60 protein-coding genes, 2 tRNA genes and 1 pseudogene (1 of these 63 running past the window's edge) are annotated in these 54,725 nt (G+C 59.8%); 26 read left to right on the top strand and 37 right to left on the bottom strand.

Annotated elements, in window-relative coordinates:
- A protein-coding gene (gene guaB / locus AC13C8_RS07650) for an IMP dehydrogenase (protein ID WP_091430238.1) crosses the window boundary here: on the bottom strand, positions 1-972 show its 5' portion. 477 nt of this gene lie to the left of the window's left edge; 972 of the gene's 1,449 nt are visible here — the first part of the coding sequence; its start codon is at positions 970-972; the stop codon falls past the left edge of the window.
- A 198-nt stretch (positions 973-1,170) separates the two neighbouring features.
- On the opposite strand from guaB, the gene AC13C8_RS07645 reads away from it, so the two are divergent.
- Positions 1,171-2,010, top strand: a complete 840-nt coding sequence (locus AC13C8_RS07645; RefSeq protein WP_482846940.1) for an isocitrate lyase/PEP mutase family protein — start codon at positions 1,171-1,173, stop codon at positions 2,008-2,010.
- A 2-nt stretch (positions 2,011-2,012) separates the two neighbouring features.
- Here the strand turns inward: AC13C8_RS07645 and AC13C8_RS07640 are convergent, their stop codons facing one another.
- Both AC13C8_RS07640 and dksA read right to left on the bottom strand, forming a co-directional pair.
- Positions 2,013-3,182 (bottom strand): FAD-dependent monooxygenase, encoded by a 1,170-nt coding sequence (locus AC13C8_RS07640; protein WP_482846939.1) that lies wholly within the window; start codon positions 3,180-3,182, stop codon positions 2,013-2,015.
- Positions 3,183-3,360: 178 nt separating this feature from the next.
- Complete coding sequence (gene dksA / locus AC13C8_RS07635) at positions 3,361-3,783, bottom strand: RNA polymerase-binding protein DksA (RefSeq protein WP_091430241.1); 423 nt, start codon at positions 3,781-3,783, stop codon at positions 3,361-3,363.
- Between the two features lie 332 nt (positions 3,784-4,115).
- On the opposite strand from dksA, the gene AC13C8_RS07630 reads away from it, so the two are divergent.
- From AC13C8_RS07630 to AC13C8_RS07585, 10 genes are all read left to right on the top strand, one after another.
- Complete coding sequence (locus AC13C8_RS07630; protein ID WP_091430243.1) at positions 4,116-4,976, top strand: AAA family ATPase; 861 nt, start codon at positions 4,116-4,118, stop codon at positions 4,974-4,976.
- Positions 4,977-5,043: 67 nt separating this feature from the next.
- Positions 5,044-5,451 (top strand): antitoxin Xre-like helix-turn-helix domain-containing protein, encoded by a 408-nt coding sequence (locus tag AC13C8_RS07625; RefSeq protein WP_482846938.1) that lies wholly within the window; start codon positions 5,044-5,046, stop codon positions 5,449-5,451.
- Positions 5,448-6,152, top strand: coding sequence for an RES family NAD+ phosphorylase (locus tag AC13C8_RS07620; protein WP_482846937.1), 705 nt, complete (start codon positions 5,448-5,450; stop codon positions 6,150-6,152). The genes AC13C8_RS07625 and AC13C8_RS07620 overlap by 4 nt, the downstream gene beginning before the upstream one ends.
- A gap of 201 nt (positions 6,153-6,353) precedes the next feature.
- Positions 6,354-6,809: a GNAT family N-acetyltransferase gene (locus AC13C8_RS07615; protein ID WP_482846936.1), complete on the top strand. Its 456-nt coding sequence runs from the start codon at positions 6,354-6,356 to the stop codon at positions 6,807-6,809.
- A gap of 2 nt (positions 6,810-6,811) precedes the next feature.
- Complete coding sequence (locus AC13C8_RS07610) at positions 6,812-8,188, top strand: DUF2927 domain-containing protein (RefSeq protein ID WP_482846935.1); 1,377 nt, start codon at positions 6,812-6,814, stop codon at positions 8,186-8,188.
- 48 nt (positions 8,189-8,236) lie between these two features.
- The gene (locus AC13C8_RS07605) at positions 8,237-8,395 is read left to right on the top strand and encodes a hypothetical protein (RefSeq protein ID WP_091430249.1); all 159 of its coding nucleotides are present in this window, start codon (positions 8,237-8,239) and stop codon (positions 8,393-8,395) included.
- Between the two features lie 9 nt (positions 8,396-8,404).
- Positions 8,405-9,589, top strand: a complete 1,185-nt coding sequence (locus tag AC13C8_RS07600; protein ID WP_482846934.1) for a vWA domain-containing protein — start codon at positions 8,405-8,407, stop codon at positions 9,587-9,589.
- Positions 9,590-9,643: 54 nt separating this feature from the next.
- Positions 9,644-10,018, top strand: coding sequence for a hypothetical protein (locus AC13C8_RS07595; protein ID WP_091430253.1), 375 nt, complete (start codon positions 9,644-9,646; stop codon positions 10,016-10,018).
- Positions 10,015-10,650 (top strand): DedA family protein, encoded by a 636-nt coding sequence (locus AC13C8_RS07590; RefSeq protein ID WP_482846933.1) that lies wholly within the window; start codon positions 10,015-10,017, stop codon positions 10,648-10,650. Before AC13C8_RS07595 ends, AC13C8_RS07590 begins: the two co-directional genes overlap by 4 nt.
- A gap of 39 nt (positions 10,651-10,689) precedes the next feature.
- Positions 10,690-11,373: a M48 family metallopeptidase gene (locus tag AC13C8_RS07585; protein WP_091430256.1), complete on the top strand. Its 684-nt coding sequence runs from the start codon at positions 10,690-10,692 to the stop codon at positions 11,371-11,373.
- Between the two features lie 74 nt (positions 11,374-11,447).
- On the opposite strand, the gene AC13C8_RS07580 is transcribed toward AC13C8_RS07585, so the two are convergent.
- Together AC13C8_RS07580 and AC13C8_RS07575 are read right to left on the bottom strand one after the other, a co-directional pair.
- Positions 11,448-11,996 (bottom strand): RSP_2648 family PIN domain-containing protein, encoded by a 549-nt coding sequence (locus AC13C8_RS07580; RefSeq protein ID WP_482846932.1) that lies wholly within the window; start codon positions 11,994-11,996, stop codon positions 11,448-11,450.
- A complete protein-coding gene (locus tag AC13C8_RS07575; RefSeq protein ID WP_482846931.1) occupies positions 11,993-13,207 on the bottom strand; it encodes an RSP_2647 family RNA methyltransferase in 1,215 nt (404 codons plus the stop codon). The genes AC13C8_RS07580 and AC13C8_RS07575 overlap by 4 nt, the downstream gene beginning before the upstream one ends.
- 187 nt (positions 13,208-13,394) lie before the next feature.
- Here AC13C8_RS07575 and edd point away from each other — a divergent pair, with 187 nt between their 5' ends.
- Together edd and eda are read left to right on the top strand one after the other, a co-directional pair.
- The gene (gene edd, locus AC13C8_RS07570) at positions 13,395-15,215 is read left to right on the top strand and encodes a phosphogluconate dehydratase (RefSeq protein WP_482846930.1); all 1,821 of its coding nucleotides are present in this window, start codon (positions 13,395-13,397) and stop codon (positions 15,213-15,215) included.
- Positions 15,212-15,853 (top strand): bifunctional 4-hydroxy-2-oxoglutarate aldolase/2-dehydro-3-deoxy-phosphogluconate aldolase, encoded by a 642-nt coding sequence (gene eda / locus AC13C8_RS07565; protein WP_482846929.1) that lies wholly within the window; start codon positions 15,212-15,214, stop codon positions 15,851-15,853. Before edd ends, eda begins: the two co-directional genes overlap by 4 nt.
- Positions 15,854-15,903: 50 nt before the next feature.
- Here eda and AC13C8_RS07560 read toward each other — a convergent pair whose 3' ends face one another.
- The 11 genes from AC13C8_RS07560 to cysS form a co-directional block, all read right to left on the bottom strand.
- Entirely contained in the window at positions 15,904-16,911 is a 1,008-nt protein-coding gene (locus AC13C8_RS07560) for a zinc transporter ZntB (RefSeq protein ID WP_482846928.1), read from the bottom strand.
- A gap of 26 nt (positions 16,912-16,937) precedes the next feature.
- Positions 16,938-17,981 (bottom strand): succinylglutamate desuccinylase/aspartoacylase family protein, encoded by a 1,044-nt coding sequence (locus tag AC13C8_RS07555; protein WP_091430266.1) that lies wholly within the window; start codon positions 17,979-17,981, stop codon positions 16,938-16,940.
- On the bottom strand, positions 17,981-18,886 hold the full coding sequence (gene rimK / locus AC13C8_RS07550; RefSeq protein ID WP_091430268.1) for a 30S ribosomal protein S6--L-glutamate ligase: 906 nt from the start codon (positions 18,884-18,886) through the stop codon (positions 17,981-17,983). Before rimK ends, AC13C8_RS07555 begins: the two co-directional genes overlap by 1 nt.
- Positions 18,883-19,410, bottom strand: coding sequence for an ATP-dependent zinc protease family protein (locus AC13C8_RS07545; RefSeq protein WP_482846927.1), 528 nt, complete (start codon positions 19,408-19,410; stop codon positions 18,883-18,885). Before AC13C8_RS07545 ends, rimK begins: the two co-directional genes overlap by 4 nt.
- Positions 19,407-19,694, bottom strand: a complete 288-nt coding sequence (locus tag AC13C8_RS07540) for a hypothetical protein (protein ID WP_091430272.1) — start codon at positions 19,692-19,694, stop codon at positions 19,407-19,409. Before AC13C8_RS07540 ends, AC13C8_RS07545 begins: the two co-directional genes overlap by 4 nt.
- Positions 19,695-19,822: 128 nt before the next feature.
- Positions 19,823-21,196 carry an aminotransferase class III-fold pyridoxal phosphate-dependent enzyme gene (locus AC13C8_RS07535; RefSeq protein ID WP_482846926.1) on the bottom strand — a complete coding sequence of 458 codons (1,374 nt, stop codon included), beginning with the start codon at positions 21,194-21,196 and terminating at the stop codon, positions 19,823-19,825.
- 193 nt (positions 21,197-21,389) lie between these two features.
- On the bottom strand, positions 21,390-22,382 hold the full coding sequence (gene doeB, locus AC13C8_RS07530) for a N(2)-acetyl-L-2,4-diaminobutanoate deacetylase DoeB (protein ID WP_482846925.1): 993 nt from the start codon (positions 22,380-22,382) through the stop codon (positions 21,390-21,392).
- Between the two features lie 3 nt (positions 22,383-22,385).
- Positions 22,386-23,573, bottom strand: a complete 1,188-nt coding sequence (doeA, locus tag AC13C8_RS07525) for an ectoine hydrolase DoeA (RefSeq protein ID WP_482846968.1) — start codon at positions 23,571-23,573, stop codon at positions 22,386-22,388.
- Positions 23,574-23,696: 123 nt separating this feature from the next.
- Complete coding sequence (locus tag AC13C8_RS07520; protein ID WP_482846924.1) at positions 23,697-24,494, bottom strand: squalene/phytoene synthase family protein; 798 nt, start codon at positions 24,492-24,494, stop codon at positions 23,697-23,699.
- Positions 24,491-26,110 carry a citramalate synthase gene (gene cimA / locus AC13C8_RS07515; RefSeq protein WP_091430279.1) on the bottom strand — a complete coding sequence of 540 codons (1,620 nt, stop codon included), beginning with the start codon at positions 26,108-26,110 and terminating at the stop codon, positions 24,491-24,493. Before cimA ends, AC13C8_RS07520 begins: the two co-directional genes overlap by 4 nt.
- Positions 26,111-26,228: 118 nt before the next feature.
- Complete coding sequence (gene cysS / locus AC13C8_RS07510; protein WP_482846923.1) at positions 26,229-27,692, bottom strand: cysteine--tRNA ligase; 1,464 nt, start codon at positions 27,690-27,692, stop codon at positions 26,229-26,231.
- 192 nt (positions 27,693-27,884) lie between these two features.
- Here cysS and AC13C8_RS07505 point away from each other — a divergent pair, with 192 nt between their 5' ends.
- Positions 27,885-28,238, top strand: a complete 354-nt coding sequence (locus AC13C8_RS07505) for an MmcQ/YjbR family DNA-binding protein (RefSeq protein ID WP_482846922.1) — start codon at positions 27,885-27,887, stop codon at positions 28,236-28,238.
- On the opposite strand, the gene AC13C8_RS07500 is transcribed toward AC13C8_RS07505, so the two are convergent.
- The 7 genes from AC13C8_RS07500 to purC form a co-directional block, all read right to left on the bottom strand.
- Positions 28,235-29,233 (bottom strand): TDT family transporter, encoded by a 999-nt coding sequence (locus AC13C8_RS07500; RefSeq protein WP_482846921.1) that lies wholly within the window; start codon positions 29,231-29,233, stop codon positions 28,235-28,237. The genes AC13C8_RS07505 and AC13C8_RS07500 overlap by 4 nt on opposite strands.
- Before the next feature lie 137 nt (positions 29,234-29,370).
- Positions 29,371-30,150: an HpcH/HpaI aldolase family protein gene (locus AC13C8_RS07495; RefSeq protein ID WP_482846920.1), complete on the bottom strand. Its 780-nt coding sequence runs from the start codon at positions 30,148-30,150 to the stop codon at positions 29,371-29,373.
- Between the two features lie 109 nt (positions 30,151-30,259).
- Positions 30,260-31,594: a sigma-54-dependent transcriptional regulator gene (locus tag AC13C8_RS07490; protein WP_091432299.1), complete on the bottom strand. Its 1,335-nt coding sequence runs from the start codon at positions 31,592-31,594 to the stop codon at positions 30,260-30,262.
- A 35-nt stretch (positions 31,595-31,629) separates the two neighbouring features.
- Entirely contained in the window at positions 31,630-33,399 is a 1,770-nt protein-coding gene (locus AC13C8_RS07485; RefSeq protein ID WP_091430284.1) for a sensor histidine kinase, read from the bottom strand.
- Between the two features lie 35 nt (positions 33,400-33,434).
- A complete protein-coding gene (gene purQ / locus AC13C8_RS07480; RefSeq protein ID WP_091430287.1) occupies positions 33,435-34,103 on the bottom strand; it encodes a phosphoribosylformylglycinamidine synthase subunit PurQ in 669 nt (222 codons plus the stop codon).
- On the bottom strand, positions 34,103-34,333 hold the full coding sequence (purS, locus tag AC13C8_RS07475) for a phosphoribosylformylglycinamidine synthase subunit PurS (protein WP_091430289.1): 231 nt from the start codon (positions 34,331-34,333) through the stop codon (positions 34,103-34,105). Before purS ends, purQ begins: the two co-directional genes overlap by 1 nt.
- A gap of 12 nt (positions 34,334-34,345) precedes the next feature.
- Positions 34,346-35,110: a phosphoribosylaminoimidazolesuccinocarboxamide synthase gene (purC, locus tag AC13C8_RS07470; RefSeq protein ID WP_091430291.1), complete on the bottom strand. Its 765-nt coding sequence runs from the start codon at positions 35,108-35,110 to the stop codon at positions 34,346-34,348.
- Between the two features lie 241 nt (positions 35,111-35,351).
- Between purC and AC13C8_RS07465 the strand changes: the two genes are divergently transcribed.
- Together AC13C8_RS07465 and bmt are read left to right on the top strand one after the other, a co-directional pair.
- The gene (locus tag AC13C8_RS07465) at positions 35,352-35,663 is read left to right on the top strand and encodes a DUF1476 domain-containing protein (RefSeq protein WP_091430293.1); all 312 of its coding nucleotides are present in this window, start codon (positions 35,352-35,354) and stop codon (positions 35,661-35,663) included.
- A 216-nt stretch (positions 35,664-35,879) separates the two neighbouring features.
- Positions 35,880-36,899 carry a betaine--homocysteine S-methyltransferase gene (gene bmt, locus AC13C8_RS07460; protein WP_091430295.1) on the top strand — a complete coding sequence of 340 codons (1,020 nt, stop codon included), beginning with the start codon at positions 35,880-35,882 and terminating at the stop codon, positions 36,897-36,899.
- A gap of 76 nt (positions 36,900-36,975) precedes the next feature.
- Here the strand turns inward: bmt and AC13C8_RS07455 are convergent, their stop codons facing one another.
- Positions 36,976-38,061 (bottom strand): PA0069 family radical SAM protein, encoded by a 1,086-nt coding sequence (locus AC13C8_RS07455; protein WP_482846919.1) that lies wholly within the window; start codon positions 38,059-38,061, stop codon positions 36,976-36,978.
- Positions 38,062-38,241: 180 nt separating this feature from the next.
- On the opposite strand from AC13C8_RS07455, the gene AC13C8_RS07450 reads away from it, so the two are divergent.
- The 3 genes from AC13C8_RS07450 to AC13C8_RS07440 all read left to right on the top strand — a co-directional run bounded on the left by AC13C8_RS07450 (position 38,242) and on the right by AC13C8_RS07440 (position 39,849).
- Positions 38,242-38,946, top strand: a complete 705-nt coding sequence (locus AC13C8_RS07450) for a corrinoid protein (RefSeq protein WP_091430300.1) — start codon at positions 38,242-38,244, stop codon at positions 38,944-38,946.
- A gap of 82 nt (positions 38,947-39,028) precedes the next feature.
- Positions 39,029-39,214, top strand: a complete 186-nt coding sequence (locus AC13C8_RS07445) for a hypothetical protein (RefSeq protein ID WP_091430302.1) — start codon at positions 39,029-39,031, stop codon at positions 39,212-39,214.
- A complete protein-coding gene (locus AC13C8_RS07440; RefSeq protein WP_482846918.1) occupies positions 39,211-39,849 on the top strand; it encodes a DUF1638 domain-containing protein in 639 nt (212 codons plus the stop codon). The genes AC13C8_RS07445 and AC13C8_RS07440 overlap by 4 nt, the downstream gene beginning before the upstream one ends.
- Here the strand turns inward: AC13C8_RS07440 and AC13C8_RS07435 are convergent, their stop codons facing one another.
- Positions 39,850-40,260 carry a SufE family protein gene (locus AC13C8_RS07435; RefSeq protein WP_482846917.1) on the bottom strand — a complete coding sequence of 137 codons (411 nt, stop codon included), beginning with the start codon at positions 40,258-40,260 and terminating at the stop codon, positions 39,850-39,852.
- Positions 40,261-40,399: 139 nt separating this feature from the next.
- Here AC13C8_RS07435 and AC13C8_RS07430 point away from each other — a divergent pair, with 139 nt between their 5' ends.
- Positions 40,400-40,879 carry a hypothetical protein gene (locus tag AC13C8_RS07430; protein ID WP_091430307.1) on the top strand — a complete coding sequence of 160 codons (480 nt, stop codon included), beginning with the start codon at positions 40,400-40,402 and terminating at the stop codon, positions 40,877-40,879.
- 27 nt (positions 40,880-40,906) lie between these two features.
- Here the strand turns inward: AC13C8_RS07430 and rnd are convergent, their stop codons facing one another.
- From rnd to purM, 3 genes are all read right to left on the bottom strand, one after another.
- The gene (gene rnd / locus AC13C8_RS07425; protein WP_482846916.1) at positions 40,907-42,067 is read right to left on the bottom strand and encodes a ribonuclease D; all 1,161 of its coding nucleotides are present in this window, start codon (positions 42,065-42,067) and stop codon (positions 40,907-40,909) included.
- A 96-nt stretch (positions 42,068-42,163) separates the two neighbouring features.
- Entirely contained in the window at positions 42,164-42,775 is a 612-nt protein-coding gene (gene purN, locus AC13C8_RS07420) for a phosphoribosylglycinamide formyltransferase (protein WP_482846915.1), read from the bottom strand.
- A complete protein-coding gene (gene purM, locus AC13C8_RS07415) occupies positions 42,772-43,821 on the bottom strand; it encodes a phosphoribosylformylglycinamidine cyclo-ligase (RefSeq protein ID WP_482846914.1) in 1,050 nt (349 codons plus the stop codon). Before purM ends, purN begins: the two co-directional genes overlap by 4 nt.
- Before the next feature lie 123 nt (positions 43,822-43,944).
- On the opposite strand from purM, the gene AC13C8_RS07410 reads away from it, so the two are divergent.
- Both AC13C8_RS07410 and AC13C8_RS07405 read left to right on the top strand, forming a co-directional pair.
- Positions 43,945-44,020 (top strand) — tRNA-Ile (locus AC13C8_RS07410).
- 316 nt (positions 44,021-44,336) lie between these two features.
- The gene (locus AC13C8_RS07405; protein ID WP_482846913.1) at positions 44,337-44,501 is read left to right on the top strand and encodes a hypothetical protein; all 165 of its coding nucleotides are present in this window, start codon (positions 44,337-44,339) and stop codon (positions 44,499-44,501) included.
- On the opposite strand, the gene AC13C8_RS07400 is transcribed toward AC13C8_RS07405, so the two are convergent.
- The 3 genes and pseudogenes from AC13C8_RS07400 to AC13C8_RS07390 all read right to left on the bottom strand — a co-directional run bounded on the left by AC13C8_RS07400 (position 44,496) and on the right by AC13C8_RS07390 (position 46,626).
- Complete coding sequence (locus AC13C8_RS07400; protein WP_482846912.1) at positions 44,496-44,747, bottom strand: integrase core domain-containing protein; 252 nt, start codon at positions 44,745-44,747, stop codon at positions 44,496-44,498. The genes AC13C8_RS07405 and AC13C8_RS07400 overlap by 6 nt on opposite strands.
- Positions 44,748-44,870: 123 nt before the next feature.
- Positions 44,871-45,171: pseudogene (locus AC13C8_RS07395) on the bottom strand (transposase); the annotation flags it as partial.
- Positions 45,172-45,282: 111 nt separating this feature from the next.
- Positions 45,283-46,626 (bottom strand): ATP-binding protein, encoded by a 1,344-nt coding sequence (locus tag AC13C8_RS07390; RefSeq protein WP_482846911.1) that lies wholly within the window; start codon positions 46,624-46,626, stop codon positions 45,283-45,285.
- Positions 46,627-46,761: 135 nt separating this feature from the next.
- Here AC13C8_RS07390 and AC13C8_RS07385 point away from each other — a divergent pair, with 135 nt between their 5' ends.
- Together AC13C8_RS07385 and AC13C8_RS07380 are read left to right on the top strand one after the other, a co-directional pair.
- Positions 46,762-47,640, top strand: a complete 879-nt coding sequence (locus tag AC13C8_RS07385) for an MBL fold metallo-hydrolase (protein WP_482846967.1) — start codon at positions 46,762-46,764, stop codon at positions 47,638-47,640.
- Between the two features lie 58 nt (positions 47,641-47,698).
- Positions 47,699-47,773: transfer RNA gene (locus AC13C8_RS07380), tRNA-Asn, on the top strand.
- Positions 47,774-48,640: 867 nt separating this feature from the next.
- Here AC13C8_RS07380 and AC13C8_RS07375 read toward each other — a convergent pair.
- From AC13C8_RS07375 to AC13C8_RS07350, 6 genes are all read right to left on the bottom strand, one after another.
- A complete protein-coding gene (locus AC13C8_RS07375; RefSeq protein WP_482846910.1) occupies positions 48,641-48,952 on the bottom strand; it encodes a hypothetical protein in 312 nt (103 codons plus the stop codon).
- Positions 48,949-49,338: a hypothetical protein gene (locus AC13C8_RS07370; protein ID WP_482846909.1), complete on the bottom strand. Its 390-nt coding sequence runs from the start codon at positions 49,336-49,338 to the stop codon at positions 48,949-48,951. Before AC13C8_RS07370 ends, AC13C8_RS07375 begins: the two co-directional genes overlap by 4 nt.
- Complete coding sequence (locus AC13C8_RS07365) at positions 49,335-49,781, bottom strand: DUF5681 domain-containing protein (protein WP_482846908.1); 447 nt, start codon at positions 49,779-49,781, stop codon at positions 49,335-49,337. Before AC13C8_RS07365 ends, AC13C8_RS07370 begins: the two co-directional genes overlap by 4 nt.
- Positions 49,782-49,807: 26 nt before the next feature.
- Complete coding sequence (locus tag AC13C8_RS07360; RefSeq protein ID WP_482846907.1) at positions 49,808-50,554, bottom strand: hypothetical protein; 747 nt, start codon at positions 50,552-50,554, stop codon at positions 49,808-49,810.
- Between the two features lie 439 nt (positions 50,555-50,993).
- The gene (locus tag AC13C8_RS07355; RefSeq protein WP_482846906.1) at positions 50,994-53,006 is read right to left on the bottom strand and encodes an AAA family ATPase; all 2,013 of its coding nucleotides are present in this window, start codon (positions 53,004-53,006) and stop codon (positions 50,994-50,996) included.
- A 142-nt stretch (positions 53,007-53,148) separates the two neighbouring features.
- Positions 53,149-53,472, bottom strand: coding sequence for a helix-turn-helix transcriptional regulator (locus AC13C8_RS07350; protein WP_482846905.1), 324 nt, complete (start codon positions 53,470-53,472; stop codon positions 53,149-53,151).
- A 248-nt stretch (positions 53,473-53,720) separates the two neighbouring features.
- Here AC13C8_RS07350 and AC13C8_RS07345 point away from each other — a divergent pair, with 248 nt between their 5' ends.
- Positions 53,721-54,215, top strand: coding sequence for a hypothetical protein (locus AC13C8_RS07345; RefSeq protein WP_482846904.1), 495 nt, complete (start codon positions 53,721-53,723; stop codon positions 54,213-54,215).
- The gene (locus AC13C8_RS07340) at positions 54,212-54,592 is read left to right on the top strand and encodes an MBL fold metallo-hydrolase (RefSeq protein WP_482846903.1); all 381 of its coding nucleotides are present in this window, start codon (positions 54,212-54,214) and stop codon (positions 54,590-54,592) included. Before AC13C8_RS07345 ends, AC13C8_RS07340 begins: the two co-directional genes overlap by 4 nt.
- Positions 54,593-54,725: the final 133 nt, after the last annotated feature.

Genomic DNA, 54,725 nt, shown 5'->3' with positions numbered 1-54,725 from the left:
CGCCGCCGCGCAATCCCCGATCGCAGTCAGTTGGGGCACACCAACGCCCGCAACCATCCGCGTCGTGCAGATGGACCCCGGACCGATCCCCACCTTCACCGCGTCGGCACCTGCGTCGATCAGGGCGCGGGTGGCCGCCCCGGTTGCGACGTTGCCTGCAATGACCTGAACGCTGTTCGACTGCGCCTTGATCCGCTTCACCGCCTCGATCACCCCTTCGGAATGGCCATGCGCCGTATCCACGACGACGATATCCACGCCTGCGTCAATCAGGGCTTCGGAGCGCGCAAAGCCACTGTCGCCGACCGAACTGGCCGCCGCAACCCGCAAGCGACCAAGGTCATCTTTGCAGGCCGTGGGGTTCAACACCGCTTGCTCGGTGTCTTTCAAGGTCAGAAGCCCGGTCAGCTTGCCTTCGCCATTCGTCACCAACAGCTTTTCGATCCGGCGGGCTTTCATCAGGCTTTTCGCCTCTTCCAACTCGGCTGGTTCTTGCAACATGGCAAGGTTGTCGGACGTCATCATCACCTTTACCGGTGTGTTGTCATCGGTGGCAAAGCGCATGTCGCGATTGGTGACGATCCCCACCACGCGGCCCTTTTCGTCGACCACGGGAAAACCCGTGACGCGATACCGGTCCTGCAACAGTTTGGCGTCGGCCAGCGTCTGGTCGGGCGTCAGCGTGATCGGATTATAGACGATGCCGCTTTCAAACCGCTTCACGCGGCGCACCTGCTCGGCCTGTTGGTCGAGGTCGAGGTTCTTGTGAATGACGCCCATGCCGCCGGCCTGCGCCATGGCGATGGCCATGCGGGCCTCGGTCACGGTGTCCATGGCCGAGCTGAGCAGCGGGATGTTCATGGCAATCGACCGCGTCACGAATGTCGTCGTGTTTGCGGTGGACGGCAGCACATTGCTGGCGGCCGGAACCAGAAGGACGTCGTCGAAAGTGAGCGCCTCGCGAATCTCCATGGGCTTTCTCCTCGGGAGTGTTCGTTTGGCACGTCCCTATCTCATGGAGCGGGCGGTTTGGAAAGGGGAACGCCCGACATTTCTGCGCTTTGCCGGAAAAATCGCGATCTGTCCGCCAATGAGACAACGTTTGACAACCCAACGCGGGCAAGAAAAGCTTGCTTCAACACTGTCAGCAGGTGGATCGGAGACAGGCCAATGAATGATCAGAACCGCGGGGCTGCGTTTCGCGTCCTGCACCAAAAGGGAAATCCGTTTATTCTGGCCAATGCCTGGGACATTGGCAGCGCCAAAATGCTCGCGGGTTTGGGGGCGCAGGCCATTGGCACCTCGTCCGCCGCGCATGCCTTCACTCTGGGGCGTCCCGATATGGGTCATGTCAGCCGGGAGGAGGCGTTGGCCCATGCGCAGGATCTGGTCGCCGCCGTGACCATTCCGGTGTCCGGCGATTTCGAAAACGGCTTTGGCGATGATCCCGACACTTGCGCCGAAACCGTGCGCCTGTCTTACCAGGCGGGACTGGCGGGTATCTCGATCGAAGATACCGCCTTGCCCGCAGTCTCGCCATATGATCGCCCGTTTGCCATCGAACGGATCAAGGCCGCCGCCGCCGCCGCCCGCGCCCTGCCCGGCGATTTCATCCTTGTGGCGCGGGCCGATGGGGTGATGAACGGGCAGTATGATCTGGAAGAAGCGCTGGCCCGGATTGCCGGGTACGAAGCTGCCGGGGCGGATTGCGTCTATGTCCCCTTTCCCGGCACGTTGGCGGATCAGGCGCGGGTCTGTGCGGCCACAAAGCTGCCGGTCAATGCGCTGGCGGCAGGTCCTTTTACCAGCATATCGCGCGCGGAGTTCGCCAAAGCGGGGGTGGCGCGGATTTCCTTGGGGTCGGCGTTGGCGCGATTGGTCCAACGCGCCATTCACGATGCCGGACGCGCGATGTTAGAGCGCGGTGATTTCGAACCGCTTGGCGACGCAATGCCCGAGGCTGACGTCAACGCCCTTTTGGGTGTGACGGCCAGCAGCACGATACCGTAGCCTTATACCTGCGTCACATCGGCGTCATAGATCCAGCGGAACCGATTGAACACCTGTTGCGGGGCCAGTCGTCCGGCCAGCCGCAATGCCCCGTGCCCCACGCGCCGCGCAAGCGGGTTGGCATAGTGGTAATTGCGGGCGTTCTTGCCCGCCGCCGCCACGATCTTCTCGCAGCGGTCGCGGCGCAGAGACTGATAACGTTGCGGTCCCGCGTCCAGCCCGTCGCGATCCAGACAGGCCGCAAGCACCCACGCATCTTCGATTGCCATAACCGCGCCCTGCGCCATGAAGGGCAAGGTCGGGTGGGCCGCATCCCCCAGAAGTGCGCAATGGCCATAGTGCCAGTTCAACGCCACCGGATGGCGGAACAATCCCCACAGATGCGCCGTCTCGACCCGCTCCAGAAGCGCTTGGGCATCGTCGCAGAAGCCGCTGAACGCCGCACGCAGGTTGTCGGGGTCATCGTGATGGTTCCACCCCTCGTCTGCCCATGCGCTGCGCTCTTCGACTGCGACAAGGTTCACCATCGTGCCATTGCGCAACGGATAAGTCACCAAATGCCGTCCGGGGCCCATGAACACCGTCGCCTCGGCGGGTTCCCTGCCGGTCGCGGGCACAGTCGCGCGCCACGCCACCTGCCCGGTGAAGAAGGGCGCGCGAGCCCCGTTCATTGCGCTGTGGACGACGGATCGCAGCCCATCGGCACCGATAAGAAACGCCATCTCCTGCGCCGGTTCGCCTGTGACTTTCACGCGCGCCGTGGTCAGGCTGGGTGTGACGCGCTCGACCCGCGTCCCGCACAGGATTGCCACCCCGGCATCGCGCGCGGCTTCCGCCAGAAGATCAATCAGATCGGCGCGATGAAACAGCAAGAAGCTCGCGCCCGGAGCCACTTTCTCGAAGTTGAAATCAATCACTTCGTGACCCGAGACACCATCGCGCAGCCAGACCCCGGTGCCCCGCACGGCACGGGCACGGGCCGCGTCGCCCAGACCCAGCGCATCCAGAACGCGCACGCCATTGGGACTGATTTGCAGCCCTGCGCCCACCTCGGTTATCTCAGGGGCTTGCTCCAACACGGTGACGTTCGCGCCGCGTTGCGCCAAGGCCACGGCCGCCGTCAGCCCGCCGATCCCTGCTCCAAGGATGGTGACGTTCTGTCCTGCGATCATAGCGTTGTGCTCCTCGGCGGATATTGATCCATTTCACAGTCCGGCTGGTTTGGTGTCATAGCACATGACGACAAGGCAAAAGAAAAGGCGCCGGGTTCTCCAGCGCCTTTTGTCATGGTTCAGGGCGTCATGCCACGCGACAAGTGCGCCCATCCCGTTGTTTTCAGCGGTCCGCGGCTTAATCGTCGCGGTGGACTTTTTCGCGACGTTCGTGGCGTTCCTGCGCCTCAAGGCTCAGGGTGGCGATCGGGCGTGCATCCAGACGTTTCAATGAAATCGGCTCGCCCGTTTCCGAACAGTAGCCATATTCGCCTTCTTCAATCCGGCGCAAAGCCTGATCGATCTTGCCAACCAGCTTGCGCGACCGATCCCGTGTACGAAGCTCCAATGCCCGATCTGTTTCTTCCGACGCACGATCCGCGATGTCTGGGATGTTCCGAGTGTTGTCTTGCAAGCCTTCCAGCGTATGGCGGCTTTCGTCCAACAACTCTTCTTTCCAGGCCAGAAGCTTGCGACGGAAATACTCCGTCTGACGCTCATTCATAAACGGTTCGTCTTCGGCAGGACTGTAATCGTCGGGCAGGAAAGTCTCTGCTTTCATACCAACTCCCTCAACTTACCGGACTATAACTACCTAACAACCTTGTTGCCCCACAGGAGTCCGGCTTCTTGTGGCGCTCGTTTACACCCGCTTTTGCCAGATGTCACTAGGCAATGAACGCGATTGGACAAGGTTTTCCCTTATAACGAGCAAGCAACTGAAATATAACAAAAACACTCGGATTAACGTTCTTGCGTGCGACAGGTGTGTGCAGACAGCGTTGGGATCGGCCCGGATCAGGCTTCGGGGACGTATCCGCACCCTTGCCAAAACCCGACGGTCAAGTTACTTCGCCCGGTAATTGTTCAGACCTGACCGCAAGGGATAGCAGCATGACAAAACGCTTCGAAGGCACCGAAAGCTATGTGGCGACCGACGATCTGAAGGTCGCCGTGAATGCTGCCGTCACGTTGCAACGCCCGCTTCTGGTCAAGGGCGAACCCGGCACCGGCAAGACGGAACTGGCGATGCAAGTCGCAGGCGCACTTGGCGCACGGATGATCGAATGGAACATCAAGTCCACCACCAAGGCTCAGCAGGGTTTGTATGAATACGATGCCGTCAGCCGGTTGCGTGACAGCCAGCTGGGTGATGAGCGTGTGCATGACGTGCGCAACTACATCAAACGCGGCAAGTTGTGGGAGGCGTTCGACGCCGATGAACGCGTTGTCCTTCTGATTGACGAGATTGACAAGGCCGATATCGAGTTTCCCAACGACCTTCTGCAAGAGCTTGATAAGATGGAATTTCACGTCTATGAGACCGGTGAAACGATCCGCGCCAGGCATCGCCCGATCATCATCATCACCTCGAACAACGAAAAGGAACTGCCGGACGCCTTCCTGCGCCGCTGCTTTTTTCATTATATCCGGTTTCCGGACGCCGACACGCTGGCGAAAATCGTCGAAGTGCACCACCCCGGCATCAAACCCCGCCTGCTGACCGAAGCGCTGACTCAGTTTTATGAAATTCGCGAGCAACCGGGGCTGAAGAAGAAGCCTTCGACCTCGGAAGTGTTGGACTGGCTGAAACTGCTCTTGGCCGAGGATATTGATCCCGAAACGCTGAAACGCGATGGGGCGTCCGCGCTACCGACGTTGCACGGCGCGCTGTTGAAGAACGAACAGGACGTGCATCTGTTTGAACGGCTGGCTTTCATGGCCCGTCGCGACGGGCGTGGCGGACGTCAATAAGGCCACATGATCTTGACATTCAGTCCATATGGTCCTATCTTCTGATCAACACGACAGGAGATGCACCATGCACGCCGCCCCACAACCCATCACCCCGCCTCCGGCCCGTCCGACCTCGGACCATGCGGCCGTGGCGCTCAAGGCTTATGGACGGATCGCCGAGGCTTGGGGGCTGAAACTGGACGAGGCTGCGGCGCTGGCGGATATGTCCACATCCACATGGAAGCGCGCGCGCAATCCCGGTTTCAAGGGCGACCTGACGCGCGACCAGATGCTGCGCTTGTCGGCCCTCGTGGGCATCTACAAATCCCTGCACCTCTATTTCGACGAGACGATTGCCGATCAGTGGATCACCCTTGCCAACACCGGCCCTCTGTTTGACGGCGCCCGTCCCATCGACACAATGATCGCCGATGGGCTGCCGCAATTCCTGCGCGTGCGAAACTATGTCGATGCACTTAGGGGCGGGATGTGAGCGACCCCCTTCCGCTGCGATCGGTCAGCGACCGCGCACTGGTCCGTCTGATCCCCGCCACCTATCACAAACCGCCGGTTTTGCGCGGATTGGTCGATAGCGACGACGAAATGGCCCTGTTGGCCGAAGTCGAAGCCATGACCTCGGCCCGCCACATCGCCGAGCGCGGGCGCGATATGGGCGTCAACCGGTTGGAACTGGCATGGGAACGCCGCGCCGCCGATCTTCGCATCTATGGCCTGAGCCATGTGAACGCGGCGTTCACCTATCGCCGGGCGGGGGGCAATCGGTTCAACGACGAGACCCGCGGTGCATGGTATTGCAGTTGGAGCGCGATGACCTCGTTGGCCGAGGTCGGTTATCACTATACCCGCGAGCTGACCCATATCGGCCTGTTCGATACCAAAGTGCGCTATGTCGAGCTGCTGGCTGACTTCATCGGCGACTTCCCTGATCTGACCGGCCAGCCCGGCCACCCCGCCCTGCATGAAGACCCGGCGCGGGGCTATCCGCGTGGGCAGGAGCTGGCCAATCATCTGCGCGCCGACGGGCATCGGGCATTGGTCTATCCGTCCGTGCGTCATCCCGGCGGCACTTGCCTTGTCGCATTCGATGCAGCCGCCGTGCAAAACGTCCGCCCCGGCGCCAAGTGGGAGATTACGTGGTCCGGCAGCCCGGATTTCGACGTGATCGGGCTATAGCGAACGATTCGCGACCCTCACGCATTTTCACCAGATTCTTCTAGTGCCGGATGAGATGCACCGCACAAGATATTGTTTTTCCTCATGGTCATGCAGTAAAACCGCCCCAATTCACGCCATTTCCCTTGGTCAAACCATGACCGCCCCATAAACTCTGACCCTTGCCTGGGGGGGCATAAATGCGGGTGTGATGGTGTTGTTATGGGAGACAATGCGCACATTTCCGTTCGGCCATTGACGCCGTCTGATAGGAACGCGTGGGCACGCCTGTGGGAAGGCTACCTGCGCTATTATGAGACCGAAGTCGCCCCGGAGGTTTATGAAATCACCTTCGCCCGGCTTCTGTCAGAGGATCCGAACGAGTTTCACGGGCTGTTGGCCTGCGTGGAGAACCAGCCCGTGGGTCTGGTGCATTACCTGTTCCATCGTCACGCGTGGAAAATTGAAAACGTCTGTTACCTGCAAGACCTCTATGCCGACCCGTCGGTTCGCGGCATGGGCGTCGGGCGCGCATTGATCGAAGCGGTCTATGCCGACGCCGATCAGGCCGGTGCGCCATCCGTCTATTGGCTGACGCAAGATTTCAACCACACGGCCCGCAAGCTGTATGACCGGATTGGCGTCAAAACGCCCTTCATCCGATATGGGAGGGCGTAAAAATGAGATTGATGACCCTTGCGTCCATGCTGGCCGCGCTCACCTTCAGCGGTTGCTCGGTTCCAATGTCTCCGAACACCCCGCAGGAGGAGGTCGCAACCCGCCGGGTCGCGCTGCCCCCGGCCCTGCCGCCGATGAAAGCCTTCGGCAGCACCCATATCACCCGTCCCACCCGTGCCAACAGCGTGATCGCCGGTGATTTTCTGGACCTGTCTTTCCAGTTGGAGAGCGGGCGGCCCCTGCCTGTGCTGACAAGGTTTGAAGGACCTGTCACCCTGCGGGTGACGGGCGATGCCCCTTCCTACATGATGGCGGACCTCAGCCGCTTGCTGGCCCGGCTGCGGATCGAGGCGGGGATCAATATTCATCAGGTGATGGCCGGTGATGCGGCCTCGATCACGCTTGAGGTCATTCCGAAACGGCAATTGCAGCGCCTTGTACCGCATGCCGCATGTTTTGTGGCACCCAATGTGTCTGGCTGGCAGGAATACAAAGCAGCGCGTGGCACCGCAAAGCTGGACTGGGCAAAACTGCGCAGCCGCACCCGTATGGCCGTGTTCCTGCCAGGCGATGTCAGCCCGCAAGAACTGCGCGACTGCCTGCATGAAGAGGTCGCACAGGCGCTGGGGCCGGTGAACGACTTGTATCGCCTGCATGACAGCGTCTTCAACGACGACAATTTCCAGACCGTCCTGACCGGGTTCGATATGCTGATCCTACGCGCCTATTACGCCCCCGAACTGGCGTCAGGGATGAGCCGAGGGGACGTGGCCGCCCGTTTGCCGGCCATTCTGGCCCGGCTGAACCCTGCGGGTGGGTCCGGTATGCCGCGCATCGGCGGCCAGTCGCCTGCGGCATGGAAAGATGCCATTGAGACGGCGCTGGGCAAAGGACAATCAATAACCCGCCGACGTGACGCGGCCATCACTGCCGTCGCCATCGCCCGCAAAATGGGCTGGCGCGACACCCGGTTGGCATTCAGCTTGTTCGCCTATGGTCGCCTGCACATGCGCCAAAGCAGCAAGGACGCGTTTGCTGCATTTCGCGAGGCCGAAGCGATCTATCGTGCCAATCCCGAAACTGCGCTTCAAGCTGCCCATATGGGGGTGCAACTGGCTGCCTATGCCTTGTCCGCCGGACAGGCGGACGAGGCGATCACCATTGTGAACACCCATATCGCTCCTGTGAAACAAGCCGAAAACGCCGCCCTTCTGGCCACATTGATGATGATCAAGGCCGAAGCGCTTGACCTTGCGGGCCGCCCCCGCGAGGCGCAGCTTGTCAGGCTCGACAGTCTGGGCTGGGCGCGTTATGGCTTCGGCACGAACGAGCAGGTCGGCGCGCGGCTCAGCGAAATCGCTGCCATATCGCCGGGCTAGATGGAATGGGGGCATTCACCGATGGCCCTTCGCAAGGGATAAACGCTTATGCTGGTCATCGCAGCACTTCTTCTTGGGGCATTGATTGGCGGTTTGCGCGCCCGCAAACGTGGCGGCAATCGGATGGACATCGCGCAATATGCGACCGTGTATGCCATCGCCTTTGGCTTAATCGCGCTATTCGCCTCGATCATCATCAGCCGCTAGGTCTGCGCGATGTTCCTGCCCTTCTTTGAAAACCTCCGCGCCAACAAGGTGCCGGTCTCTCTGCGCGAGTTTCTTGCGTTTTTAGAGGCGATGAAAGCCGGGCTTGTCACCTATGACATCGAAGGGTTTTATTACCTCGCCCGCGTCGCGATGGTGAAGGACGAACGCAACCTTGACAAGTTTGATCTCGCTTTTTCACAAACATTCGAAGGGCTTGAAGCGATCTCTTCAGAGGAAATTCTGGAAGCCGTCAACATCCCGCAGGAATGGCTTGAAAAAATGGCCGAGAAATTCCTGACCGATGAAGAAAAGGCCCAGATCGAGGCTCTGGGCGGGTTCGACAAGTTGATGGAGACGCTGAAAGAGCGTCTGAAGGAACAGGAAGGGCGCCATCAGGGTGGTAACAAGTGGATCGGCACCGCTGGCACCTCGCCTTACGGGGCCTATGGTTACAACCCGGAAGGCGTGCGCATCGGGCAGGACAAATCCCGCCACCAACGCGCAGTGAAGGTCTGGGACAAGCGCGAGTTTCGCAATCTGGACGATTCTGTTGAACTGGGCACCCGCAACATCAAGGTTGCCTTGAAACGCCTGCGCAACTGGGCGCGCGACGGGGCACATGAAGAACTTGACCTTGACGGCACCATTCGCGCCACCGCCGAACACGGCTATCTTGACGTGAAAACCCGGCCCGAACGACACAATGCGGTGAAAGTCCTTCTGTTTCTGGATGTTGGCGGATCAATGGACCCGCATATCAAGGTCGTCGAGGAGCTTTTCTCTGCCGCCCGCGCCGAATTCAAGCATCTGGAATATTACTATTTCCACAACTGCCTTTATGAAGGTGTGTGGCGCGACAATGCGCGGCGTTGGACCGATCAGATCCCCACATGGGAGGTGCTGCGCACCTATGGTTCGGACTACAAATGCATTTTCGTCGGTGATGCCTCGATGAGCCCGTATGAGATTGCCTATCGTGGCGGGGCAAACGAGCATTGGAATGATGAACCCGGTCAGGTCTGGCTGGAACGCGCCCGCGAGCAATGGCCCGAAAATCTGTGGATCAATCCGCTGCCCGAGCATCACTGGCGCTATACCCAGTCGGTGCAGATGATCAGTCAGATTTTCGAGGGCCGCATGGTCCCAATGACGCTTGAGGGAATTGAGCGCGGGATGAAAGAATTGGGCCGCTAAGCGACGGAAGTCCTGCGCCCACGCGTTCAAGACCCAACCGGCAAGGAAACCGCAATGTTTTCATTTATCAAACGCATCTGGGGCGCGGCCCCAATTGCGACGCTTATTCTGGCGGTCGCTTTGGTCATGAGCGTCTTTTTTGCCGTCCGAACAACCGCCAGCTGGATTTACTGGAACGATCCCGCCCATATCGACCAACCGATCGAAGGATGGATGACCGCCAGATACGTTGCCTATTCGTGGGATGTTCCGCGAAAGGTGATGTTTGAGGCATTGCAACTGGGCCAGCCGGGTGATGGCCCAAGCAGTCTGCGCCGACTTGCGGAGGCGCGCGGTATCCCGTTGGACGTTATGATCGCCGATCTGGAAGCCGCCATTGCCGCGCACCGCGCATCCCAAGCTGACAGCGCAACCGGTGGCCGCCAATGATCACCACCGACGCCATCTTTGCCCTGCTGTTGGACTATGGCCCTGTCGTGGTCTTCCTCTCGGCCTTTCTGTCATGTCTCGCGCTTCCCATCCCCACCTCTCTGATGATGCTGGCAGGCGGCGCGTTTGCGGCGGCGGGGGATCTTTCGCTGGTATATGTCATGCTTTCTGCCTTTGTGGGCGCGGTCATAGGGGATCAGACAGGCTATGCGATTGGGCGATATGGTGGGGCAAGCGCTTTGCAGTGGCTGGCACGCACGCCTGCAAAACGAACCATATTGGAAAGGGCGCGCGCCTTTGTGGACAAATACGGCAGCACTGGCGTTTTTCTGTCGACATGGGCTGTTGCCCCCTTGGGGCCATGGGTCAATTTCGTGGCTGGCGCAACCGGACTGGGTTGGGTGCGATTTGCCGTTTGGGATATTCTCGGGGAAACGATCTGGGTCAGCCTTTATGTCGGGCTGGGCTATGGGTTTGCATCCCGCATCGAAAGTCTCGCCGCCCTTCTTGGCAATATCGCTGGGCTTTTGGTCGCTGTGATCGTCGCGGTGGTGATGTTGGTCTGGATTCGCGCTGTCCTGAAAGCGAAAGACGCGCAAGAGGCGCTGAAATCTGACGCGTTGTCGCGTTAATCCCTTTCCAGCGGATAAAACAGCACCCATATAAAGCCTATGTTGAAGCTGATCCCCATTCTTCTGCCCATCGCATATGGCCTGCTGCTCTACCACTTCTCGGTCTGGCGCACGCATCGCGAGTTGGATGCACAATCCACGCGGTTGGCGGACCCAAAGCTGAAAGCGTTGACCGACCGAATGGCCGCCGCGTTGGATATCGCGGACATCCCGGTTCACATCTATGAGATTGATCCGGTCAACGGCTTGGCCGCGCCGGACGGGCGAATTTTCATCACGCGCGGGTTCTTCAACGAGTATCGGCAGGGGCGAGTCAGTGCCGAGGAAATGGCCAGCGTGATTGCCCATGAGCTGGGTCATGTGGCGCTGGGACACGCGCGCAAGCGGATGATCGATTTTTCCGGCCAGAACGCCTTGCGCACCGTGTTGTCGATGATGATCTCGCGGTTCCTGCCCGGCGCCGGGGTTTATATCGCACGCTTTCTGACACGGCTGGTGGCGGCGGGCCTGAGCCGGGGCGACGAATACGAGGCGGACGCCTATGCGACCGCGCTGCTGATCAAGGCCGGGATCGGGTCGGAGCCTCAGAAGACCTTGTTTGGCAAGCTGGATGCGCTGACCAAAAACCGTGCGGGCGTCATGCCGGCGTGGTTGATGAGCCACCCGAAAACCGCCGAACGGATCGCCGCGATTGAAAAGAACGAAGCAAAATGGGTGCGGTGAGGCAGTAAGGGGCGTCGCCCCTCTGCGCGTGCGCGCATTCACCCCAGGATATTTTTGGCCAGAAGAAACGCCGGTCAGAGCCGTGTTTCGAGCGCTTTGCCCAATCTTGGCAGACGTGCTTTTTTCATTAGCCGACGGATTGTCCAGTCTTCGCCGGACAGGGTGCAGGCTTGTGTCAGTACACGTGCGGCCACGCGGCAAATCCCATCTGGGTTTTCATCAAGAAACGCGCACAGAAAAGGGTCGGGGCTTTCGCGTCGCAGGCCTTCTTCAGCCAGCGTGTGTCGTGGAAAATCGGCATTGTTCGTGGTCAGAAGCACGTCGGCATGCCCTGCGATGGCGGCGGCCAGCACATGGATGTCGTTTTCGTCGGGCAGCCACAGGCGTCTGAGATCGCCATCATTGGGAAGGACACTGGCGTTCGGCCAATGGTCGCGCAACAGCGCGATTTCAGCGCGGGCGACGGTGTCCTGATCGGGGCCGAGTTTGCCAGCGGCGCGCGCCCACTCTTCCAGGATGCGCGGTGACCAGAGCGGGGTGAAGAACCCCTCTTTCGCCGCACCCATCACCATTTCGCGCATCACGGTTGGGTACAGCACGCAGGCGTCGATCAGCACTTTCATGGCAAGAGGCGGAAAAACAGCGCCTTGAGGTAGCCACTTTCGGCCAGCTGCGGGTGCATCGGGTGATCAGCCCCGGCGAAACCGGTGTGGATCAACTGGCTGTTGCGCCCTGCCCGGCCGATGCCCCGGATCGACGCGGCACGGAACTTGTCGATCGTCGCGGCGTGTGAGCAAGAACAGAGGCCAAGATAGCCACCGGGAGCCACCAAGGGGGCTGCAAGACGTGCCAATCGTTCATAGGCGCGCAGGCCGGGTTCCAGTGCCTTTTTAGACGGCGCAAAGGCGGGCGGGTCGCAGATCACAACATCAAACTGCTGATCTTCTTCGGCCAGTGCGGCCAACATTTCGAAGGCGTCGCCCTGCGCCGTTGTAAAACGATCCTCGGCGCCCATCTGGCGCGCGCCCTCTTCCGCCAGGGCCAGCGCGGGTGCAGATCCATCGACCGCCACGGCTTGTGTCGCCCCTGCCGCAAGCGCGGCCAGTGAAAACCCGCCAACATGCGAGAACACATCCAACACCCGAGCTTTGCGGGACAGGCCAGCCGCGAAGGCGTGATTGGGGCGCTGGTCAAAGAACAGCCCGGTTTTCTGTCCGCCGGTCAGATCGGCCATATAGATCGCCCCGTTCATCGGCACCGCCACCGGGGCATCGGGCACCCGCCCCAGCAGCACGACATTCTGGTCATCCAAACCTTCCAGCCCGCGCGCCCGGCCAGAGGCGTTTTTCAGGATAGTCGTCACCCCAGTCACCTGCGCCAGTGCGGCGGCCAGGTCGTCCAGCAGAACCTCGGCCCAGGCGGCATTGGGTTGGATCACGGCGATGTCGCCAAAACGGTCGATGATCACACCCGGCAGCCCGTCGGCCTCGGCATGGATCAGGCGATAGAAAGGGGCGTCAAAAAGGGTTTCGCGGTGGGCCAAGGCCGCCGCCAGACGCGCTGCCAGCCATGTGCGGTCAATCACCGCGCCCGGGTCGCGGTCGAGCATTCGGGCGATGATCCGCGAGTTGGTGTTTACAGCAACGGTACCGAGCGGGTCGCGGGCTGCGTCTTCCAATCGTGCGATCGCGCCTGCTTCGATCTTTTTCGTCCGCCGATCCGTCACCAATTCATTGTCAAACACCCACGGCGCACCGTGGCGAATGGCACGTGCGTTGGCTTTGGGTTTCAAACGGATCGTGACGCGATCTGCGCCGTCGGTGGCATCTGCCATGGATCGGTCTTTCAGTTGGTCGGTTTTGCCCTGACTAGCCCCTGCGTTCACGCTTTGAAAGCCTCAAAGCCGATGCGTGCATCAAATCGCACCGGATATAGGTTGTTAGCGCTATCATTTCCTGTTAGAAGCTCCTGAACCCAACCATCTGTGCCATACTGCAAAGATGAGGAACAGGAACGCAGCCATGACCCTGAACAGCGATCTTCTAAAGGTAACCGAGCGGATCATCACCCGATCCAACGACACGCGGCAAACTTATCTGGATAAAATCAACCGCGCGGCTGAGGACGGACCCCGGCGCGCGCATCTGAGTTGTTCCGGGCAGGCGCACGCCTATGCCGGGGCCGGACCTGACCAGGATCGACTGGCCGAGGGTCGCGCGCCCAATCTTGGCATCGTCACGGCCTATAATGACATGCTGTCCGCTCACGCGCCTTTCGCGACCTATCCTGACCTGATCAAACAGATCGCGCGCGACGAAGGTGCGACGGCGCAGGTCGCCGGCGGCGTACCTGCCATGTGCGATGGCGTCACGCAGGGCGAAACCGGGATGGAGTTGAGCCTGTTTTCACGTGATGTGATCGCGCTGGCCTCGTCCGTGGCGCTGAGTCACAACACTTTCGATGCGGCCCTCTTCCTTGGCGTCTGTGACAAGATCGTCCCGGGACTGGTCATTGCCGCGGCGAGTTTCGGGCATATCCCGGCGGTGTTCCTGCCGGCCGGGCCGATGACATCAGGCCTGTCAAACGACGAAAAGGCCAAGGTGCGCACACAATTCGCCACCGGCGAGGTCGGACGCAAGGAACTGATGGCGGCCGAGATGGCGGCCTATCACGGCCCCGGCACTTGCACCTTTTATGGCACCGCCAACACCAACCAGATGCTGATGGAGTTCATGGGGCTGCACCTGCCAGGCGCGTCCTTTGTCACGCCGCATACCGACCTGCGGGACGCGTTGACCGCCGAAGGCACACGCCGGGCGCTGGCGATCAGCAAGGACGGAAGCGCAGGCTTTACCCCTGCGGGTCACGTTCTGGATGAAAAGGCATTCGTAAACGGGCTTGTTGGGCTGATGGCAACCGGCGGCTCAACCAACCTTGTCCTACACCTGCCTGCCATGGCGCGGGCGGCGGGCATTATTCTGACACTTGAAGACTTCGCCGATATCTCGGCCATTGTTCCCCTGATGGCGCGGGTCTATCCGAACGGGCTGGCCGATGTGAACCATTTCCACGCCGCGGGTGGCCTTGGTTACATGATTGGCGAGTTGCTGGAGGCCGGGCTGTTGCACCCCGATGCCAAGACCATCATGGGCGATCTGACCGCCTATACGCAGGACCCGAAACTGGATGGCAACCGGGTCCGTTGGGAACCCGGTCCGCGTGAAAGCCTGAACGACAAGATCCTGCGCCCGGCCTCCGACCCGTTCCAGAAAACCGGTGGGTTGGTGCAATTGTCCGGCAATATGGGTCAGGGCGTGATCAAGGTATCGGCGGTCGATCCGAAACACCACCTGATCGAAGCGCCTGCCCGCGTGTTCCACGATCAGGACAGCGTCAAAGCCGCCTTCAAGGCAGGCGAGCTTGAGGGCGACATGATCGTGGTCGTCCGCTTCCAAGGGCCGCGCGCCAACGGCATGCCGGAACTGCACGGGCTGACCCCGACCCTGTCGGTCTTGCAGCAGCGCGGCCAACGGGTGGCGCTTGTCACGGATGGCCGGATGTCTGGTGCGTCTGGCAAGGTGCCTGCCGCCATTCACGTGGCCCCGGAGGCCGCCGATGGTGGTCCGATCGCGCGTATTCGCGATGGCGATATCATCCGTCTGGACGCGGACAAGGGCACGCTTGAAGTTATCACCGAAGGTGCCATGGACCGGCCCGCCGTTCAGGTCGATCTAAGCGCCAACACAGACGGCATGGGCCGTGAACTTTTTGAAACCTTCCGTCGCGCGGCGCGGCCCGCAACCGAAGGTGCCAGCACCCTGTCCTGGAGGAGACAACCATGACCCCGCAAGAGGCAAGCATTGCCGCCGAAAAAATTTGCCGTTTGGCCCCGGTTGTGCCGGTTCTGGTCGTCGATCAGGTCGCCCATGCCGCGCCCTTGGCGCAAGCTCTGGTCGCAGGCGGGTTGCCCGCGCTTGAGGTGACATTGCGCACCGATGCCGCCCTTGAGGTGATCGCGGAAATGTCCCGCGTCGACGGTGGCGCTGTTGGCGCAGGTACGCTGCTGACGTCGAAAGATGTGGAAAACGCCAAGGCAGCGGGCGCGACTTTCGGCGTATCCCCCGGCGCGACGGACCGTTTGCTGGATGCGTGTGAGGCCAACGACCTGCCGCTTCTGCCCGGTGCAGCATCGGCGTCTGAAGCCATGCGCCTTTTGGAACGTGGCTATACGGTGCAGAAATTCTTTCCCGCTGAAGCTGCGGGTGGCGCGCCGTTTCTGAAATCGCTTGCCTCGCCTCTGCCCCAGATCCGGTTTTGCCCCACCGGGGGGGTCAGTCTGAAAAATGCTATGGATTACCTGTCGCTTCCCAATACGCTCTGCGTCGGCGGGTCATGGGTGGCGCCCAGTGATCTGGTGATGGTGGGTGACTGGGACGGGATCACTGAACTGGCGAAAGAAGCCGCGCAACTTGGTGCCTGAGACATGCGGCGAGCCGAGGTGCAGATATATGCGCCTCGGTTGCCAAACATCTAAAGCCATTTCAGGTATCTGAACATCGCGATCTCGACGACCAGAAGCACTGCGATTGCTCCGCTGAAGATCCAGAACGCATTGTCGTTCGCGACCCCCGGCATGCCGCCGACATTGATGCCCAGCAACCCGGTCAGAAAGGACAGAGGCAGAAAGACTGCCGAAATCACCGCCAGCACGTAGAGGGTGCGATTGGTTTTCTCGGCAAATTCGTTGGCAATGTCATCCTTGATGACAAGCGCGCGTTCTTTGACTTGATCCAGCTCTTCGACATAACCGATCACGCGATCCGTGGTCTCGCGAAAACTCGTGCGCCAGGTATCCCCCGCCCAGACTGGCGGGTCAGACAACAACTCGCCCATCGCGGTGCGCTGTGGGGCAAGATACCTGCGCAGGATCACGGTCCTTTGGCGCAGATCAGCAACGGATTTGCGTGTAGCAGACGTGTCATAGGTCTCCAGGTTGCTTTCGATATCGTCGATCTGGTCCTCGATTGCATCAATGGTCGGCCCGATGCGTTCATTCACACGCGCGATCAGCCGCAAATAGGTCTCGGCGATGGTCGCGGGTCCGGTGCCGTGATCCACAAGTGCTGCCAGAACGTCGCGAACGCTTTGCAACCGTTGATCGCGCAACGTGATCACCCGCGTCCCATCGGACCAAATGCGAAGCGCAATCATGTCCTCGGACCTTTGTCCGGCGTTCAGGTTCATTCCCCGAATGACGGTGGTCAGACCGGTTTTTCCACGAAACACGCGCGGCCGGGTTTCTTCCGCCAACAATGCCTCGGCGGTGGCCGGGGACAAGCCACTTTGGTCACGCAACCAGGCCTGCGCCCTGTCACTGGCGCGATCCAGATGGATCCAGATCGCGTCGTCTTCGGGGGTCCAGCTTTCAACCGTCTGCCAATCCGCGAAGGTCCCACTGCCGTCACCACGCAGAGTGATGGCGAAAACCAGCCCGTCTTCTTCGGGCGCGTCGGTGGTTTGGATTTCATATTCACTCATGTCTCATTACCCGTGCTCCGTCCGCGTCAGATGATTTCATCCTCGTCGAACAATGGATCATCCTCAAGCTGGGCGGAAATGGCTGTCATCTTGTCATCCGCATCCTTGCTGTCTTCGAACCGGGCAACATGGAACAACGCGTCGCCTTCATTCACAATCGGCAGCACGGCACGCCCGACAATGATGCCCGGCAAGGTCGCGACAACATCGGCTTCCACTTCGCCAAACGGGTCCGAGACAACCGCCAGAACATCACCTTGATTGACCGTGTCGCCCTCGGATTTATAGGTTCGCAAAAGCCCGCCCTGCCCGGCCCGTATCCAGCGGCTTGAGGTGCAAAAGGCCGGATCGGCCTTGGTTTTCGAAACGCCTCGTCGGCTGATCATCCCCTGATCCAGAAGCACACGCAGTATGCCCATCACACCAGCGCGGACCGACATTTCGTCAAAGCGCAAGGCCTCGCCCGCTTCATACAGCAATACATCGACGCCCGTCTCTTTCGCTGCCGCCCGCAAAGACCCGTCGCGCAAAGGGGACCGGAGCACAACCGGGGCACCGAACAGACGGGCCAAGCGACGCGTCTCGGAATTGTCGGGCGAAATACGGATTTGCGGCAAGTTGGTCCGATGCGCCGCGGCCGAGTGCAGATCAATCCCAAGGTCGCAGCGCGACACGATCTTGCGCAGGAATATATCTGCCAGCCGCGATGCCAGCGACCCGGTGTCAGACCCCGGAAAGCTGCGGTTCAGGTCACGCCGATCCGGCAGATACCGGGATCGGATCAGAAAACCGGGGGCGTTCACAATCGGGACGCAGATCAGGGTGCCGCGCAAGGTTTGCAGGTTCTTGATCGTCAAAAGGCGGCGCACAATCTCAACGCCTATCACCTCGTCGCCATGAATGCCCGCGCTGACAAAGATCGTGGGGCCGGGTTTGCGGCCATGGATGACATGGGCCGACATCGTGACCGGCGTGTGATCCGACAAGACGCTGACCGGCAGGTCGATGGTCCGGCGGCTGCCCGGTGCCACATCAACCCCGCCCAGACGAAACGGTTCGCGGCCCGGCATTAGCCTTTGCCCTTGGTCCGGGTCGAGCCGCGCTTGATGTCTTTCTCAAGAAACTCGATGATCTTTCCTGCCACGTCGATGCCGGTGGCCTTCTCGACCCCTTCCAGACCGGGGGTGGAGTTCACTTCCATCACCACCGCCCCGTGATTGGCGCGCAGCATATCGACGCCACAGACATTCAGCCCCATCGACTTTGCCGCCCGCACCGCGGTTGATCGTTCCTCGGGCGAGATCTTGATCGCCTCGGCGCTGCCGCCGCGGTGCAGGTTCGACCGGAAATCATCGGCAGCACCCGTGCGCTTCATCGCGGCGATCACCCGACCGCCAACCACCAGCGCCCGAATATCCGTGCCACCGGCTTCCTTGATGAACTCCTGCACCAAGATATTCACCTTGGCACCGCGAAACGCCTCGATCACGGATTTGGCCGAGCGGTTGGTGTCGGCCAGAACCACACCGATACCCTGCGTGCCTTCCAGCAGTTTCACAACCAGCGGCGCGCCTCCGGCCAGTTTCAACACCTCGTCCGTCTGTTTCGGGTCATGGGCAAAGGTCGTGACCGGCAGGCCGATCCCGTCCCGCGCCAAAAGCTGCATCGAGCGCAGCTTGTCGCGCGACCGCCCAATCGCCACGGATTCGTTCAGGGGGTAGACGCCCATCATCTCGAACTGGCGCAGCACGGCCAGCCCGTAGAACGTCACGGACGCGCCGATCCTTGGGATCACCGCATCATAGTGGCGCAGCTTTTCGCCGTTGTAATACACTTCGGGCCGCCGCGATGCGATGTTCATGTAACAGCGAAGCGTGTCGATGATATCCAACTCGTGCCCGCGCTGCTCGGCGGCCTCTTTCAAGCGCTGGTGGGAATACAAACCTGCATTGCGGGCCAACATGGCAATTTTCATTCTTCTTCTCCTGTGTGCAGGTCGGGGATGGGCACCGGTCCGGGTGTTACTTCGCGCGGAAGTGCGACCATGACGGCAATCGGCGCACCGGCCAGATAGGACCGCCGCGGATCCACCAGCATTCTGTGCCTGCGGATCGCGCTGCGCCCAAGGATCACATCAAACTCCATCTTCTCACGATTGGCCAGCGAAACGTCGATCAGCCAGTGCCGCTTGCCGATCACCAGCGTCGTGCGCACGACCAGCCGCCGTTCGGGCACGCCCCCGGTGTTCTTGATATCACGCTCTTCCAGAATGGGCGCACAGATACGGCGTGTGGTGCGGCGGTTTTTCAACGGGATCATGAACTCGACCCACGGGGCACCATCACGGTCAAACACATTCTGATCCACCGCGTGAAGCGCCGATGTGCGCGCGCCGGTGTCCACCTTGGCGGGCAGATCAAAGATACCGAATTGAGGGAGTGAGATATGTTCGCGCCAGCCAATGATCTGCTGCGGGTGAGCCGTTCTAGGCTTTGTCATGCGTGTTGTCCAAGCGTGTCATCATTGGCCCGCCGATAATTGGTGAAAGAGTTCGTGCCCATGACCACAAAGAATACATCCATGTCAATCAACACATAGCCTTTTTCGAACAGACACCGCGACAGGTGCCGAATGTCATTTTCATACAGCCTGCGCCGTCTGGCCATTTGACGCAGCAACTTGGCCGATATGCGATACCGCCCGCCGGGTTTGCCCCCGAATTGGCGACTATAGAGATCGGCCAATTGGGTGGCCGTCTCGTCAATCCAATCTGCCTGATCCATTATATTGCCCTATCAAGGCAAATAATACTTGTCTATGGAAAGATTTCTTCGGCCTTAAACACCATATTGACCAGCGTCGATTTGCAAGGACATGCTTGCGCCCTGCCCTTGCAAATCAGATATTCGCGCTATCCCAACACCGAGGTCACGGCGCGCAGGGTCGCGGCAACCACCGTGTCTGCCTCGTCACGGGTCAGGCAGAAGGGCGGAGCAAAGCCCAAGATGTCACCCTGCGGCATGGCGCGGGCAATGACCTTGCTCTGCTCTAGCAGCTTGGCTGAGATTTGCGGGCCGATCTTGTCGGCGGCGTCAAAGAAGTTGCGGCTGTCCTTGTCTTCGACAAATTCGACCGCGCAGAGCATCCCCTCGCCCCGAATATCGCCCACATGGGCATGATCCGACAGGGCGTCTTTCATCCCTTGCTGCAAATACTTGCCCACCTTACCCACGTTCTCAATCAGGTTCAGATCATCAATCAGCTTCAGGTTCGCAACCCCCGCCGCCGCGCCGATCGGATGGGCGGAATAAGTCCAGCCGTGGCCGATAGGGCCGTTCTCGTCCGTGCCTTGCTCCAGCACTTTCCAAACCCGGTCTGACACGATGGACCCGGACAGCGGCGCATAGGCCGATGTCAATCCCTTGGCGATGGTGATGATGTCCGGCGTCATGCCGTAATGGTCCGACCCGAACATGGTGCCCAGCCGTCCAAACCCGGTCACGACCTCGTCGGCGATCAACAGGATGTCGTGTTTTTTCAGAACCGCCTGAATGGCCGCCCAATAGCCTTCGGGTGGCGGGACGATGCCGCCCGTGCCCAGAACCGGTTCGCCGATGAAACCGGCGATGGTGCCCGCTCCTTCGCGGTCGATCAGCGCCTCAAGCTCGGCCACGCAATGGGCGACGAAATCGGCCTCGCTCTGGTCCAAGTCATCGCGACGGAAATAATACGGCGCTTCGGTATGAATCACCTGCGCCAGCGGCAGGTCGAATTTCTTGTGAAACAGTTCAAGCCCTGTCAACGATCCGGTGACAAGCCCTGACCCGTGATAGCCCCGCCAGCGCGAAATGATCTTCTTCTTCTCGGGCCGTCCAAGGATATTGTTGTAATACCACAGCAATTTCACGTTGGTCTCGTTTGCATCCGAGCCGCCCAGCCCGAAATAGACCTTCGACATATTTGCAGGCGCGCGGTCCAGGATCATCTTGGCCAGCGTGATCGACGCCTCGGTGCCGTGACCCACATAGGAGTGGTAATAGGCCAGCTCGCGCGCCTGATCAGCGATGGCATCCGCGATCTCGGGCCGGCCATAGCCGACATTCACACAATACAGACCGGCAAAAGCGTCCAGCAGCTTGTGGCCGTCACGATCCTCGATATGCACGCCAGATGCGGTGCGAATCACGCGGGTCGGGCTTTCGCCGCGCGCGTGTTGGGCCAGATGGGTTGAGGGATGGAAGAAGTTTTCGCGATCCCATGCGTCAAGTTGGTCATTGTGAAGCATCGCTTACCTCAATCGTTCAGGCGGCGCGCCGCCGGGTTTACAGACGATAGGAGCTTTGGCGCATGGACCCTTGGCGTCTTGCGGCGTTGGGTCGGGCGGGTCAGCTCCGCTCAGCCCCAGCAGCAGCGCGCAATGCCTTTATTGCTTGGGTCAGAGTCGGAATACCGCAAGAGCGGTGCGAAATCCAGTGCTCTCAACGGTCGGCCACACCGATCACAGCAACGCAATCCCCGGACTTGACCAGACCCGGATGATGGCGGCTGATCAATATGCCGTCACGGCGGGCGTGGTAGTCAACCGGCAACTGGCCGGTGCGGTCCAGCGGCCAGCGGCGGGCCACGACATCGCCCTTTCGAACCGGATCGCCCAGGTCGATCATCGCTTCGTAAAGTCCATCGCCTTCACTGAACAGGAAGCAATTATCATCTGGCATCGTCAGGGTCACGGTGTCGTCAATCTGCATCTCGCCTTGCAGAATGCCGCAATGGATCAACACGTTACGCACGCCCTTTTTGGCAATGGCATTGGAGCGCGCGGTGGAGGTGCCCCCGCCGCCCAGTTCCGTCGTGACCAGAACCTTGCCCATATCCTCGACCGCGGTGTCATACATGCCGACATTGTCAATTTCGAGCAATTGAACCGAATATGGCGCGTTGAACGCCTGCATGGCACGCACGCAGTCGGCCTCAAGCACCTTGTCGTCCAGAATATGCACCGCAGCGAAGGGCAGGAAATCCAGCGTCTTGCCGCCGGAGTGGAAATCAACCGCGATATCGGCCATCGGCAGCAGAACGCGCTGGAAATAATCGGCAATCTTCTCGGTGGGCGTGCCGTCCGGGCGGCCGGGGAAAGACCGGTTCATGTTGCCCTTGTCGATGGGCGACGTGCGGGTGCCGGCGCGAAAGGCAGGATAATTGAAGGCAGGCACGATGATCACCCGCCCCGTGATTTCTTCAGCTTTCAGGGTCACGGTCAGTTCTTGCAAAGCAATCGGCCCTTCATATTCGTCGCCATGATTGGCCCCGGTCAAAAGCGCCGTGGGACCGGGGCCGTTCTGAATGACCGTGATCGGGATCATGATCGACCCCCAGGCGCTGTCATCGCGGCTGTAAGGCAGTCTGAGAAATCCGTGATGTTCGCCGTCCTGATCCAGCGGAATGGTGGGCGTGATCGGGTTCTTGATCATGGCCTAATCCTTCACAAACATCTTGCGCGGCACATTGGACAGGCATTCAGGTCCGTCCATACCAATGCGTATGCTTTCGGTGATTTCGAACCCCCAATCCTCCATCCACAGTCCGGTCATGAAGTGGAACGTCATGTTTTCCTCAAGCACCGTCTTGTCGCCGGGGCGCAGCGACATGGTGCGTTCGCCCCAGTCGGGCGGATAGGACAGACCGATGGGATAGCCGGTGCGGTTGTCCTTTTCGATCCCGTATGTCTTCAGCACATCAAAGAAAGCCAGCGCGATATCTTCGCAGGTATTGCCGGCGCGCGCCTTCTCCAAACCGGCCTCCATCCCCTCAAGCACTGCCTTCTCGGCGTCAAGAAATATCTGCGTGGGTTTGCCCAGAAACACGGTGCGCGACAGCGGGCAGTGATAGCGGTGGACGACGCCTGCGATCTCGAAAAACGTGCCTTCGCCGGATTTCATCGGCTGGTCATCCCATGTCAGATGCGGGGCGGCAGCATCCGCGCCGGACGGCAGCAGAGGCACGATGGCCGGATAATCGCCCCCATACCCCAGCGTATCGTCATGGCGCAGCCCGGCGTCATAGATCTCGGCCACCAGATCGCATTTGCGCAGACCGGGTTCGACCTTGTCGAATATCCGCTGGTGCATCTTTCCAACGATCTGCCCGGCCTGGCGCATAAAGGTGATCTCGGCCTCGGACTTCACCGCGCGTTGCCAGTTCACCAAGGCTGTCGCGTCGGTGAATTGCACGTTGGGCAGGTGCATTTGCAGTGACGCAAAGGCGGCGGCGGTGAACCAGTAATTGTCCATCTCGACCCCGAAGCGGCCGTGGCCAAGCCCGCGATCCGCCAGTTGGGCGGAAAGGTAGTCCATCGGATGACGCTCGGTAGATTGCACGTAATGATCGGGGTATCCGATGATATTGTCCGGCGACATATGGCAGGTGCGCAGCGCGCCTGCTGCGTCCTGACCACGTCCGAACCAGATCGGCGCGCCGTCCATCGTGACAATCACGCATTGGTGGACATAGAACGACCAGCCATCATAACCCGTCAGCCAGTTCATATTCGACGGATCGGTGACGATCAACAGATCAAGCTCACGTCGCGCCATCTCGCGTCGCGTCTTTGCCAGCCGGTCCTGATATTCGTCCCGCGTGAAAAAGAGTTTCGGTGCCACCATCCCGTTCATCCCCGGCAATTGCTTCAAGGCAGTCCTGCCTACCTGACGCAAGGATGTGATTCTTGGCAAGCGTTGTGATGAAGGATCTGTGCCGCAGGTGCCCGAGGTCGCGCTGGTGACGGGCTACCACCGCCCAGACAGGCTGCACCACAGCAAAGCGCCGCGGCGGGAAAATTCGGACTGGCCCAACGCATCATCTGCAACCGCAGTTGGGCGTTTCATGGCCAAGCGCAAGATCGGCTTGGCGCGCCACGCGCTGCGCAAAGCGGCGTTGCCGCCCTTGCCCAGCACGGTATGCGCGTGTTCAAGCGCTTGAAGCCCGGTCTCGGACAATTCGCGGATCGTGTCCACGTCAGGCAGGACATGCCCCCGGCCCGCCGCCTTCAGCGCCGGTTGAGACATCAGCCAATTGGCAATGCCCAATGCCTCGCCCAACCCCTCCAATGCATGATCCTTTGCGTGATTGCCTTCGAAATCGGTCAACCCTGTGGCTTGTCCTGCCGCCAGCATCAACGCCCCCGAGGTGCTGCGCGAATAAGCGCGGATCTGGTCGGTGTGGCGACGCGGCTCGCCCTGCGCATCGCCTTCGCGCGCCTCAAGCATCGTCAGCAAAGGCGCTGCGCGCACATCGCCCCAAATGACCAGCTGCGACAGCGGCGTTGCAACATCGTGTTTCGGTGCCTCGCGCCCCTCAACCGCCGCTTCGATCACGTCGCGCCAGAATTGCAGACGGATCATCGCGACCATCGGCTCCTGCGACATGTAAGGCGCGCGCGCGATCTCCAGATTGAACGCATAGAGTGGAAACAGGCGTTTGCGTTCCTTTACATCGCCCGTCATTGTGGCCATGAACCGGTCGGGGTCGCCCTTCTGCACCATTTCGGCGCAGGCGGCGATGGGATCGTGCGGGGCATCGGTCATGCAGGCTTGGCCCCGTCACGCAAGAGCTTCCAGGTGATGGCATCCAACAGCGCCTGGAACGACGCATCGACGATGTTGGGGCTGACCCCCACGGTCGACCAGCGGTGGCCGTCACGGTCTTCGCTGTCTATGATCACGCGTGTCTGCGCCTCGGTCCCGCCCTGAGTGATACGGACCTTGAAGTCCACAAGATGCAGGTCGTCGATGATGTCCTGATAGGGGCCAAGATCCTTCGCCAGCGCCTTTGCCAGCGCGTTCACCGGGCCGCGATCGGTGCCGGACGCGTCCATGCTTTCCGACACGGACAGCTTCTTTTCATCGCCGATTTTTACCACCACGATAGCCTCAGAAAGGCTGACCGTCTGGTTGCGTTTGTTCTTGCGCCGCTCGATCGTGACCTTGTAGCGCTTCACTTCGAAAAATCTCGGCAACTGTCCCAGCACGTCGCGCGCGACCAGTTCGAACGAGGCTTGTGCACTGTCATAGGCATAACCCTGATCTTCACGTTCCTTCACCCGGTTCAGGATGTCGCCCAAGCGCGGGTCGTCCGGCGCGACGTCAATCCCGGCATCGGCCAGCCGCGCGCGCAGGTTCGATTGGCCCGCTTGGTTGGACATCGGCACGATACGAGCGTTGCCGACGGTTTCTGGCGGGATGTGTTCATAGGTCGTCGGGTCTTTCAGAATGGCTGACGCGTGCAACCCCGCCTTATGTGCAAAGGCGGACGAGCCGACAAAGGGCGACGCTTTATTCGGCACGCGGTTCAGGATGTCATCCAGCTTGCGAGATATGCGGGTCAGGCCTTGAAGGGCATCCCGTTTGACGCCGGTTTCAAACTGGCTGGCATAGGGTTCTTTCAGCAAGAGCACCGGGATCAGCGTCGTCAGATTGGCGTTGCCGCAACGCTCGCCCAGCCCGTTCAGCGTGCCTTGAACCTGCCGTGCGCCCGCGTCGATGGCGGCCAGAGAGCATGCCACCGCGTTGCCGGTGTCGTCATGGGTGTGGATGCCCAGATGATCGCCGGGAAGACCTGCCGCGATCACCGCTTTGGTGATCTGGTGCACTTCGTGCGGCAGCGTGCCGCCATTGGTGTCACACAGCACGATCCAGCGCGCGCCTGCGTCAAAAGCGGCTTTCAGGCACTTCAACGCATAGTCGGGGTTGGCCTTGTAGCCGTCAAAGAAATGTTCCGCATCGTAAAGCGCCTCGCGCCCCTGCGCGACCAGATGAGCGACCGAAGCGCGGATGTTTTCCACGTTCTCGTCCAGTTCGATCCCCAACGCGGTGGTGACGTGGAAATCATGGCTTTTGCCCACCAGACAGACCGCAGGCGTGCCCGCGTTCATCACGCCCGCCAGCACCTCGTCATTCTCGGCCGAGCGCCCTGCCCGTTTGGTCATCCCAAACGCGGTGAAGGTCGCACGGGTCTTGGGGGCGGCGGCGAAAAAGTCACTGTCAGTCGGGTTCGCGCCGGGCCAGCCGCCTTCGATATAGTCGACGCCAAGGCTGTCCAACGCGGTTGCGATCTGCTGTTTCTCAGTAAGCGAGAACTGCACGCCTTGGGTTTGCTGGCCGTCACGAAGCGTGGTGTCGTAGAGGTAAAGGCGTTCGGTCATAGGCTTGCCCCCCCGGCCGTGGCGCTTGCGGCACGGCCAGCGCCCGTCCGCCCCCATGGGCGGGCGCTACACGCCCCCCCGCGGCCGGGTGCTGTCCCGTGTTGCGCATGAGCAAACATCACAGATCCTCCAGTTTGGAAGGGTCGAATGCATCGGTAACATCAAGCTTAACAGAAGCGTTAGACGTTCGAATCTCGACACCTGCGTTTCTAAGCACTTCTTGAATACGATCCACTTCCGAGAAGTCTTTTGACGCCTTAGCTGTTTCTCTCGCAGCCATAAGCAGTTCTTCATACGCCTCCAAGTTGACAGGGCTAGAAAGAGTTTTTTCGAGTGAGGTCCCAAAGCTATGGTCCCATCGCTGCTTCCAGTCGAATTCAAGGAAATTCATCGCGGAAGCCAAATCCATACGACTTTCATCAGATGCCTTTGCCGCCTTCGCGATCTTATGTATTTCGGCGACTGCTAGTGGAGTATTCAAGTCGTCGGCTAGGGCCGTGACTACTGCCGCTGGAACCGGCGTCGCTTCCACTTGCTCAATGACTTCCTGTGAATGGGTGAGAACCGAAGTCAATTCCTTCCATTTGGTAAGCGTCTTCTCCGCCTCCACCCGCTTCTTTTCCGTCCAATCCATCGGCTTGCGATAATGCGTGCCAAGGAACACGAACCGGATCACCTCGCCCGGCACGCCTTGCTCAAGCAAATCATGCACGGTGAAGAAGTTGCCCAGCGACTTGGACATCTTCTTGCCCTCGACCTGCAACATCTCGTTGTGCAGCCAGTAGTTCGCAAAACCTGCATTCGGGTGTGCGCATTTCGACTGGGCAATCTCGTTCTCATGGTGCGGGAACTGCAAATCGTTGCCGCCGCCGTGGATGTCGAAGGTCGCCCCCAACAATTCATAGCTCATGGCCGAGCATTCGATATGCCAACCCGGACGGCCCCGACCCCAGGGGCTGTCCCACCCCGGCAGATCATCGGTCGAGGGCTTCCACAGCACGAAATCCATCGGGTTGCGCTTATAGGGTGCAACCTCGACCCGAGCACCGGCGATCATGTCATCGACGGACCGGCCAGACAGACGACCATAGTTCTTGTAGCTCTCGACCGCGAACAGCACATGCCCTTCGGCCTCATAAGCGTGGCCCTTGGCGATCAGATCCTCGATCATGGCGATCATCGGCCCGATGAACTCGGTCGCGCGAGGCATTTCGTCCGGGTCCAGCGCGCCCAACGCCCGCATATCGTTCAGATACCAGCCGATGGTCTCATCCGACCGCTCGTGCACCAGCTCTTCCAAGCTGCCTTCGGCACCCGCTTCCTTGCGGGCCAGTGCGGTTGCGTTGATCTTGTCATCCACGTCGGTGAAGTTGCGCACATAGGTCACGTGATCCGGCCCATAGACATGGCGCAGCAGGCGATAGAGCACATCAAACACCACCACGGGGCGCGCATTGCCCAGATGGGCGCGGTCATAGACGGTCGGCCCGCAGACATACATGCGGACATCATCGCGGTTGATCGGCTCGAAGGGCCGCTTCTTCCGTTGCATTGTATCGTGGAGTTGAATTTTAACTTCCATTATGTCCTCGTGCGTCCGCGCAAGCGTCATCCCGCGGCGGGCTTAGCAACTTCCTGACATGTATGGAATAGAAGAACGGCCCGCCTGTGTGTCTCAGCAGGGAATGCAGCAGATAATGTTGATGCTTTTCCGTTTCATGCGACACACGCTAACACCCTTCCCCGCGCCTGCCAAGCGGGTTATCGTGATCCCATGCCACGTGACGCTGTGAACAACATCTGCAAGACCCTGCCGGGCGCGGACTGGTCCGAACCGTTCGGACCCGGCCATGACGTGTGGAAAGTGGGCGGCAAGATCTTCGCGGCCATGGGGGCTGTGACCGAAGGTGTGTCGGTCAAGACCCCTGATATTGAGACCGCCGCGATGCTGATCGAGGCCGGAGTGGGCATCAAAGCCCCTTATTTCCATCGGTCTTGGGTGCTGTTGCCATTGGATGTGGGGCAGGACGAGCTGACCCACCGCATTCACCGATCCTATGCGCTGATCCGGGCGAGCCTGACCAAGAAAACCCAGGCCGCTCTCGCGCCGTTTGATCCTGACACCTAGGCCGTTGCGGCGTTGGTTTTCGCTGCCAACACGCCTTGGGTCCACATCTGAATGATCTTATAAATGATCGGCAATATGATGAGTGTGGCGGCGACCAGACTTGCACCCGCAACAATCCGCAAGATGTCGCTGCTTGTGACCACGGCACCCAGTTGCATGAGGCTGGAAAATGCTGCCAGAGGGAAGGTGAACGCGCCCCAAAGCGGGCTGAACCCGGCCTTCAACAGCCAACGCGCACACCCGATCAACCCGCTCAGGATGATTATGGACATAACGCTGAACACCAAGGCCATCTGCGTCTCTCCCAACAGATAAGCGCCGGTGCCCAACACGCTTGCCGGGACCAGGTGGATGGCCAACAGCGGACGCAGCGGGCCGGGGATGCGAGTGCGCAGAAACTGGGCGGCACTGGCACCCCAGACAATCGCGGCGACAAAGAACCCGCCCCAGAACGCAATGGTGGCAAACCCGGTCCAGCCAAGCGGCACGGCGGCCAGCGGGATCAGCACGAAACCGGCAAAGATCAGGTGCCAGACGGGCGTTACAATCCGTGTCTCGACCGGTCCGGTGATCAGCATGTAAATGACCCGGCCGGCAAGCACTACATGCGCCGCAAAGGTCAAAAGAAGCATCGCCCCCGCCAAAACCAGCGAGAACGGTTCAATGGTGGCAGCAAGCAGATAACCGGTCAACACCATGGCCGCCAGCCCCGCACGGCCCGGCAACACACGCAGATCCTCGGAAAATATGCCGGTGCGCTGCATGAATTTCATGGCATAAGCCGCTAGGCTGAAAAGATAAAGCAAGGTCATGGCACCCAGCATAATCTCTCCGATCGCGGCGGGAGCAGCCAGTATATCGGCGGCACGCCGCCACGCCAAACCAAGCCCGAATGCCCCCATGATCGGAGTGAACACCGCAGGCGGCATCCGTTGAAACATCCGGGTCTTCGGCGGCAGGGGTGGAGGTGGCGGAAAATACGGGGCTTTGGCCATCGGGGAATCCTTGAAGCGCAATCCTTGAACACAACTTGGCCCATTTAACCCGAGTGGCCACACAACGAAAGCCCTGCTGTCTTGTCGGATTGCCGCATGTCGCGACGTTGGTCGCGATCCGCCCAGAACTTTCGGGATCAGGCGGTGGTTGCCGCGCGCGCGGTCCGCAGGTTTTCAGCCAGTGCAAGACGCAGAAGCGAGGCTTCCGACCCTACCCCAAGAAATGTCACACCAAGATCAGCGTAATAGCCGAAACTGGCGTGGTCATAATGCAGAATACCCGCCGCTTTACCGGCCGCTTGGATGCGCTCCACCGTATGTGCAATCGCCTCTTTCACGTCCGTGTGGCCGGGATTGCCGCGATGGCCCATGTCAGCCGACAGATCAGCCGGTCCGACAAAGACGCAGTCAACCCCGACCGTGCCTGCGATTTCATCTATGTTTTCAACGGCAAGCCGGGTCTCGGCCTGCACGATCAGACACACTTCGTCATTCGCGTTCGTCAAGTATTCGTCGATCTGCCCAAAGCGCGCGGCACGTGCGACCCCCGACCCCATGCCGCGTCGCCCCTCTGGCGCATAGCGTGTGGCTGCCACCAGACTTGCCGCTTGCTCGCCGGTGTCGACCAACGGCACCAGAAGGCTTTGTGCGCCCAGATCCATCGCCTGCTTGATCACCCAGTCTTCCCCGATCGGCACCCTCACGATAGGCGAGATGTCGAACTGCCCAAGCACTCGCAATTGTGTTTGAATAAGAGTGGGATCATAAGGCGCATGTTCACCGTCGATCAGCGCCCAATCATAACCGGTGCCGCCAACAAGCTCTGTCGCAGACGGACTGCCGAGGTTCAGCCAAAGACCAACCTGCATGTTGCCCGCGCCAAGCGCGCGTTTCAGCTTGTTTTCAGGCGCCTTCATCGTGACCTCCAATTGCTTAACATGTAAACAACCAGAGATTAGTCGACCGGTTGACACCAATCAAGCAATAGGATGCGCACGGTGGTGCCAATCCCACTGCGTCCACCATTTAATTAAGATAGTCAGATCGTTGCAGCCCGTATTTTGCCATCTTCTCGTTCAGGGTCCGGCGGGGCAGGCACAGCTCGTCCATCACCCCGACGATCGAGCCTTTATGGCGGCGCATCGTGTTGTCGATCAGCATCCGCTCAAACGCTTCAACGTATTCTTTCAACGGCTTGCCCTCGGTCGTCATGACCGGCTGCACCTCGTCATGGTCCGACATCAGAAGCGACGAGATCGTGCCAGTGCCGCGCCGCGACTGCAACACGGCCCGTTCGGCGATGTTGATCAACTGACGGATATTGCCGGGCCATGGCGCTTGCAGAAGCTGGGCGGCTTCCTGGGCGCTGACCGTCGGGGCAGCGCATCCGTATTCGTCGGCGAACTGGTCCGCAAAGCCGGTGAAAAGCATCAGGATATCTTCGCCCCGTTGCCGCAGGGGCGGCAGGGTGATCTTCATCGCCGCCAGACGATAGAACAGATCCGGGCGCAGGCAATCCTCGCAGGTCTTACCCTGTTCTTGCAGGTTGCAGATCGCGACAACACGCGTTTCAGCGGGCGTCCCCTGATCGTTCATCCATGTTAAAAGGCGGGCCTGTAGACCCATCGGCAATGCCTCGATGTCTTCGAGAACGAGAGTGCCACCGCGCGCTTCCTCGACCAAGGGCTGCGGGCCGCCGTCTTCCATCGGGCCGAACAGGCGACGGGTCAGATCGTCTTCTTCCTGCCCTGCGCAAGTGGCAACGACAAATTTCTTGCCGGCCTTCGCGCCGACAGCGTGCAGCGCATGGGCCACCAATGTCTTGCCGGTGCCGGTTTCGCCTTCGATCAGCACATGACCGTCCGACTGCCCGATATCCAGAATATCCTCGCGCAGACGCGACATGACCGGCGATGCGCCGATCAGCTTTTTCATGATGGTCGAACCATCGGACAATTCCCGGCGCAGCGCGCGGGCATCCATGGCCAACCGGCGCTTATGCGTGGCCTTCTTGGCCAGGTTGGTCAGTTGATCCGGGTTGAATGGTTTTTCAAGGAAATCGAAGGCCCCCACCCGCATCGCTTCGACCGCCATCGGCACATCACCATGACCGGTGATCATGATCACGGGCAACGAGCTGTCGAGGCTCATCAGTTTTTTCAGGAACCCCATGCCGTCAATGCCGGGCATCTTGATGTCCGAAATGATGACCCCGGGATAATCTTGCCCGATCACCTTCAAGGCGTCCTCGGCAGACGGAAAGGTCTCCGTCTCGAAACCGGACAGGGACAACCATTGGGAGATGGATTGTCTCATGTCCTGTTCGTCGTCGACGATCGCGATTTTCATTGCCTGCGCCATGGCAGCCTCCTGATACATTCTCGGCACTGTCGCCCCTATTCGGCGGCTTCAACGTCCATTTCTTCGTCATCCAGAACCGGCAGTTCAACCTCGAAAACGGCGCCGCCATCCTGGCCGTTGCGTGCCGTCAGACGACCGCCCAGATCGGTCACGATGCCGGACGAAATCGCCAGTCCAAGCCCGACGCCGTCGCCCGGCGCCTTGGTGGTATAGAAAGGCTCGAACAGGTTATCCAGGTCTTCCACTCCGTTTCCGTTATCGCGCACCGTGATCAACACATAATCGCCCCGGCTGACGATGATATCAACCTGCGGCAAATCAACGGTTTTTGTTGCGTCCAGCGCATTGCGCAGCAAATTGATCAACACTTGCTCCAGACGCAAGCGATCTCCCATTACCATAACAGGTTCGCGCGGAATATTGCGCGTGATGCGCACTTCGCGGCTTTTTAGCTGTGGCTCCATCATCGACAGGGCTGTCGAGACACTGTCGCGCACGTCCATCGGCTCGAACGCGTCGCCGCCCTTGCGGGCATAGCTTTTCAGCTGCCGCGTGATGGCGCCCATCCGCTCGATCAGGTCATCAATACGCTGGAAACTGGACAAGGCTTCATCAGGGCGTTTGCGTTGCAGCAAAAGTTTCGCCCCGGCCAGATAGGTCTTCATGGCTGCCAGTGGCTGGTTCAACTCGTGGCTGACGGCCGCTGACATCTCGCCCAAAGCGGCCAGCTTCGAGCTTTGTGCCAGCGTCTGTTCGGCCACTTGCAGGTTTTCCTCGGCGCGTTTGCGTTCGGCGATCTCGCGTTGCAAGGCAAGGTTCAACTGCCGCAAATCCGCCGATTCCTGCGCAAACAGCACCGAACGGAACTGTGCACGGCGGCTGATCAGGTAAAACAACAGCGACAGAAGCATCGCAAAGGCCATGATTTCAAGCGCCAGAACTGCGTTCACCTTCTCGCGCACCGACGCGTAGGACGTGAAAGAAGCGATCCGCCATCCCTGAAAGGGCACCCGGCTCTCATGGCGCATCACCTCTTCGCCCAGAAACAGGACGTCCGATGGTAGACCCGACCAGTCCGCCGCGTCGCGCACGCTGCGCCGGATCGCGTCGGTGGCGGATACGGTGGCCAGCGCTTCGCCTTCCGGTTTGCCGCGCCAGCGGGGTTCCGTGGCCAGGATCACGTTGCCTTCGCTGTCGGTGACAAGCACCGCATCCGAGATGCCCGACCAGCTGCTTTCGAACTTGCGCAGGTCCACATTCACGACAATCACCCCGATCACGCCATCGCTGTCTTCGATCTTGCGGGAATAGGAAAACTCATACGACCCGGCCTCGGTCTGCACCGTTGTAAAGACAGTTTCCGAGCTTCTGAGTGCCTCAACAAAATAGGGGTTTGTGCGGTGTTGCGACCCCAGTGCTTCGCGTGTGGTGGCGGCAACGGCGCGCCCGCCACCGTCCAACAGCATCAGCGACGCGGCCTCGATTTCGTCGCGATAGGAAATCAGTCGGGCGGTGCTTTGCGAATAATCGGCGGAATTCAAAGCATTGATCAGCGCCGGATCACGCGACAGCAACAGAGGCACGACCGAGTTGCGCTGCAATTCGCTGAGCAGGTTGCCCGAATACAGCGCCACCCGAAGCTCAGCCCGGTTTCGCGTCGTTTCCGTGTAACGCTCGGTCAGCAGACGGTTTGAAAAGAAGACCACAAAAACAGCAAGCGAAATCAACGCAACAAGCACAAGGCGCGCGCGAAGACTGACCCCCGGACGCGGGGGCGGGACTGGACGTTTCTTAAGGTCGACCATGGGTCAAAGATAGGTCCGCAAGACCGGCTTCGCAATCACGCAGCGACGACGCTGTCCACCAACGAGCGGAACATCGCCACGCCATCGGTGCCGCCGTGTTTTTCGTCCACGCAGCGTTCCGGGTGCGGCATCATGCCAAGCACGCGACGGTTCTTGGACATCACCCCGGCTATATCCCCGGTCGAACCGTTGGGGTTGTCGACATAGGTAAACGCAATCCGGTCTTCATCCCGCAACTGTGCCAGCTTTTCATCCGTGACGTTGTAATTGCCATCATGGTGGGCGATCGGAACGGTGATTTCCTGCCCTTTTTCATAGCCCGACAGGAAGTCGCAATTCGTGGTTTCCACTTTCAAACCAATGGGTTTGCAGATGAATTTGAGGTTTCCATTGCGCATCAGTGCACCGGGCAGAATACCAGTTTCGGTCAGCACCTGAAAGCCGTTGCAAATGCCGACGGCATAGCCGCCACGCTCGGTATGTTTGATCAGAGACCGCGTGATGGGTGATTGCGCCGCAATCGCACCGCAACGCAGGTAATCTCCGAAGGAAAACCCACCGGGAATGCCCACTATATCCAGATCACCCGGCAGGTCCGTTTCCTTGTGCCAGATCATCGACACCTTTGCGCCCGCCCGCTCAAACGCCACCGCCAGATCGCGGTCGCAGTTGGAACCCGGAAAAACGATGACGCCCGCCTTCATCACAGCACCTTGATGGCGTAATTTTCGATGACTGTGTTGGCCAGCAGTTTTTCGCACATCTTCCTGACATCCTCTTCCGAGGCGCCATCGGCCAGGTCCAACTCGATCACCTTGCCCTGGCGCACGCTTTCCACGCCCGAAAAGCCCAGATTGCCAAGCGCGTGGCGCACGGCCTCGCCCTGCGGGTCCAGAACGCCGGTTTTCAGCATCACATCAACACGTACTTTCATCGGGGCTAATCCTCAGTTGATCAGGGTCGGTTTGGTGGGGGTGTGGGTCACGTTGGACGGCATGACTCCCAGGCGACGCGCCACTTCGGTATAGGCGTCAGCCAGGTTGCCAAGGTCGCGCCGGAACACGTCCTTGTCCAGCTTCTGACCGGTTTCCATGTCCCAAAGGCGGCAGCTGTCGGGGCTGATTTCATCGGCCACGATCAAACGTGGAAAATCACCCTCGTAAACGCGGCCCATCTCGATCTTGAAATCGACCAGTTTGATGCCGACGCCATACATGACGCCCGACAGATAATCATTCACGCGCAGCGCCATCGAGACGATCTCGTCCATCTCCTGCTGGCTGGCCCAACCAAACGCGGCGATGTATTCCTCGGGGACCAGCGGATCACCCAAGCTGTCATCTTTATAGGAGAACTCGACGATCGGTCGGGGCAGCGGTGTGCCCTCTTCCAGCCCCAGACGTTTGGCCATGGACCCTGCGGCGACGTTGCGCACGATGATCTCAAGCGGCACGATTTCGACGGCGCGCACAAGCTGTTCGCGCATGTTCAGCCGTTTGATGAAGTGATTGGGAATGCCAAGCTGCGTCAGCCCGGTCATGAAGAACTCGGACAGGCGGTTGTTCAGGACACCCTTGCCGTCGATCACGTCTTTCTTTTCGGCATTGAACGCGGTCGCATCGTCTTTGAAATATTGCACGATTGTGCCCGGCTCGGTGCCCTCATACAGGATCTTTGCCTTGCCTTCATAGAGTTTCTTGCGCCGTGCCATAAGACCTCCGTCGGTCAGTGCGGGATGCAGCCATTGGCGGACCCCCTGCCCGCGCGACTCCCGCTGATGCCCGCCCTATACGTGAAAGCCCGACGCTGGGCAAGAATATCGCCGATATGGTACAATTTCCCGGATTTGAGAGCGCTAGCGGGGTTGCGATAACAGCTTCTCGTTGGCATATCAGTATCGACAAGCGCCATTCGGCCTGCCGAGGGCACAGGACCATGAACAAGGGAACGCCATGACCACCTTTGATGACCGCGAGAACGCCTTCGAAGCCAAATTTGCCCATGATGAAGAGATGATTTTCAAGGCAGAAGCGCGGGCGAACAAAAAGCTGGGCCTGTGGGCCGCCGAGAAAATGGGCAAAACCGGCGATGAAGCCGACGCCTATGCCCGCGAAGTGATCAAGTCAGATTTCGAAGAAGCCGGCCACGAAGATGTGGTGCGCAAGGTCACGGGTGATCTGAGCACGGTCAGCGCCGATGAAGTCCGCGCCAAACGGGCCGAGCTTCTGGCCATCGCCAAAGCCGAGTTGGTCACTGAGGTCTGATCGCCGCTTTCAGACGACAAAAGACCCAAGATTACAGGCGCAGCTTTTCCGGCTGCGCTTTTTTTCACGATGACGGGGTGCGGATCAAAGGATTGCCATCGACCCACTGCGGAAACGACGCAAGATTGATGCCTTTCGCCACGCATTGGGTTTGCGCCTGAACGCAATCCGTGGCAGGTAGCGGCAATACTATTTTTTCTATCTCCGGAGCCCCCGATGACGGACCTGCTGACCCAACTGATGACGGAACGCGATTGGCTGATGGCCGATGGCGCGACCGGAACCACTCTGTTCAACATGGGCCTGACCTCCGGCGATGCGCCCGAGTTGTGGAATGTCGACAAACCCGACAATATTCGCGCGCTTTATAAAGGCGCAGTGGATGCGGGGTCGGACATTTTCCTGACCAACTCGTTTGGTGGCAATGCCTCACGGCTGAAACTGCATGATGCCCAAAGCCGGGTGCGCGAACTGAACCGCGCCGCCGCCGAACTTGGCCGCGAGGTCGCCGACGCCTCGGGCCGCAAGGTGGTCGTGGCCGGGTCCGTTGGCCCGACCGGTGATATCATGGAGCCGATGGGCAGCCTGACCTTCGACAGCGCGGTCGAGATGTTTCATGAACAGGCCGAAGGCCTGAAAGAAGGCGGCGCGGATGTGCTTTGGGTCGAAACCATTTCAGCGCCCGAGGAATACAAGGCGGCCGCCCGTGCCGCCGAACTGGCCGACATGCCATGGTGCGGCACGATGAGCTTCGACACCGCTGGGCGCACCATGATGGGCATCACGTCGGCTGATCTGGCGAAAATGGTGGAAACACTCGGCAAGCCGCCGCTGGCTTTTGGGGCGAACTGCGGTGTCGGCGCGGCAGACTTGCTGCGCACCGTTTTGGGCTTTGCCGCGCAAGGCAGCGAACGACCGATCATCGCCAAGGGCAATGCGGGCATCCCGAAATATGTGGACGGCCATATTCACTATGATGGCACCCCGGAATTGATGGCGGATTATGCAGTCCTTGCCCGCGATTGTGGCGCCACGATCATTGGCGGATGCTGTGGCACAACGCCCGATCACCTGCGCGCCATGCGCGACGCGTTGGAGACCCGCCCGCGAAGCGACAGCCGCCCGACGCTGGAACAGATCGCAGCCGCGCTTGGCGGGTTCTCGTCTGCCTCTGATGGCACTGGCGACGACGCGGGACCAAAACGCGACCGCCGGTCTCGTCGCCGCCGCAGTTAAGCATATCTGGCTAGATCGTCCCGAAAACGAGGGTGCAACCGCCCTCGTTTTCTGTTGGCCATCTGGGTGCATCCTGTCAGAACAGAGACAGTTGATCCCCGGCTTTCGGCGGCACCGAAAACAGATCGCAGCGCAGCTTTTGCAAGTCTTTGGACAGATCAAGCCGCCTGCGTGCAATGTCGAACCGACAGCGCAACAGATCAGAAAATGTGCCCTTCCCAACCATCCGAGAACCAAATTCCGAATCATAGTCATCACCGCCGCGCATCTCGCGCATCCGGCCCATCACGCGGGCGGCGCGGTCTGGCACCTGCTCAGTCAGCCAATCCTGAAACAGTTCTGACACCTCACCGGGCAGACGCAGCAGAATATAGCTTGCCGCCCCTGCACCCGCGTCCTTTGCCGCGCTCAGAATCGCTTCAAGTTCGTGGTCTGTCAGGCCGGGCACAACCGGCGCGACCATGACGCGCACAGGAATCCCGGCGGCAGACAAGCGTTCGATCATCTGCAACCGTCTTTTCGGGCTGGGCACCCGTGGTTCCATCTTGCGCGACAGCGCCGCATCCATCGTGGTGACGGAAACGCCCACATGGGTCAGCCCGGCCTGCGCCAGTTCTGCCAGCAAATCAATGTCGCGTTCGATCAGGGTGCCCTTGGTGACGATTGTAACCGGATGGCGAAACCGCGACAGAACCTCCAACACCCCGCGCATGATGCGATACCGCGCCTCAATCGGTTGATAGGGATCGGTATTGGTCCCAATCGCGATCGGGGCCACGTCATAACGCCGGCGTGACAATTCCTGCTCCAGCTGTCTTGGCGCATTTGGGCGGGCGATCAGGCGTGTTTCAAAATCCAGCCCGGCGGAATACCCCAGATAGGCGTGGGTTGGCCGGGCGAAGCAATAGATGCACCCATGTTCGCAGCCGCGATACGGGTTGATCGACCGGTCAAAGCTGATATCGGGCGATGTGTTGCGGGTGATCACACTGCGCGGGTTTTCGATGGCCACATGGGTCTGGATCGTGCGCGGCACCTCTTGCTGCCACCCGTCATCCACGCCCACGCGCTGATACGGCTCGAACCTGCCGGTGTCGTTGCTGACCGCGCCCCGCCCGCGCCGTGCCTCGGCCGTGATTTTGTTATCGCCGTCTGAAACCATGCCCCATCATAAGAACATATCGGGAACATATGAAGCAGATTCACCATTTCGTCGCGGATTATTCATTTGCCATCAGGTCGGTCAAAGGGCACTCAGTGTCGCAATCGGTCCAGACCAAACGTGCGAAATCGTCGCATGTGGGATTTGAAGACCACGAGTTTTAGCTAGGGAACGGCAGACATGTCCGACCAAGAAGACGATATCATCCTGAGCGAGTTGAACGACGAAGAGCTTGTCCAGCAGATGCATGACGACCTGTATGACGGTCTTGCGGAAGAAATCACCGAAGGCGTCAACATCCTGCTCGAGCGCGGTTGGGAACCCTACAAGGTTCTGACCGAAGCATTGGTGGCAGGCATGACCATTGTCGGGCATGACTTCCGCGATGGCATCCTGTTTGTGCCCGAAGTGCTTCTGGCCGCCAACGCGATGAAGGCTGGCATGGCCATTCTGAAACCTCTTTTGATCGCCACCGGCGCGCCGCGCATGGGCAAGATGGTCATCGGCACCGTGAAGGGCGACATCCACGACATCGGCAAGAACCTTGTGTCGATGATGATGGAAGGCGCTGGCTTCGAGGTTGTCGATCTGGGCATCAACAATGCGGTCGAAAGCTATCTTGAGGCGCTGGAAGCCGAACAGGCAGACATCCTTGGCATGTCGGCCCTGCTGACCACCACGATGCCTTATATGAAGGTCGTGATCGACACGATGATCGAAAAAGGCATTCGCGACGACTATACCATTCTGGTCGGTGGTGCGCCCCTGAACGAGGAATTCGGCAAGGCGATTGGTGCGGACAGCTATTGCCGTGATGCCGCAGTCGCGGTCGAGACGGCCAAAGACTATATGCTGCGCAAACATAACCAGCTTGCTGCGGGCTGACCTTGTCCGATAAATTCTAACAAGGCCCTGCCCCAACGGCGGGGCCTTTTCATTTGCCACACCAGCCCCCAGATATGAGAGCATGAGTAAAACACGGTTCTTTTTCCTGATCGCCTTGGTGATCCTGTCTGGCGGGTTGACGATCTTGGTCGGCAGCCTGGCGGTGACATCCGGCAAACTGGATGGGCAGGTGGCCATGGCAGTGTTGCCGCTGGTCATGCTGGCCTCGATCGGGATCCGTGCCTTGTCGGGACGGAACGGGTCATGAAGCCAAGCGACGAAGAACTCACCCGCAACGGGTTGGCGCCCACGGATGCCTCGGCCAAGGTCCTGATCCTGGCCTGCGGTGCGCTGGCGAACGAAATTCTGGCCCTGATCCGCCTGAACGGCTGGGATCATATGAGCCTGACCTGCCTGCCCGCGATCCTGCACAACACGCCGGACAAGATCCCCGGCGCTGTGCGCGCCGCGATCGAAAAACACGGCGCTGATTTCGACCAGATCTTTCTGGCCTATGCCGATTGCGGCACCGGCGGCGAATTGGCCACCCTGTGTGACGAAATGGGGATCGAGATGATCCGGGGGCCGCATTGCTATAGCTTCTTTGAAGGCAATGATGCTTTTGCGGCCCGCGCCGAGGATGAAATCGACGTGTTTTACCTGACCGATTTTCTGGCGCGCGGGTTTGAGAGTTTCGTGATCAAACCGCTGGGTCTGGACCGCCACCCGGAACTGCGGGACATGTATTTTGGGCATTACACGCGGCTGATTTATCTGGCGCAAACCGACAATCCCGATCTTGACCGTATGGCCGAAGCGGCAGCGGAACGGATTGGCTTGAAATATGAACGAAAGTTCACCGGATTTGGCGATCTGGCCGCGGCCCTGAAGCCCCTGGCGTGATCAGACCGCGTCGGCGGCTTGCATCCGAATACGCTCGACCATCGCGCGCAGACCGTTTGAACGCTGCGATGACAGGTGTTCGTTCAGGCCCAACCGCGCAAGTTCGGCAGGCGCGTCGACCTTGCCGACCTCGGTCACGGGCAAACCATTGTAAAGCGATGCCAGAACCGCGATCAGGCCCTTTACGATCATCGCATCGCTGTCGCCGTGGAAACGGTAAATGCCGCCATCAATTTCAGGATGCAACCAGACCTGACTGGCGCAACCTTCGACCTTGGTGGACGGTGCTTTCAGCGCGTCCTCCATCGGCGGCAGTGCTTTTCCCATGTCGATGACCATCGCATAGCGGTCTTCCCACTCGTCCAGAAACGCAAAATCCTCGACAATTTCTTCAAAGGCGGGGCTGGCCATAGAGTTGGTCCTTCTTCTTCGTTCTCCATCAGTTAGGGCGATCTGCGTCAAAGGTCCAGACCCCCACAGCGTTCGCAGTGTTCTCTTTTCAAAACCCTGCACATGGGCTAACCCTTTGGACAGAAGAAGAGGAGCGACCATGACCCTGCGCCGTTTTGCCCTGCCCGCCGTGACGACCAGCCTTGTTCTGGGGCTGACCGCCTGTGGCAGCACATCGAACCTGAACCCTGTCAACTGGTTCCGGTCGGATGGCGTCAAGGCTGTGGCCGTCATCCCGGAAGGCGGGTTCCTTGAGGATCAGGAGTATCGCGGCTTGGTGACTGACGTGGTGGAACTGCAAGTGCTGCGCAGCACCGGCGGCGCCATCATTCAGGCCAAAGGTCTGCCCCCCCGACTTGGCTACTGGGATGCAGAATTGGTGCCGGAGAATTTCGAGCGTCCGGTCGATGGCGTCCTGACCTATATGTTCCGCATCAGCGAGCCGCCATATCGCACGAATACCGGACGCCCCAAACAGCGCGAAGTGCTGGTCGGACAGTTTGTGTCCAACACCAAGCTGCAAGGGGTCCGCATGATCCGTGTGGTCGGTGAACGCAACAGCCGGTCTTCCAGCCGCTAGGCCTGTCCGGTCAGCCTGCGCGGTGGGTCAAACCTCGAACACCTCGACCCGTTGACCTTTGGCGGCCAGCGCCAGCTTGCCCTCGCACAGGCGCAGCGCGTCGTTGCCAAACGCGTCTGCCCGCCAGCCGCGCAGCGCTTGGACATCGCGTCTACCGGCCGCCAGTGCATCCAGATCAGCCGCCGACGCGATCAGTTTCTGCGCCACTTTTTCCTGCTCGCAACGCGCTTTCAGCAGCACGCGCAATAAGTCGGCCAACGCCGGGTTCACTTGCAGCTTGTCGCGGGCCTTGTCGGACGCTTTCGGCAAATCTTCCTGCGCCATTTCAAGGCCAGCGGTGACTGCCTGCAATATCCCCTCGGCAATCTCGCCCTTGCGGGCTTCGCGCAAAAGCAAACGTGACCGCCCCAAATCCTGCATGTTGCGCGGCTTGGTCGAGGCCAGTTCAAGCAACGCATCATCCTTCATCACTCGATTACGGGGGACGTTGCGGGACTGGGCATAAGCCTCGCGAAAGCGGGCAAGTTCCTTGGCAATACCCAGAAAGCGTGAAGAATTGGTGCGGGTTTTCAGGCGCATCCACGCCTCTTCCGGGTGGATCGTATAGGTCACGGGGTCTGTCAATATGGCCAATTCCTCTTCCACCCACGGCCCGCGCCCGCTTTTCTTCAGCTCTGCGGCCAGGTATTCGTAAATCTGGCGCAGGTGCGTGACATCCCCGATGGCATAGTTCTTCTGTGCATCTGTCAGAGGGCGGCGGGACCAGTCGGTGAAGCGGCTGGATTTGTCCATCGGCGCGCGCGCGATCTTGCGCACCAATGTTTCATACCCCGCCTGATCGCCGAAGCCGCAGACCATTGCGGCCACCTGCGTGTCAAACAGCGGTTTGGGAAACACGCCCGCCTCGACAAAGAAAATCTCAAGATCCTGCCGGGCAGCATGGAACACCTTCACCACATTTTCGTCGCGGAAGAGGTCGTAGAGCGGTTCGAGCGACAACCCCTCGACCAGCGGATCCACCAGCACGGCATCTTCGTCCGCATCGCCGGGAACTGCCAGTTGCACAAGACAAAGCTTCGAATAATAGGTGCGTTCGCGCAGAAATTCCGTATCGACCGTGACGTAAGCGTGTTTGGCGGCGCGGATGCAGAACTCGGCCAGCGCCTCGGTCGTTGTAATCGTAATCATACAGAGTCTTTCTGCTCGTTTCCGTGTGCCGTCCGGCATTTTGACGGGTTTACGGTGAAACCGTGAAAAAGGGAAGCCTTGGGCGACAAGGGCGCATCAGGGCAGGATGATCGGCGTGCGGTCGTCACATGCGAAGCGGCGCAGGACGGCTGGATAAAGCAGGTGTTCCTGCACCAGAACCCGAGCGGCCAACGTATCAGCAGTGTCATCGGGTTCGATGGGGACGCGGGCTTGCCCAAGGATCGGTCCGCCATCCAGTTCTGCCGTCACTTCATGCACCGAACAACCCGCTTCGGTATCGCCTGCGCCAATTGCGCGCTGATGGGTGTGAAGCCCCCTGTATTTGGGCAAAAGCGAGGGGTGGATGTTCAGACAGCGCCCGGACCATCTGTCGGTAAAACCCGCAGTCAGAATACGCATGAACCCGGCCAGACAGATGATGTCCGGGTGCGCCTGTTCCAAGACATTGTTCAGCGCGGTTTCGAAACCTTCGCGGTCGCCCTTGAAGTTTCGGTGGTCCACCACGGCGGTTGGAATGCCAAGCGCACGCGCTTTTTCAAGCCCGCCAGCTTCAAGCACGTTCGACAAAACCAGACAGGGACGCGCCGGGTGATCGCCGGTCATCGAATTCGCCAATGTGACCATATTTGATCCACTGCCGGAAATCAGAATTGCGACCCGCTTATGCGCCCCGTCTTTCCTGGTCACAGAAGCGACCCAATATAGCTGACACCCGTGCCCGACTGGATGCGGCCCAATTGGGTGACACGTTCGCCCGCGTTTGTCAGCCGCTCGGTCACGGCGGCGGCCTGTGTTGCGTCAACGACCAGCACCATGCCCTGCCCCGAATTGAAGGTCTTGAGCAGTTCTGCCTGATCCATCCCGCCGGTTGCCGCCAGCCATTTGAAGACGGGCGGCAAGTCCCATGTATCCAGATCGACCAGCGCGCCCAGCCCATCGGGCAGAATGCGCGGCAGGTTTTCAGTCAAGCCGCCGCCGGTGATGTGGGCCAGCGCATGAACGCCCCCTGCCCGCACGGCCTCCAACGCCTGACGCACGTAAAGGCGCGTGGGGGCCAGCAAGGCCTCGCCCAGCGTGACCGAGCTGTCCCACGGGCAGTCCGCCTCCCAACCAAGGCCCGAGACCTCGACCAGCTTGCGCACCAGCGAATAACCGTTCGAATGCACCCCGTCCGACGCCAAGCCCAGCAACACGTCACCTTCCTTGACGCCTTTCGGCAAGTCCTCACCGCGCTCCATCGCACCGACCGAAAAGCCGGCCAAATCAAAATCGCCATCTTCATACATGCCGGGCATTTCAGCGGTTTCGCCCCCGATCAGGGCACAACCGGACAACTCGCACCCCTTGGCGATGCCTTCGATGATCCGCGCGGCCTTGTCGGTTTCCAGACGCCCTGTCGCAAAGTAATCAAGGAAGAACAGCGGCTCAGCGCCCTGACACACAAGGTCATTCACGCACATGGCGACCAGATCAATCCCGATCGTGTCCACATTGCCGGTGTCAATCGCGATGCGCAGCTTGGTGCCTACCCCGTCGGTGGCGGACACCAGAACCGGGTCTGTGAACCCAGCGCCCTTCAGGTCAAACAGCGCGCCAAATCCGCCCAGCCCGGCCATGACGCCCGGACGATTGGTGCGTTTGGCAGCCGGTTTGATCCGTTCGACCAGCGCGTTGCCCGCGTCAATATCCACGCCTGCGTCCGCGTATGTAATACCTTTGGATGCGTCGCTCATCTGGTCCCCCGATTGACCTGCATAAAAACTGCGCTTGCGATAGCTCAAGGGGGGCAAAGAGTCCACGCCTCGCTTGACGCCGCGCACCAGTTTGCTAGCAAGGGCGCACGATGAGAATACAGTGGGCCTGTAGCTCAACGGTTAGAGCAGAGCGCTCATAACGCTTTGGTTGGGGGTTCAAATCCCTCCGGGCCTACCACAACACCGGATCGACGCGATTGCGACTGAAAGGATTTCATGTGTCGTCGTACACATCGAAGGGCTTTGCAATCTAGATCCGCGATCTTCGTTGACAGGCTAACATGACAATATGTCGATCCAGTATTGGATCGAACCTTTACTAAAAACTCATAGCCACTAACAGATCGCCCAAAATGAAATTCCCCTATAGCGCGATCAAAGTGTCATGAATGAACAAGTTACGCAACTTCGCAAACGATGCTAAGCTCGGGATTGAAATCGCTCCATTCTTGCGTCCGATTGTCTGAAAATCTGATGGTTACAATGTTCTCACAATGGATATTTTCGATACGGAAGCCCTTCGAGATCGAGCGCGCAACAAACTGAATATGAACGAAAATTCTCTCAAGAATATTGAAGATGTTGATATCGTCGCAAATGCAGACGATATAGGTGAAGCGGTCGCCGTGACCTGCTCCCCTTTGAGTCCGCGTTTATAGGTTAGCTCTGTTCAGGTATTGGTCCTCTCTTGACCGTTGATGATGCTCCCGCGGGGTGAGCCCGTCGAGGCTCGAATGCGGGCGATGGTGATTGTCGTCGGCCGCCCAGGCCGCGATCGCCACGCGGACATGGGCAAGGTTTCGGAACATGGTCTCGTTGAGCAGTTCGTCGCGCCATCCGACGCCCCGAAATCGAGGTGTCCGGGATCGCCGCCAGGCACTCACCGGTAACGTCGTCGACCACATTCAGAACCCGGAAGCGCTTGCCGTTGGCGAACTGGTCATGGACAAAACCCAGCGACCACCGCGCACTGGCATGCACCTCGCCCAAGATCGGGGCCCGCGTCCCGACCGCCCGGGAAGGGCCTACAGATGCGCGACCGCCTCGCGCTTCACGGCAGGCGTAACAATTTTTTTGAACCCAGTTCCTTCATCGCCGCCAGATCGAGCATCTGCTCAGCCAGCGGCTTCTTGGCTTCGCGTTCTCATCCTCGAGCGCCTTCGGACGCGTTATCTCCGACACGGTCATCCCGCCGGATTTGGCCCTCCAATTGTAGAAAGTGCCTTCCGACATGCCATGCTTCCGACACAGATCGGCACACTTCACCCCTGCCTCATGCTCCGTCAGGATGCCGATGATCTGTTCATCCGTGAATCTTGTTCGCTTCATTGTCCGTCCTCAAGTCGGGCCGGGCTCTAATCGACGGTGGAAGAAAGGTCCCGTTGCAGGTCATCGGGCAAAACGGGACTTGTCGTGCCTGTTTGCAACATCTGAAGACGGCTATCGCGGCAAGACGAACTCCACCTTCAACCCCCCCAGATCAGCGCTGTCACCCAATCGAAGGTGGCCGCCGTGACCCCGTGCAATGTCACTGGCGATGGCCAACCCCAAGCCGACGCCCGACCCTTTGTCCTGATTGCGCGCCTTGTCCAGGCGGGCAAAGGGTTTCAGGGCTTCCTCGCGCGCTTCGGGCGGAATACCTGGCCCGTCATCTTCGATCACGAACCGCAAATCGCCGCGCCCGGTGACAAGTGACAACCGCACCTGCGACCCGTAGCGTGTGGCGTTGCCCAGCAGGTTTTCCAACGCCCGCTCAAGCGCAGCGCGACGTACGGGATAGGTTCCTGGGTCGGCCAACTCGCCCAACACGACATTCTGTCCTGCGCGCGCCGCGTTGTCGGCCAGATGCCGGGTCAGCGCCGCCAGATCAACCGGTTCCGGATCATCCTCCAGCGCATCGGAGCGCGCGAAGCTCAGGAATCGGTCAACCAGACGTTCCATGTCTTCGACATCCCGCTCCAGATCCTCGCGGCTTTCATCGTCGATCATTGCCAGCCCAAGTCGCAGCCGGGTCAGAGGGGTGCGCAGATCGTGGCTGACGCCAGACAGCATCAGCGTGCGCTGTTCGATCTGTCGCTCGATGCGCGACCGCATATCCAGAAACGCCTTACCCGCCGATCGCACCTCGGTTGCGCCTGCCAGCTTATAGGGCACCACCTGGCCCTTGCCGAACGCCTCGGCGACCTTGGCCAGTTGACGGATCGGGCGCAGCTGGTTGCGCAGGAAAAGATAGGCAATCAGCGTCATCAGAATGCCGGTCGCCACCATCAACACCAACAACTGGTGCGGGTTCGAGGCCGACACCCGGTCGCGCGAAAACCCGACCCGCATCGGCCCATGATCGGTGATGACGCCGACAATCACCCCAGCATGTTCGGATGCCAAATCCACTCCCGTCAGGTCCGGCACGCCTGCATGCAGCGTCTTTGCCACCCAAGGCCCGGTGAAGTCTGTCAGCCGGATTGTCGTATCCACCGGCGCGCCGGGAAGCTCGATCCACATCGCCAGCGGGTCAATCACCCTCTCGACACTCTGACGCGCCGCTTTTGGCGTAGTGGCCCGGTTTACTTCGGTCAAAAGATAATCCAGCTCCAGCACCAGCGCCGATGTCATTTGCACCGTGATCCGATTGAAATGCCGCTGAATGAAGACCACGGACACCACCAGTTGCAATGTCACAATTGGCACGATCAGGATCAGCGCTGCCCGCCCATACAGTCCGCGCGGCATGAATTGCTTCAGCCAGCCAAAATCGAGAAATCTGTTCTTGGGCAATTGAACCATAGCCAGACCCTATGACGCAGCGACCTGCTTGCCAAGCAACCACCGCGCGGCATTACTTTCGATGAGGATTCGCGAGATACGGAGGCCCCCTTGGCAAACAGGATCGACGCGTCAGACCGTCCGCCCGCAGGTGTGATGATCCCACTGGACCCCGGCATCCGGCGCATCATCGCGCCGAACCCGTCGCCGATGACCTATTGGGGCACCAACAGCTTTGTGCTGGGCGAAGGCGATGTCGCGGTGATAGATCCCGGCCCCGCCGACCCTGCACATATGGAGGCGCTGCTCTCCAGCCTCCAGCGTGGCGAACGGATCACGCAGATTCTCGTGACCCATGCGCATCTGGACCATTCGCCCTTGGCGCGCCCCCTGTCCGAGGCCACCGGCGCCCCCGTCATCGCGTTTGGAGATGCACAAGCGGGGCGAAGCGCGGTCATGCAAGACCTCGTCGCACGCGGCCTGACCTCGGGCGGAGAAGGTGTTGACGCAACGTTCAAACCCGACATCACTGTGGAAGATGGCGAGCTGTTCCAAGCAGGCGCGATGGAAATCGAAGCCATCTGGACCCCCGGCCACTTTGCCAATCACCTGAGCTTTGCATGGCAAGATGCTGTTTTTACAGGGGATCACGTAATGGGTTGGGCCAGCTCTCTGGTTTCACCCCCAGATGGCGACCTGACGGCCTTCATGGCATCCTGCACCAAACTCGCCGCGCGGGATGACCGCATCCTCTACCCGGCACATGGCGCGGTCATCACCGACCCCGCCGCGCGCCTGGCCTGGCTGATCGCGCACAGACAATCGCGTGAAACGGAAATCCTGGCCGCCCTGTCTGACGGACGACCGGCGACAGTCGCCACACTGACCCGCGCGATCCATGTGGAGACCCCCCCGGCCCTGATCCCAGCCGCTGAGCGCAACGTTTTCGCCCACCTGATAGACCTTGCGACCCGCGAAATCGTCGAGGCAGAACCCCGCCTTGAAGCCAACGCGGTATTTCGGCGAATTGGCTGAAAAAAACACTAATCCCTCTTGCGGCCCTGAATCGCACTTGCTATATCGCCCCTCGTGTTCCGGCGTAGCTCAGCGGTAGAGCAGTTGACTGTTAATCAATTGGTCGTAGGTTCGATCCCTACCGCCGGAGCCAATTAAACAAATAAAAGCAGCTACTTACCGAGACCGCCGCTGGCGGTCTTTGTAGTTCTAGACCCACCCCATAAGCAGGTCATAAGCACAAGCGCTCCCGATGACTCGTTCAATAAAAAGCGGCCCGCTGCACATGCACGCGAACCGCTTTACCGTTTCGAGCGACAAGGAGATTGGTCGCTGACGGCTGCGGTTGTTGGATTTAACGAGGAACTGAACCGCTATGCCTCGCGCGGCTGGCTAGTCCGCGTGCCGCAGCGAAGCCAACTCCTAACGCTGCGGCTTGCTCGGTCGTCGTGACCCCTCGGGAGGGGCTTTGCACATTTGGCACATCCTGAGCCTGACCACATCGTCAGACCAAAACGGCTTTGCGCAACTCATGCAGCGGTTCCAGCCGACTCGGCGGACAATGCGCGGCGGGTGGTGGTCAAGGTCCAGCACAGGTTCGCGTCGTTTGCCGCCGTCGAACGACCAAGCCTCAAAGCTTGGCTCGCTGAAACCATTGGACCCCTTACCAGCGCCGTTTGCAGCGCGGGCACGGGGTTTCGCGCGGCTACCCCCTTGGTATACCCCGGCCTGCCGCTGTGCGCTCGGCTGTGCCGGGGCTGGTGGTGCTTTGCGCCCCTCGCGCCATGCCACGAGCCATGCAGGAGCCTCATCCGTCACCGTCCCGCCTGCCAAGTTCCGTCTCGTTCCCACTTCGCCAAACAGTCGATGGGGAAGTCCTTCGCCAGTGTCCCATCAGCCATCTCATCAAGGCACTTCACCTCGAAGGTGGCGAACGAACCGAACATACGGACGAATGGCGAGGGTCGCGGAAGCCGCGCTTCTTCCAGACGACGAACCCGGCCAAGGAGACCCCGAACGCTCATTCCTCACCCCGCAACACTTTCAGCGCCGCGCCCAGTTCCAAGGCACGAGCGAAGTTGGCGCTATTGCGGGCTTGCCGAACTTCCGCCTCCTCCAACTGGTGCTGGTGCAACACCTTCTGCTCGTCGGGCGTGATTGTATTGTCGGGGTCGTGGCGCGAGGTTTCACGCAGATAGGCGCGTCCGGCAGAAAAGGATACTTCGCGACGTTCATCTTCATTGTGGTTATACGTCAGCACCCGTTTCGGCGCAGGGTCATCCTCCCACGTCCGACCACTCAGCCAGCGGTCTGGCGGCGAACCCCGCCTCAATGGACCGCTCCCATCCATCGCAATACGTCATAAACATCCGCCATAACGTTCGGGTCTCGGCATGACCCAAGCGCCTCGATGCAATTGGCGCGAATCTGGTCCCGAAGTTCCGCGTGCTCATGCGGTGCCAAGTCTGCCAAGCCCCGACTGATGCCCAAAAGCTTGCGGGCCTCAGCCCCGCTAAACGCGATCACCTTGACGGTGAAGGGTCGCGTGCTGCGCACCTTTGCCAGTTCAGTGGCGCGGCGCACCGCCCGGTCGTATTGAGTTACCGGCTCATATGCCAATACCCTGTCGCCCAGAAGCGTCAGCACCACAATGTCACCATGCCCCGGCGCGAGGGTCGCAACTCGCCCTTCAAACATATTCGCGCAACTCTCCATCATCGAATCTCCTTGGCTTCCAAAATTGCCAACCTGCTCTCGAGGTCTTCCAGAGCACGGACATTTCCCAAGGTGCCTATGGCTTCGATGAGCTGCCGACCAACATCTGGCGCGAGTTGCCCGCTGCTGATGGCGAGCAAGACTGCCTCAACCTGTGCGGCGAGCGGCAAGCTCGGATCAAGGTCGAATTGAACGGTCTTCATCTGGCTTCGCAACGAAGGGATGATGCGAGACAGCACAAGTGCAGCGGCGCTAGGGTCGCCCTCGTGTGCCTTGGCGATAACGGCGTCGAGGATGCCGTTTGCTTCGTCCAGCATCTTGTTCAGCAATGCTTGCTGCTTCGACGGACCCGGCGGGCGACCACGCGGGTTGCCACTCCGACCCGGAAGGAAGCGTCCATCCGGGCCGTGGGTTGGTTCAGTCTGTTCGGTCTTGCTGTCAGTCATTTGTAACCTGTTATCAACTGGGCAAATCAGGCGTGCTTCCGGTAAACGGCGGCGGAAGCGTTTCGCTTTGCGCGGAAGGCTTGCGGTCCTTCTGTACGGAACCCGCGCGTCTTTCCGTCTCCGCTGACGACGGGAATTTGGATGACGCCCACCGCCTTGATCGCTTCGCCCAGCACCTGTCCGCTGTGGCGGTCGAGGTATTCGCGGGCTGCGGTCATCGCCCTGACGCGCTTCGCCACAACTGGCTGGCGCACCTCGTGATACTCGCGAAGAAGAACGCTGTGGATTTCGGGCGTCAAACCGCTCAACATCGCAGGCCCGCCAAGAGCAGCACATGCCACCTCATCGTCGCCATCCTTGATCGCCTGCCGCACAATTTCGATCCGGTCAGAGCTGGCTTTCAGATGAGCGCGGATTTCTGTGGAGACGACCTCGCCAGCCTTCTGCTTCACCGGCGAGACCAGTTGCTTCTCGTAGGCTGCGATGGTCTTGCCCATCGAGGCAAGTGCGCCGTCGAGCTTGCGCGTCACATTTTCCAACTTCGCCATCGCGAAGTCGTCAGTCTTCAGCAGCGCGGCAGGCTCGGTCAACGTAGGATCGGAAAACGCAGCCGCCCTCACGTCATGGATCGAGCCGAGGTAGGTATGGGCCGCCTCCAGCGCCTCTGCGGCGGGATTGACGAAGGAGCGAGTATCGTCGTCCACGTCCTTCATTGATGTAATGTTCTGCGGGTGAAGGCCCAATGGAACCCTTGCGTCAACTTCGGTGTTCATTTTCTTCCTCGTTTCTCAGTTGGGGACTTACGATGGGCTTACGCTACGGCTCTCTCGTCGGTCTCTACAAGCGAATTTTCTATTCGTATCAATGTGTTAGGTCTGGTCCATATGGGTCGGAACAACTAACTCATGGTCAATGGCTCCACACCAGCGCCTGCCGAGGCGGGCGAGTTTCTGGCACAGGCGCAAAACTATGCGTCTGCCATCGCCGCCGAATGACGAGCCTGTATCGCAACGCACCCAACCCCGAAATGCCGCTGCAACGCAGGTGAAACCCGACCCGGCAAGGGTGCGTTGAAAAGGGTGCGTTGGCCTAAAGGGGTAACGCACTAACGCACCCCCCGAGGGGGTGCTAGTGCCCCGGCGGGTTCGGGGGTGCGTTAACACAGGGCAACGCCCCTGAAACGCACCCCCGGGGCGTTGCAACGCACCCCGATCACACCGCCACCATGTAGGTGTTGCCGGAGGGCGCTTTGTCCTCGGCATCGACCAGACGGCTCGCCGCACGCAACCTGTGGATCGCGTCCCGCAGGCGCACCTGTGTCAGCTTCCGCTCTTGACACATCTGGTTGGCGCGTTGCCCCTCAAGCGACCGGCCGCTTGGGTATCCACCGTTCTCCACCTCGCGCTTGACCCATTCCCAGACGAATTCGTCGTCGGCAGAGTCATATTCGGCATCTGGTTTCGCCTTGTCGCCGGAACCGTCAGCCTCGCCACCTGTGGGAACGATGGTCAGGGAAGACTCGAAGTCCCCGTCCTCGTCCTGACCGAGCTGGACAGGCACCGCCTCAAAATCGAACGTTCGTCCATCGCTGCCATCCTTCACCTTGGTCAGAATGAACTGCGCTTCGCGGGTGCCTGTGCTCTTGTCGCGCTGGCACTCGATGACAAAGTCCATCGCCGCATGGAGACCCGACCAGCCGCGCATCCCTCGGGCTTGGTCCTTGCCGCTGTGGTGGATGAGCAGGATGACCCCGCCGAGGCGCTGCTGAAGGTCGCGGAACACGGCAATCATCTCGCCCATCTCGCTACTGTTCTCGTCGATTCCGGCAGAAGCGTGCGCCAGCGTGTCAATGCAAAGAACCCCGCCTGCCCAACCGTTCTCCGTCAGGGTTGCCACCAGCTTGTCCCGGTCCGCCTGCTCTCGCAGGTTGAGGGGGTCCATGATGACAGCAATATTCGACACCACATCCGCCGCCGGGGCGAACGCGAACTGGCCTTCGGGGAGACGGGCTTGGGTCTGCGCCAGTCGCCATGCCCTCACTCGGTTCGGGATGCCTCCCTGACCCTCGAACGGGACATAGACGGCTGGCGCTTGTCGCACCCTTTGCTCAAACCACTCCCTGCCGTTCGCGATGTGCGCAAGCAGGTCGAGTGTCAGAAACGACTTGAAGGTGCCGGAGTCGCCGTAGATTGCCCCGACACCAGCGTCAGGGATGATCCATTTCACCAGCCATCGGAGGCGCGGCAGGCGGTCAAGGTCGCCATCCATCAGCAAGCGGAAGTGGCGCGGGTTCTGCGCCGCTTGAAGGAACATCCCGTCCGACAGCGCCTTGCCGTGCTCCACCTGTGCTGCATCGTTCGCGGCGTGTTGGAGAGCGAGGGACATGGTTCGCCTTGCGTAATCAGCCCTCGCTGCCTTGTCGCGCTCGCCCAGCTTCGAGAGGCGGAAGGTGGCCCAGCACTCGCGCGGGGTGTCCGTCAGCGGCGCGAGCAGCTTCACCAAGGCCAGGTCTGCCTCAGACTGCGAAGGATACCGGCCCGCCCATTCACCGCGAAACAGCTTGCCCAGCTCTCCCCCATCGACCGCCGCGTGGTCTCCAACGGCATAGTCCGGGTAGGGGTCGCCCCACAGCTCCACCTCGGGAGCGGGAGGTGTCATCGCCGCCACAATCGAGTTCAACTCCGGCTGACGGTCGCCAACCGGCTGGTCCAAATGAACGTCGCCCGTGCAGATCAGGAACCGCTCTTGCGAATACACCTCGACGCCATCGCGCCGACGACCCTTCCCGATGTTGCCCCGCGCGATGACATGGAACCCGTGACCGGAGCGAGACCGCTCGGTGTAGCAGTTCATGTTGGCGATGCCAGTCGCATAGCCCTGAAGCGCCTCAGGCGTGGTCCACTTGCTCGCGTCGATGGATTCGCCCTTCGCCCGCTGCGTCTCCTCGTTGACAACATCGAGGTCGATGCAGGCGAACGGGTCGTCGGCAGTGAACACGAAGCCGACCCGCCAACCCTTCTCCGAAGCCACCCGGCAGGCGGTGTCAAAATCTGCCCATGTGGTCGGGTCGGTGACGCTCGCGTTCTGCCCATCCAGTCGGCGGGGCGCTTTGTCGGTGGCCGTCCCCGGTGTCACGCACCATTGCGGCAAAGCACGAAGCTCTGAGGGCAGTTTCTCGTAGGGGTTCGTTTGCGGACCGATTGCCGGTTCTGCTACCTTGTCCATGCCGACCGCTCCTTTCTCGTATCGGACTGTTGGCAGGGGTAGACGATCCGCAACCGGGGGTGCTCAGGCCCCCGGCTGTTTCGTGACGTGGGCTTACGGCAGGCTTGCCGACGAACCGTCATTTCAAAGTTCGACAGCAATTTCATTCCGATGCCCCACCCGACTGGTTGACGTTGCGTTTCCCGTTCGTCCAAGGACCGGGGATTGCACCGGTCGCGACCTTCACCGGGGCAGCGCGCATCGCGGCGGTCGCCTCGCTTGTGTTGCGATAGGAGCGTTCAGCCAACCAAGCCATCACTGCCGAGCGCAGGTAACGGACAGGCGACTGCGGCGCGTCACCGAGTTTCAGGAAGCGCGGTCCTTTGCCGAGGTAGCGCCACATTTCGAGGGTATTGGGTTTGATGCCAAGGAGGCGCGCTGCGTCCTCATTGGTCAGCAGATCGTTCAGATCAATCGTCTGGGTCATGGCAGGGAACTCCCGCTAGACCTGCCAATAGTCTCATTGACTGGCAGGTGATACCTGCCGCCACTGACCCGGACGGATTTTGGGGTGAACAGTCTAGCGAGACCCGATAACAGAACCGCCGTAGAACACGGGGTGCAAGTAGCTATACCCCGCGCCGCATGGGTCGGGCAACAGGTTTCTGTACCAATAATGTTGCGCATTACCGTTTCCGGCATTAAGTCTCCATCATCACACGCTAAGGTGGCAGAATGAATGAGCTTTTAGGCAAGCTATCGTCATACAACATATTTAATTACCTCCTACCCGGAGCTGTCTTCGCGGTTCTGGCGGAGCGTATGGCTTTGATGGAAGCCCCCGACCAAATCGTGGAGCAATTGATCTGGTATTACTTCATCGGGATGGTGATTAGTCGATTGGGCTCAATCGTACTTGAGCCATTACTCAAACGAACAAAATTTGTGACTTATTCGGACTACGGCGATTATCTTAACGCCTGCAACTCGGACCAAAAACTGGAAACAATGGTCGAGGTATCCAATACCTACAGAACGATAGCAACCGCATTCCTCGCGTTACTTGTTAGCATCTTATTCGTCGCGGCATCCAAGCGGATTGGGATAGACGAAATGCTGCAAGGGAAAATTGCCACAGCACTTCTGCTCGTCTTATTCTTGCTGTCTTTCCGCAAGCAAGTTGGATTTATCTCAAGTCGGGTTGAGCACTGCAAAAAGGAAACTGAATGACAATAATAAAGAGCATGTCGGTAGGAGACGGCGATCTCTGCTACATCCTCCACAATAGTGACAATTTTACAATTATTGACTGCCACCTAACCGGCGACCGGGACGAAGAAATCATAGATGAAATAAAAGAGCAGTCGAAACAAAAAGGAATAAGCCGCTTTATCTCGACACATCCTGATCAAGATCACTTTGCCGGGATAGAGAAGCTTGATGAGAAGGTCCCAATCTACAACTTCTACGTGGTTAAAAACAATGCGGTAAAGGACGACGAAACCGAGTCTTTCAAGCACTACTGCCAACTTCGAGACGGGGACAAGGCCTACTACATTTCGAAAGGTTGCAGAAGAAAATGGATGAATGAGGGAGACGATGTCTGACGTCAGCGCTTTTGGGACAGATTTGAGGAGTTGAACAACGGAGGATTTCTGGTTCATCGTAACCTTCATGGAGTGAAGATGAACAAGAAATCCGGAAGCAGCAAAGCGTCTGCAGATAAATTGGTAAAGAACA

The organism is Aliiroseovarius sp. B-4 (assembly GCF_056857795.1).
This window is presented reverse-complemented; position numbering and strand designations above follow the sequence as displayed.

Coding starts and splice junctions, on each gene's coding strand:
- AC13C8_RS07585 (WP_091430256.1), top strand. CDS start 10,690: ATGTTGAAGCTGATCCCCATTCTTCTGCCCATCGCATATGGCCTGCTG.
- AC13C8_RS07605 (WP_091430249.1), top strand. CDS start 8,237: ATGCTGGTCATCGCAGCACTTCTTCTTGGGGCATTGATTGGCGGTTTG.
- cysS (WP_482846923.1), bottom strand. CDS start 27,692: ATGGAAGTTAAAATTCAACTCCACGATACAATGCAACGGAAGAAGCGG.
- bmt (WP_091430295.1), top strand. CDS start 35,880: ATGACGGACCTGCTGACCCAACTGATGACGGAACGCGATTGGCTGATG.
- AC13C8_RS07500 (WP_482846921.1), bottom strand. CDS start 29,233: ATGGCCAAAGCCCCGTATTTTCCGCCACCTCCACCCCTGCCGCCGAAG.
- AC13C8_RS07340 (WP_482846903.1), top strand. CDS start 54,212: ATGACAATAATAAAGAGCATGTCGGTAGGAGACGGCGATCTCTGCTAC.
- AC13C8_RS07595 (WP_091430253.1), top strand. CDS start 9,644: ATGTTTTCATTTATCAAACGCATCTGGGGCGCGGCCCCAATTGCGACG.
- AC13C8_RS07555 (WP_091430266.1), bottom strand. CDS start 17,981: ATGCCGGGCCGCGAACCGTTTCGTCTGGGCGGGGTTGATGTGGCACCG.
- AC13C8_RS07450 (WP_091430300.1), top strand. CDS start 38,242: ATGTCCGACCAAGAAGACGATATCATCCTGAGCGAGTTGAACGACGAA.
- AC13C8_RS07560 (WP_482846928.1), bottom strand. CDS start 16,911: ATGAGTGAATATGAAATCCAAACCACCGACGCGCCCGAAGAAGACGGG.
- edd (WP_482846930.1), top strand. CDS start 13,395: ATGACCCTGAACAGCGATCTTCTAAAGGTAACCGAGCGGATCATCACC.
- AC13C8_RS07430 (WP_091430307.1), top strand. CDS start 40,400: ATGACCCTGCGCCGTTTTGCCCTGCCCGCCGTGACGACCAGCCTTGTT.
- AC13C8_RS07365 (WP_482846908.1), bottom strand. CDS start 49,781: ATGACTGACAGCAAGACCGAACAGACTGAACCAACCCACGGCCCGGAT.
- rnd (WP_482846916.1), bottom strand. CDS start 42,067: ATGATTACGATTACAACGACCGAGGCGCTGGCCGAGTTCTGCATCCGC.
- AC13C8_RS07615 (WP_482846936.1), top strand. CDS start 6,354: ATGGGAGACAATGCGCACATTTCCGTTCGGCCATTGACGCCGTCTGAT.
- doeB (WP_482846925.1), bottom strand. CDS start 22,382: ATGATCAAGAACCCGATCACGCCCACCATTCCGCTGGATCAGGACGGC.
- AC13C8_RS07505 (WP_482846922.1), top strand. CDS start 27,885: ATGCCACGTGACGCTGTGAACAACATCTGCAAGACCCTGCCGGGCGCG.
- AC13C8_RS07610 (WP_482846935.1), top strand. CDS start 6,812: ATGAGATTGATGACCCTTGCGTCCATGCTGGCCGCGCTCACCTTCAGC.
- AC13C8_RS07625 (WP_482846938.1), top strand. CDS start 5,044: ATGCACGCCGCCCCACAACCCATCACCCCGCCTCCGGCCCGTCCGACC.
- doeA (WP_482846968.1), bottom strand. CDS start 23,573: ATGGTGGCACCGAAACTCTTTTTCACGCGGGACGAATATCAGGACCGG.
- AC13C8_RS07440 (WP_482846918.1), top strand. CDS start 39,211: ATGAAGCCAAGCGACGAAGAACTCACCCGCAACGGGTTGGCGCCCACG.
- AC13C8_RS07455 (WP_482846919.1), bottom strand. CDS start 38,061: ATGGTTTCAGACGGCGATAACAAAATCACGGCCGAGGCACGGCGCGGG.
- rimK (WP_091430268.1), bottom strand. CDS start 18,886: ATGAAAATTGCCATGTTGGCCCGCAATGCAGGTTTGTATTCCCACCAG.
- AC13C8_RS07370 (WP_482846909.1), bottom strand. CDS start 49,338: ATGATGGAGAGTTGCGCGAATATGTTTGAAGGGCGAGTTGCGACCCTC.
- purS (WP_091430289.1), bottom strand. CDS start 34,333: ATGAAAGTACGTGTTGATGTGATGCTGAAAACCGGCGTTCTGGACCCG.
- AC13C8_RS07360 (WP_482846907.1), bottom strand. CDS start 50,554: ATGAACACCGAAGTTGACGCAAGGGTTCCATTGGGCCTTCACCCGCAG.
- AC13C8_RS07590 (WP_482846933.1), top strand. CDS start 10,015: ATGATCACCACCGACGCCATCTTTGCCCTGCTGTTGGACTATGGCCCT.
- AC13C8_RS07630 (WP_091430243.1), top strand. CDS start 4,116: ATGACAAAACGCTTCGAAGGCACCGAAAGCTATGTGGCGACCGACGAT.
- AC13C8_RS07465 (WP_091430293.1), top strand. CDS start 35,352: ATGACCACCTTTGATGACCGCGAGAACGCCTTCGAAGCCAAATTTGCC.
- AC13C8_RS07540 (WP_091430272.1), bottom strand. CDS start 19,694: ATGGATCAGGCAGATTGGATTGACGAGACGGCCACCCAATTGGCCGAT.
- AC13C8_RS07580 (WP_482846932.1), bottom strand. CDS start 11,996: ATGAAAGTGCTGATCGACGCCTGCGTGCTGTACCCAACCGTGATGCGC.
- AC13C8_RS07405 (WP_482846913.1), top strand. CDS start 44,337: ATGGATATTTTCGATACGGAAGCCCTTCGAGATCGAGCGCGCAACAAA.
- purQ (WP_091430287.1), bottom strand. CDS start 34,103: ATGAAGGCGGGCGTCATCGTTTTTCCGGGTTCCAACTGCGACCGCGAT.
- AC13C8_RS07345 (WP_482846904.1), top strand. CDS start 53,721: ATGAATGAGCTTTTAGGCAAGCTATCGTCATACAACATATTTAATTAC.
- AC13C8_RS07600 (WP_482846934.1), top strand. CDS start 8,405: ATGTTCCTGCCCTTCTTTGAAAACCTCCGCGCCAACAAGGTGCCGGTC.
- AC13C8_RS07400 (WP_482846912.1), bottom strand. CDS start 44,747: ATGTGGTCGACGACGTTACCGGTGAGTGCCTGGCGGCGATCCCGGACA.
- AC13C8_RS07495 (WP_482846920.1), bottom strand. CDS start 30,150: ATGAAGGCGCCTGAAAACAAGCTGAAACGCGCGCTTGGCGCGGGCAAC.
- AC13C8_RS07645 (WP_482846940.1), top strand. CDS start 1,171: ATGAATGATCAGAACCGCGGGGCTGCGTTTCGCGTCCTGCACCAAAAG.
- AC13C8_RS07640 (WP_482846939.1), bottom strand. CDS start 3,182: ATGATCGCAGGACAGAACGTCACCATCCTTGGAGCAGGGATCGGCGGG.
- AC13C8_RS07535 (WP_482846926.1), bottom strand. CDS start 21,196: ATGCTTCACAATGACCAACTTGACGCATGGGATCGCGAAAACTTCTTC.
- AC13C8_RS07355 (WP_482846906.1), bottom strand. CDS start 53,006: ATGGACAAGGTAGCAGAACCGGCAATCGGTCCGCAAACGAACCCCTAC.
- AC13C8_RS07485 (WP_091430284.1), bottom strand. CDS start 33,399: ATGGTCGACCTTAAGAAACGTCCAGTCCCGCCCCCGCGTCCGGGGGTC.
- AC13C8_RS07490 (WP_091432299.1), bottom strand. CDS start 31,594: ATGGCGCAGGCAATGAAAATCGCGATCGTCGACGACGAACAGGACATG.
- eda (WP_482846929.1), top strand. CDS start 15,212: ATGACCCCGCAAGAGGCAAGCATTGCCGCCGAAAAAATTTGCCGTTTG.
- purC (WP_091430291.1), bottom strand. CDS start 35,110: ATGGCACGGCGCAAGAAACTCTATGAAGGCAAGGCAAAGATCCTGTAT.
- AC13C8_RS07350 (WP_482846905.1), bottom strand. CDS start 53,472: ATGACCCAGACGATTGATCTGAACGATCTGCTGACCAATGAGGACGCA.
- AC13C8_RS07435 (WP_482846917.1), bottom strand. CDS start 40,260: ATGGCCAGCCCCGCCTTTGAAGAAATTGTCGAGGATTTTGCGTTTCTG.
- AC13C8_RS07575 (WP_482846931.1), bottom strand. CDS start 13,207: ATGGCAGATGCCACCGACGGCGCAGATCGCGTCACGATCCGTTTGAAA.
- cimA (WP_091430279.1), bottom strand. CDS start 26,110: ATGACCGAACGCCTTTACCTCTACGACACCACGCTTCGTGACGGCCAG.
- AC13C8_RS07385 (WP_482846967.1), top strand. CDS start 46,762: ATGATCCCACTGGACCCCGGCATCCGGCGCATCATCGCGCCGAACCCG.
- dksA (WP_091430241.1), bottom strand. CDS start 3,783: ATGAAAGCAGAGACTTTCCTGCCCGACGATTACAGTCCTGCCGAAGAC.
- AC13C8_RS07520 (WP_482846924.1), bottom strand. CDS start 24,494: ATGACCGATGCCCCGCACGATCCCATCGCCGCCTGCGCCGAAATGGTG.
- AC13C8_RS07545 (WP_482846927.1), bottom strand. CDS start 19,410: ATGACAAAGCCTAGAACGGCTCACCCGCAGCAGATCATTGGCTGGCGC.
- AC13C8_RS07390 (WP_482846911.1), bottom strand. CDS start 46,626: ATGGTTCAATTGCCCAAGAACAGATTTCTCGATTTTGGCTGGCTGAAG.
- AC13C8_RS07445 (WP_091430302.1), top strand. CDS start 39,029: ATGAGTAAAACACGGTTCTTTTTCCTGATCGCCTTGGTGATCCTGTCT.
- purM (WP_482846914.1), bottom strand. CDS start 43,821: ATGAGCGACGCATCCAAAGGTATTACATACGCGGACGCAGGCGTGGAT.